The organism is Nocardioides sp. Z13_37 (assembly GCF_058355585.1).
In genome coordinates, this window is sequence record NZ_JBZGDV010000006.1 from 224,715 (window position 1) to 281,873 (window position 57,159).

A 57,159-nucleotide genomic window follows, 5' to 3' on the forward strand; every position below is an offset into this window, starting at 1 on the left:
CGCGAGGTCGACGCCGCGGAACCGCTCGCACCCCGTCGAGTCGGAGGTCGCGTCCGGCCCGGACAGCGCCAGCCAGGTGGCGCCGGCACCGACGACGAGTCCGGTCACCAGCACCACGACCGCCAGCACGGCGGTCGATCGCGACGTGGCGCGGACCCCACCGCGCTCATGGCTCGTCTGCATCGGGGCCCCCAAGATCCCTAGGTGAGGGAAACGTAGGCGGGGGTCCCCGGCAGCCGTTGGGCTACTGGTCGGTCATCGTCAGTTGTGGGGACCGATCAGCCGATCCGCTCCAGCACGATCTCCCGGGTCGCCGACCCGGCGTCGTCGCCGATGTCGAAGCCGCCCTCGAGCGAGGCGAGCGCGCGCTCGAAGCGCTGCGGCTCGTCGGTGAGCAGCGTCAGCAGCGGCTCGCCCTGGGTGACCCGGTCGCCCGGTCGCGCGTGCCACACCACGCCGGCGCCGGCCTGCACCGGGTCCTCCTTGCGGGCACGGCCCGCGCCGAGGCGCCAGGCGGCCATGCCGACCGCCATCGCGTCGAGGCGGGTGAGGGTGCCGCTCGCCGGAGCGGTCACCACGTGCGACTCCTTCGCCTGCGGCAGGTCGGCGTCCGGGTCGCCGCCCTGCGCGCGGATCATCGCCTTCCACACGTCCATGGCCGAGCCGTCGGCCAGCTTGTCGGCCGGGTCGACGTCGTCGCGACCGGCGCCGGCGAGCATCTCGCGGGCCAGGGCGACGGTGAGCTCCACCACGTCGGCGGGACCGCCGCCGGCCAGCACGTCGACCGACTCCTGCACCTCGATCGCGTTGCCGGCGGTGAGGCCGAGCGGGGTCGCCATGTCGGTCAGCAGGGCGACCGTGTGCACGCCCGCGTCGGTGCCGAGCGCGACCATCGTCTCGGCGAGCTCCCGGGCGGTGTCGAGGTCCTTCATGAACGCGCCGCTGCCGACCTTGACGTCGAGCACCAGGGCGCCGGTGCCCTCGGCGATCTTCTTGCTCATGATCGAGCTGGCGATCAGCGGGATCGCCTCCACGGTGCCGGTCACGTCACGCAGGGCGTAGAGCTTCTTGTCCGCCGGGGCGAGGCCGTCGCCGGCCGCGCAGATCACGGCACCGACGTCCTCGAGGATGGCGAACATCTCCTCGTTGCTCAGCGCCGCGCGCCATCCCGGGATCGACTCGAGCTTGTCGAGGGTGCCGCCGGTGTGGCCCAGCCCGCGGCCCGAGAGCTGCGGGACGGCGACGCCGCAGGCGGCGACCAGGGGCGCGAGCGGGAGGGTGATCTTGTCGCCCACGCCACCCGTGGAGTGCTTGTCGGCGGTCGGGCGCGACAGCGTGGAGAAGTCCATCCGCTCCCCCGACGCGATCATCGCGCCGGTCCAGCGCGAGATCTCCCGGCGGTTCATCCCGTTGAGCAGGATCGCCATGGCGAGCGCCGACATCTGCTCGTCGGCGACGTCGCCGCGGGTGTAGGCGTCGATCACCCAGTCGATCTGGCTGTCGGAGAGCTCGTGCTTGTCGCGCTTGGCGAGGATCACCTCGACGGCGTCATGGGCGGTCATGGGGTTCCTTCCGGGACGGCGCCGGCCGCCAGGTCGTCGGGTCCGAAGGCGTCGGGGAGCACCTCCGACATGGGCTTGATGCCCGAGATGGTCCAGACCAGCAGGCCGCGGCCGCCGTGCTCGAACAGCAGCTGGCGGCACCGACCGCACGGCATGATGACCTCGCCGGCGCCGTTGACGCACACGAAGTGCGTCAGCCGTCCGCCGCCGGTGGCGTGCAGGTGCGAGACCAGACCGCACTCGGCGCACAGCCCCACGCCGTACGAGGCGTTCTCCACGTTGCAGCCGACGACGACGCGGCCGTCGTCGACCAGCGCGGCAGCCCCCACCGAGTAGTGGGAGTAGGGGGCGTAGGCCCGCTCCACCACGTCGAGGGCGGCCGCCTTGAGCTCGTCCCAGTCGACCTGCCCGGGTGCGCCGCGGGTGCCGTCGCTCGTCACGTCGCCTGCCTCGTCGTCCACATCGTCATGCAATCTGTCCTCCACCTGTCCTGCACGTCGCCACTATGGCGCATAGGACGAAGCGAGGGTCTTTGGCAGGTTCCGCCGAAAGACTTGTCGTGAGTTCTATGTCTCAAACGGGTCTCGAAGGCTCCGAACCGCGTGATTTGTCGCCGGGCGGGAGGCATCATGCTCCCCGAAAGCGACCCCGCCTCGGGGTCACGAACTTGGAGGCATCTGTGAACAAGTCGAGGAAGGTCGTCTCGAGCGGCCTCGTGGCCCTGCTGGCGGCCGCGACCCTGGCGGCGTGCGGCGACGCGCCCGAGGAGGAGACCAACGGTAGTGGAAGCGGCAGCGAGGCCGCTGCCAGCGACTTCACGCCGTGCATCGTCTCCGACGCGGGCGGATTCGACGACAAGTCGTTCAACCAGCTCGGCTACGAGGGCGCCAAGCAGGCCGCCGACGAGCTCGGTGTCGAGCTCATCGACGTCGAGTCCAACAGCGAGAACGACTACGGCCCCAACCTGGAGAGCCTGGTCGGCGAGGGCTGCGACGCCATCGTGACCGTCGGCTTCGCCCTGGCCGCCGCGACCAAGGAGTCGGCCAAGGCCAACCCCGACGTCGAGTACGTCCTGATCGACGACTCCGCCGACGGCGGCGACGACGGTGCCACCTTCGACGGCAAGGCCGACCAGCCCAACATCAAGCCGCTGCTCTACAACACCGCCGAGGCCGCCTTCCTGGCCGGCTACGCGGCTGCCGACTACACCAAGACCGGCAAGGTCGGCACCTTCGGCGGCATGCCCTTCCCGACCGTCACCATCTTCATGGACGGCTTCAAGCAGGGCGCCGAGTACTACGCCAAGGAGAAGGGCAAGGACGTCGAGGTCGTCGGCTGGGACGGCAAGAACGGCTCCTTCACCGGTGGCTTCGAGGCCAACGAGGCCGCGACCAGCACGGCCAAGCAGATCCTCGACCAGGACGTCGACGTGATCCTCCCCGTCGGTGGCCCGATCTACCAGGGCGCGATCACCGCGATCGAGGACTCCGGCAAGGACGTCGCCATGGTGGGCGTCGACGCCGACCTGTTCGAGACCGACCCCAACACCCAGGACTACGTCATGACGTCGATCCTGAAGGACATGAAGGTCTCGACCTACGAGGCGATCATGGCCGCGGGCAACGACGAGTTCGACTTCGAGCCCTACGTCGGCACCCTCGAGAACGGCGGCATCGGCATCGCGCCGTTCCACAACTTCGAGGACAAGGTCAGCGGCGAGCTCGCCGCTGAGCTCGACGAGGTGAAGGCCGGCATCATCGACGGCTCCATCAAGGTCGAGTCCTACCTGGGCTGATCCACCAGCACGCTCCACCACGGGGGAGGCCGACGGGTTCGTCGGCCTCCCTCGTGCCGTGTCGGCCACCTGCCAGACCGCGGCCATGACCTTTGGCACATCTCGTGGCAGTGCCGCGTGCGCGCCGGCGGATACCCTTCCCGCGCGCTCCCCCGCCTGCCGTACGCGACCGCCTTCCCGGGCCTGCTTCACGGGCCCTCCGCTACCAGACCCTGGTCCAGACCCTGGACCTCTGCGACCCTAGGATGCGATCCATGAGACTCGTCCTGCGAGGCATCACCAAACGCTTCGGCAGCGTGGTGGCCAACGACTCGATCTCCCTCACGGTGGAGCCGGGAGAGATCCACTGCCTCCTCGGCGAGAACGGCGCCGGCAAGTCCACGCTGATGAACGTGCTCTACGGCCTCTACAAGGCCGACGAGGGCGAGATCGAGCTCGACGGCGTGGTCCAGCACTTCACGGGTCCCGGCGACGCCATGGCGGCCGGGATCGGCATGGTCCACCAGCACTTCATGCTCATCCCGGTCTTCACCGTGGCCGAGAACGTCATGCTCGGCAACGAGTCCACCGGCTTCGCCGGCACCCTCGACCTCGCCGCGGCCAGCGCGCGGGTCACCGAGATCTCCGAGCGCTTCGGGTTCCACGTCGACCCCGACGCCCTCGTCGAGGAGCTCCCGGTCGGCGTCCAGCAGCGCGTCGAGATCATCAAGGCCCTCTCCCGCGACGCCGAGCTGCTCGTCTTCGACGAGCCGACCGCGGTGCTCACCCCGCAGGAGACCGACGAGCTGATGGAGATCATGCGCCAGCTCAAGGACGCCGGGAAGGCCATCGTCTTCATCACCCACAAGCTCCGCGAGGTCCGTGCGGTCGCCGACCGGATCACCGTGATCCGCCACGGCAAGGTCGTCGGCGAGGCCGAGCCGACCGCCAGCAACACCGAGCTCGCCTCGATGATGGTCGGGCGTCCGGTCGAGCTCGTCGTGCACAAGGACGCGCCCCAGCTCGGTGACGCGGCGCTGGTGGTCAAGGACCTCCGGGTGGTCGACGCCGTCGGCCACGCCCAGGTCGACGGCCTGAGCTTCACGATCCGCGCCGGCGAGATCCTCGCCGTCGCCGGCGTGCAGGGCAACGGCCAGACCGAGCTCACCGAGGCGCTCCTCGGCCTGCAGGAAGACGTCAGCGGGTCCATCACCCTCGACGGCGTCGAGCTCGTCGGCAGGTCGACGCGCAAGATCCTCGACGCGGGCGTCGGGTTCATCCCCGAGGACCGCCAGGTCGACGGCCTCGTGCCCGGCTTCACGATCGCCGAGAACCTCATGCTCGACCGCAGCTTCACGTCCCCGTTCGTCAAGAACGGCTCGCTCCGCCTCGGCGCGCTGCGCGCCTTCGCGCAGGAGAAGCTCACCCAGTACGACGTCCGCGCCCGCGACATCGACTCGTTGGCCTCCAACCTCTCCGGCGGCAACCAGCAGAAGGTCGTCGTGGCCCGCGAGCTCTCCCGCGACCTGCGGCTGCTCGTCGCGGCCCAGCCCACCCGCGGCGTCGACGTCGGCTCGATCGAGTTCATCCACAAGCAGATCGTCGCGACCCGCGACCGGGGCATCCCGGTCCTGGTGGTCTCCACCGAGCTCGACGAGGTGGTCGCGCTCGCGGACCGCATCATGGTGCTCTACCGCGGGCGGATCGTCGGCGTCGTGCCGGCCGACACGCCCCGCGAGACCCTCGGACTGATGATGACCGGCGAACGCCCCCAGGACCTGAAGGACGTGGTGGCGTGAGCGACTCCCGCACCCCCCAGCCCGAGAAGCCCGACGCACCCGAGACGGGCGCCGGCACGGACAGCAGCACGGACACCGACACGATGACCGCCACTCCTGGGACCGACCCGCACGACGCGCGCGGCCAGCGGTCCCGCTCGATGCTGCGCGAGATCGCCTCCGGCGACCCGCTCGCCGGCGTGCTCGCCGTGCTCCTCGCGGTCTTCGTCGGGTCGGTGATGATCGCGGCGACCGACGAGTCGGTCCGCGAGGCCGCCAGCTATGTCACGGCGCGGCCCTCCGACTTCTTCACCGCCGTGTGGGAGGCCATCACCGGTGCCTACTCCGCGATGTTCCGCGGCGCGATCTTCAACTACAACGTCGACGAGCCCGCCCTGCAGTGGCGCCCGCTCACCGAGACGCTGAAGTTCGCCGGCCCGCTGATCCTCGGCGGCCTCGGCGTCGGTCTCGCGTTCCGCGCGGCCATGTTCAACATCGGTGGCCGCGGCCAGATGCTGATCGCCGGCGGCGCCGCGGGCTGGGTCGGCTTCCAGCTCGACCTGCCGATGGTCGTGCACCTGCCGCTCGCGATCCTGGTCGGCATGGCGTTCGGAGCCCTGTGGGGCGGCATCGCCGGCCTGCTCAAGGCCCGCACCGGCGCCCACGAGGTGATCGTCACGATCATGCTCAACTACGTCGGCTACTACCTGCTCTTCTACGCCCTCACCAAGGACTGGCTGCTCAAGACGACCGGCTCGGTCAACCCGAAGTCGCCGCCGATGAAGGACTCCGCAACCCTTCCCAAGGTGCTGGGCGACGAGTTCAACCTGCACTTCGGCTTCGTGCTCGCCCTCGTCGCGGTCGGCGTGACCTGGTGGCTGCTCAACCGCTCCACCCTCGGCTACCGCATCCGCGCCGTCGGAGAGAACCCGCACGCCGCCCGCGCGGCCGGCATCAACGTCGGCAGGACCTACACGGTCGTGATGATGATCGCCGGCTCGCTGCTCGGCCTCGCCGGCGTCAACCAGGTGCTCGGCACCGTGTCCAGCGGCGTCTCGCTCGACCTCGACGCCTCCATCGGCTTCGACGCCATCACCGTGGCCCTGCTCGGCCGCTCGCGCCCGCTGGGGATCCTGGCGGCCGGGTTGCTGTTCGGTGCCTTCAAGGCCGGCGGCTTCACCATGCAGACCTCCGAGAACATCTCGGTCGACCTCGTGCTGGTGGTGCAGTCCCTCATCGTCCTGTTCCTCGCCGCGCCTCCCCTGGTGCGCGCGATCTTCCGGCTCCCCGCCCAGGAGGCCAAGTGAGCACCGCGACCCCCGAGATCCCCGAAATCGGCGGTCTCGCCCCTGACCCGGCGGTGGTGCACGTGCCCAGCCGCGGCCCGCGGAAGCTGCCGGTCGTGCTCGGTGTGCTGACGGTGCTGCTCGCCGGCATCCTGCTCCGCTCGGGCCACTCCGGCGACACCACGTTCCAGCTGGCCGCCGAGAGCGACTTCGTCACCCTCCCCGACATCGTGGTGCCGTCCGGCCCCACCGCGTGGGTGATGGTGGTGATCTGCCTGGCGCTCACCGCGGAGGCAGTGCGCCGCATGATGGTGCCGCTGCGGCAGCCCGCGTGGATCCCGATCGGCTTCGCCGTCGCGTGGATGGTCGGCTTCCTCAGCTGGGCCGCGGCCGACGGCCGCATCCGGATGGTCAGCCTGCTCGGCGGTGCCGTCGCGCTCGCGATCCCGCTGGTCTTCGGCGCGCTCGGCGGCGTGCTGGGCGAGCGTGCCGGCGTGGTCAACATCGCCATCGAGGGCCAGCTGCTGCTCGGTGCGTTCGCCGCGGCGATCACCGCCTCGACCACCGGCTCGCCCTGGGCCGGCCTCGTGGCGGCGGCGGTCGCCGGCGCCCTCGTCGCGCTGATCCTCGGGCTGTTCGCGATCACCTACTTCGTCGACCAGGTGATCGTCGGCGTCGTGCTCAACGTGCTCGTGGTGGGCCTGACCAACTTCCTGTTCCGCCAGGTGCTCACGCCCAACGCCGAGTCCCTCAACTCCCCCGACCGGCTGCGCGCGCTGCCGATCCCGATCCTCGGCGACATCCCGCTGATCGGCCCGATCCTGTTCCGCCAGACCCCGCTCGTCTACGTGCTGTACGCCGTGGTGGCGATCGTGGCCTTCGCGCTCTACCGCACCCGCTGGGGCCTCCGGGTCCGCGCCGTCGGCGAGCACCCCAAGGCGGCCGACACCGTGGGGATCAAGGTCAACCGCACCCGCTACCGCACGATCCTGCTCGCAGGCGCGATCGCCGGCCTCGGCGGTGCCTACTTCAGCCTCGTCTCGGTCGCCGGGTTCAACCGCGAGATGACCGGCGGTGCCGGCTACATCGCGCTGGCAGCGGTGATCTTCGGCAAGTGGGACCCGATCCGGGCCACGCTCGCCGCGCTGCTCTTCGGCTTCGCGACCAACCTCCAGGGCGTGCTCTCGGCCATCGGCTCCCCCGTGCCGAGCCAGTTCATGCTGATGCTGCCCTACGTCGTCACCATCTTCGCGGTGGCCGGCCTGGTCGGCCGCTCGCGCGCGCCGGCGGCCGACGGCGAGGCGTACCGACAGCAGTAGGCGGTCCGGCTCAGGAGGCCAGGGCCGTGACCGCGGTCTCGGCGAGCACCCGGGCCGCGATCGTGGTGGCCCGCTCGTCGATGCGCAGGTTGCCCTGGTGCAGGTCGTAGGTCGGCCCGCCGGGCGTGCGGGTGCCGAGCCGCGCCATCGCCCCGGGGACGGAGTCGAGGTACCAGCCGAAGTCCTCGCCGCCGAGGCTCTGGGCGGTCGAGACGCGACCCTGCGGGCCCAGCACGCTCTCCACGCCGGCGCCGAGGAGCCGGGTCGACACCTCGTGGTTGACCACCGGCGGGACCCCCCGCTGGTAGGTCACCTCGGCGGTGACGCTGTAGGGGGCCACGATCGCGGCGATGAGCTGGCGGATCAGGTGCTCGGCGTCGGCCCAGGCGACCGCGTCGAGCATCCGCACGGTGCCGGCCACGACACCGCCGTGCGGGATCACGTTGTGGGCCGAGCCCGCGCGCACCATGCCCCAGACCACGCTGACGCCGGCGCGGGGGTCGAGGCGGCGGCTCAGGATCGCCGGCAGCTCGGTGATGACCTTGCCGAGCGCGAAGGTGAGGTCCTCGGTGAGGTGGGGCCGCGAGGTGTGGCCGCCCTTGCCGATCAACCGCACGGTGAGCGCGTCGGCGGCACCGGTGAGCGGGCCCTCGCGCAGGCCGACCTGGCCCACGTCGAGGCTCGGGTCGCAGTGCAGGCCGAAGACGTGGGACACGCCCTCGAGCGCCCCGGTGGAGATGAGGTGCAGCGCACCGCCGGGCATGACCTCCTCGGCGGGCTGGAACAGCAGCCGCACACGCCCCTGCAGCAGGCCCCGGGCCGCGACCTCGGCCAGCGCGAGGCCGGCGCCGACGAGGCCGGCGGTGTGGACGTCGTGCCCGCAGGCGTGGGCGACCCCCGGGTTGGTGCTCTTCCAGGGGTCCGAGATGAGGTCGTCGACCGGCAGCGCGTCGAGGTCGGCGCGCAGCGCGACGAGCCTGCCGCCGTGGCCGATCTCGGCGAGCACGCCGCCTCCCTCTGGCCTCGTGACCGTCCAGCCCGCACCCTCGAGGGCGGTGACGACCGCCTCGGAGGTGCGCTCCTCCACCCAGCTCAGCTCGGGGTGGGCGTGGAGGTCTCGACGGAGGGCGACGAGGTCGTCGGCGTACTTGTCGACGATCTCGGCGATGACGGGGGTGGCAGCGAGTAGGGGTGGCATGACCGGCCCAGTCTAGGTGGCGTCGCCGTCGTAGGCCGCGATGATCCGGTCGGCGGCGAGGGGGGCGGGCAGCTCACCCGACATCACGGCACGTCGTACGTCGTCGCGCACGGCGGCGACCCCCGGCGAGGACCGCAGCCGGTGGTCGAGCTCGTCGCGCACCAGCGCCCAGGTGAACTCGAGCTGCTGGCCGGCGCGCTTGTGGGCCAGGCCGTCGGCGCCGAGGTGCTCGCGGTGGGCGCCGACGCGCTGCCAGACGTCGTCGACGCCCGCCCCGGTGAGCGCCGAGCAGGTGACGACGGGGGGCGCCCACTCGGCGTGCCCGCGCACCAGGCGCAGCGCGCCGGCGAGCTCGCGCGCCGCGACCCGCGAGTCGGCCTCGTGCTCACCGTCGGCCTTGTTGACCGCGACGACGTCGGCGATCTCGAGGATGCCCTTCTTGATGCCCTGCAGCTGGTCACCGGTGCGCGCCAGGGTCAGGAAGAGGAACGTGTCGACCATCCCGGCCACCGTCACCTCCGACTGCCCCACGCCGACGGTCTCGACCAGCACGACGTCGTACGCCGCCGCCTCGAGCACGAGCATCGCCTGCGTGGTGGCGCGCGCGACCCCGCCCAGCGTGCCGGCGGACGGCGAGGGACGGATGAACGCCATGGGGTCCACCGCCAGCGCCGACATCCGCGTCTTGTCGCCGAGCACCGACCCGCCCGTGCGCACCGACGACGGGTCGACGGCGAGCACCCCGACGCGGTGCCCGGCCGCGGTCAGCCGGGTGCCCAGCGCCTCGATGAACGTGGACTTGCCGACCCCCGGGACGCCCGAGATGCCCACCCGCGTCGCCGTCGGCCGGTCGGTCGCGGCGAGCGCGGTCAGCAGCTCCCGTGCCGCGGCCCGGTGGTCGACCCGCGACGACTCCACCAGCGTGATCGCGCGGGCGACGGCGGCCCTCCGGCCGGCCCGCACGTCCTCGACGAGGGCGTCGACGTCGATCGGGCGGGGCATCAGCCGGCGTGCTGTTCCCGCAGGCGCGCGATCAGGTCGAGGGCCGACTCCGCGATCACGGTGCCCGGCAGGAAGACCGCCGCGGCGCCCATCTCCCGCAGCGTCGCCACGTCGTCGGGCGGGATGACGCCGCCGATGACGATCATGATGTCGGGGCGGCCCTGGTCGGCCAGCGCCTGCTTCAGCGCGGGCAGCAGCGTGAGGTGGCCGGCAGCCAGCGACGAGACCCCGACGATGTGCACGTCGGCGTCCACGGCCTGCTGGGCGACCTCCTCGGGAGTCGAGAACAGCGGCCCCACGTCGACGTCGAAGCCGAGGTCGGCGAAGGCGGTGACCACGACCTTCTGGCCGCGGTCGTGGCCGTCCTGGCCCATCTTGGCGACCAGGATGCGGGGCCGGCGGCCCTCCTCGGCCTCGAACTCCTCGGTCGCCTGCAGGACCGCGGCCACGGCCGAGCCCTCGGCGGCGCCTGCCTCGTCGCGGTACACGCCGCTGATCGTACGGATCACCGCCTGGTGGCGGCCGTAGACCTTCTCCAGCGCGTCGGAGATCTCCCCGACCGTCGCCTTGGCGCGAGCCGCGTCGACGGCCAGCGCGAGCAGGTTGCCCTCGAGCGAGCCGCCACCCACCGGCCCGCGCTCGGCGCTGTTGGTCAGCGCCTCCAGCGCCCGGCGCACGGCGTCGTCGTCGCGCTCGGCACGCAGCCGCTCGAGCTTGGCGACCTGCTGGCGGTAGACGTCGTCGTTGTCCACCCGCAGCACGTCGAGCTTGTCCTCGGCGGCGAGGCGGTAGGTGTTGACGCCGATGACCTTCTGCGCGCCCGAGTCGATGCGCGCCTGGGTGCGCGCGGCCGCCTCCTCGATGCGCATCTTGGGGATCCCCTGCTCGATCGCGGCCGCCATCCCACCGGCGCGCTCGGCCTCCTGGATGTGGGCCCAGGCGCGCTCGGCGAGGTCGTGGGTGAGCTTCTCGACGTAGTAGGAGCCGGCCCACGGGTCGATGAGCTGGGTGGTGCCGCTCTCCTGCTGCAGCAGCAGCTGGGTGTTGCGGGCGATGCGCGCCGAGAAGTCGGTCGGCAGCGCGATCGCCTCGTCGAGGGCGTTGGTGTGCAGCGACTGGGTGTGGCCCTGCGTCGCGGCCATCGCCTCGATGCAGGTGCGCCCGACGTTGTTGAACACGTCCTGGGCGGTGAGCGACCAGCCCGAGGTCTGGCTGTGGGTGCGCAGCGAGCGCGACTTGGGGTTCTGCGGGTCGAAGTCGTCGACCAGCCGCGCCCACAGCGCCCGGGCCGCGCGCAGCTTGGCGACCTCCATGAAGAAGTTCATCCCGATCGCCCAGAAGAACGACAGCCGCGGCGCGAACTGGTCGATCGTCATGCCCGTGCCGAGACCGGCGCGGATGTACTCCACGCCGTCGGCGAGCGTGTACGCCAGCTCCAGGTCGGCGGTCGCCCCGGCCTCCTGGATGTGGTAGCCGGAGATGGAGATCGAGTTGAAGCGCGGCATCCGCTGCGAGGTGAAGGCGAAGATGTCGCTGATGATCCGCATGCTCGGCGACGGCGGGTAGATGTAGGTGTTGCGGACCATGAACTCCTTGAGGATGTCGTTCTGGATGGTCCCCGCCAGCTGCTCCGGCCGCACCCCCTGCTCCTCGGCGGCGGCGATGTAGAGCGCGAGCACGGGCAGCACGGCGCCGTTCATCGTCATCGACACCGACATCTCGTCGAGGGGGATGCCGTCGAACAGGGTGCGGGTGTCGTAGATCGAGTCGATCGCCACGCCCGCCATGCCGACGTCGCCGCGCACCCGCGGGTGGTCGGAGTCGTAGCCGCGGTGGGTGGCGAGGTCGAAGGCGACGCTCAGGCCCTTCTGCCCGGCCGCGAGGTTGCGGCGGTAGAAGGCGTTGGACTCCTCGGCCGTGCTGAAGCCGGCGTACTGCCGGATCGTCCACGGCTGGGTCGTGTACATCGTCGGGTAGGGCCCGCGCAGGAACGGCGCCAGGCCCGGCCAGGTGTCGAGGCCGTCGAGGCCCTCGAGGTGCTCGGGGCCGTAGACGGGGAGGATCTCGATGCCCTCCGGGCTCGCCCACGGCTCGCCACCGGCAGGCTGCCCGGTCGAGGCGGCACCCGCCAGCGACACGTCGGCGAAGTTCTTCGGAATGCTCATCGGGCGAGCTCCTCTCGGATGCGGGTCAGGAAGCCGAGGGCATCGACCCCCATGGCGCACGAGTCGTCGACGTCGGTCACGGTGCGCTCCCCCGGCTTGCCGGCGAGCACGACGTACGACGCCCCTGCCGCCCGCAGCGCGGCCACGAGGTCGGCGCCCCACTCGGCGTAGGCCGCGTCGGTGCCGGCGAGGCAGACGACGGGCTGGCCGGAGTAGGCCGCCAGGACCGCGTCGACCCCGTCGGTGGGGCCGGCCGCCTCGACGGCGACACCGCCGGCCGCGAGGAGGTTGGTGGCGAAGGTCGCCCGGGCGGTGTGGGCGGAGACGGGGCCCATCGTGGCGAGGAACACCGAGCCGGTGGCGGGCGCCGACCGCATGTCCTCGTAGGCCCAGCCGTAGTGGCGGACGTGGCGCTGCGGGAGGTGCTCGCGCTCGGGCAGCACCTCGTCGAGGTGGGGGAACTCCGAGACGCCGGTCAGGGGGCGCGACCGGTCGGCGACCTGGGCGTCACGCTCCTCGCGCACGGTCCGCACCCGATCCCTGACGCCGGTGCGGGCCTCGTCGGCGAGCGCGCCGCCGGCCGCCTCGATGCGGCCGAGCTCGGCCCACCCGGCGGCGGCGAGGTCGTCGGTCAGCCTCTCCACGGCGTAGGAGCCGCCGGCCGGGTCGGTGACCGCGGCGACGTGGGACTCCTCGATCAGGAGCGAGGAGGTGTTGCGGGCGATGCGGCGACCGAACGCGTCGGGCGCGCCGAGCGGCTCGTCGAACGGCACGACGGTGAGGGCGTCGGCGCCGCCGACGCCCGCCGCGAAGGCCGCGACGGTGCCACGCAGCATGTTGACCCACGGGTCACGCCTGCTGGTCATGGGACGGCTGGTGATCGCGTGCAGCGCCATCTCGCCCGGGCCGCCGGCTCCGGAGGCCTCGAGCACCCGGGCCCACAGGCGCCGTGCGGCGCGCATCTTGGCGATCGTGGCGAACTGCTCGTCGGTGGCGGCCAGCCGGAACTCCACGAGCCGGGCCGCGTGGTCGACCGAGAAGCCCTCGTCGGCGAGCAGGCGCAGGTAGGAGACGCCGGTCGCGATCGCCCAGCCGAGCTCCTGCGCGTCGCTGGCGCCCTCGTCGTGCAGCGCCGTGCCGTCGACGACGAGCGCACGGACGCCGAGCTGGATGGCCCGGCGCGCCAGCGGGGCGAACAGGTCCCGGGCCTCGACGCGGTCGTCGCGGACGCGGTGGTGGAGCATCTCGAGGGTCTGCAGGTCGAAGGAGAGGTTGGTGGCCGGGTGCAGCGCGCCCTCCACCCCCTCGAGGAAGTCGGCGAAGGCCTCGACCTGCTCGGTCGTCGGGCGGTCGAGCACGACCGGCGCCAGGTCGAGCAGCACGCCCTCCAGCACGGTGGCCCAGTCGTGGTCGCGCTCGGTGTCGAGGTGCAGCAGCAGCGACGTGCCGCCGTTCTCGAGGTCCTGCAGCACCGCCTCGTTGGCGGCCTTGTCGTCGACCACCTCCACCTGCGTACGCACGTCCCAGGCACCGACGCGGGTCGGGCGGCCCGAGGTCGTGAGGGCGTCGAGGTCGGCCGGCTGCCCGATCGGCGGGACCGCGATGCCGTCGAGCGTGGTGCGGGTCAGGGCCGCCCAGACGTCGGAGTCGGGTGCGTCCTCGCCGAGCCTGCGGGCCTTGCGCAGGACCGCGGCGCTCGCCGCCTCCCATGCCGCGGCGTCGTAGCGGTCGTCGTCGCCCACCAGCCGGAGCGAGCCCGCTGCGGGCTGCAGCTCCTCGGGCTCGTCGAGTCCACCTGGGAGATTACCGGGAAGGTCGGTCATGCTGCGCAGGATAGGCCCGGCCCGTGGCGAGGGTCACGGCCGTGGACTATGGGAAAGGTCACCGTCGCCGTCCACGATCCGGGCTCACCTCAGACCTCCGTGCGGCCCTCGTCGTCCTTCGGGCGGAGGCCGATCTTGTTGCCGAGCCACACGAGCGGGTCGTACGTGCGGTCCACGACCCGCTCCTTCATCGGGATGATGCCGTTGTCGGTGATCTTGATCCCCTCGGGGCACACCTCGGTGCAGCACCTGGTGATGTTGCACATCCCGAGGCCGGCCGCGTCCTGCGCCAGCCTGCGGCGGTCGTGGGTGTCGAGGGGGTGCATGTCGAGCTCGGCGTAGCGGATGAGGAACCGGGGGCCGGCGAAGTGCTGCTTGTTGTCCTCGTGGTCGCGGACCACGTGGCACACGTCCTGGCACAGGTAGCACTCGATGCACTTGCGGAACTCCTGGCTGCGCTCCACGTCGACCTGCATCATCCGCCGCCGGCCGTGGGCGTCGCGCGGCCCGAGGTCGGCGTAGGGCAGCTCCTTGGCCTTCTGGTAGTTGAACGACACGTCGGTGACCAGGTCGCGGATCACCGGGAAGGTGCGCATCGGCGTCACGGTGATGGTCTCGGCCGGGTCGAAGTCGGAGAGCCGGGTCATGCACATCAGCCGCGGCCGGCCGTTGATCTCGGCGCTGCACGAGCCGCACTTGCCGGCCTTGCAGTTCCAGCGGATCGCCAGGTCGCCCGTCTGCGTCGCCTGCAGGCGGTGCAGCGCGTCGAGCACCACCTCGCCCTCGGAGACCTCGACGGTGTAGTCGGTGAGGTCGCCGCCGCCGGCGTCGCCCCGCCACACGCGCATCTTCAGGTCGTAGGCCATGGCCGTCCTCACTTGTCCTGGAAGAGCTGCTCGAGGTCGTCGGGCATCACCGGCAGCGGCTTCTCCGCGATGTCGACGCCCGACCCGGTCGCGTCGAGGGTGAGCACCAGGTTCTTCGCGCCCCACTCGGGGTCGGGTCCCGGGAAGTCGTCGCGGGTGTGCCCGCCCCGCGACTCCTGGCGCGCCAGCGCCGCCTTGGCGATGCACTCGCTGACGAGCAGCATGTTGCGCAGGTCGAGCGCGAGGTGCCAGCCCGGGTTGTACTGGCGGTGGCCCTCGACGACCATCGCCGCCGCCCGCTCCTTGAGGCGCTCGAGCCCGCTCAGCGACTCCTCGAGCTCCGAGGCGGTGCGGATGATGCCGACCAGCTCGTTCATCGTGTCCTGCAGGTCGTGCTGGATCGTGTAGGGGTTCTCCCCACCTCCCCCCGGACCGGCAGAGACCTCGAACGGCGCCAGCGCGTCGGCCTGGGCAGCCGTGACGTCCGCCTCGTCGACCGCCGGCCGCGGGCCCGAGACGGCGTACGCCGCCGCCGCCTCGCCCGCGCGCTTGCCGAACACGAGCAGGTCGGACAGCGAGTTGCCGCCCAGGCGGTTGGAGCCGTGCATGCCGCCGCTGACCTCGCCCGCGGCGTAGAGACCCTCGACGCCCGCCTGCTGCGTGTCGGGGTCGACCTCGACGCCGCCCATCACGTAGTGGCACGTGGGCCCGATCTCCATGGGCTCGGCGGTGATGTCGACGTCGGCGAGCTCCTTGAACTGGTGGTACATCGACGGCAGGCGCTTGCGGATGTAGTCGGCGTCGCGGCGGCTCGCGATGTCGAGGAAGATCCCGCCGTGCGGTGACCCGCGTCCGGCCTTGATCTCGGAGTTGATGGCGCGGGCGACCTCGTCGCGCGGCAGCAGCTCCGGTGGGCGGCGGTTGTTCGCCTTGTCCTCGTACCACCGGTCCGCCTCCTCCTCCGTGTCCGCCGTCTCGGACCGGAAGAAGTCGGGGATGTAGTCGAACATGAAGCGCTTGCCCTCGGAGTTGCGCAGGATGCCCCCGTCGCCGCGCACCGACTCGGTGACCAGCAGTCCCTTCACCGACGGCGGCCACACCATGCCCGTGGGGTGGAACTGCACGAACTCCATGTTGATCAGGCTGGCTCCCGCGCGCAGCGCCAGCGCGTGCCCGTCGCCGGTGTACTCCCAGGAGTTGGAGGTGACCTTGTAGGACTTGCCGATGCCGCCGGTCGCGAGCACCACGCTCGGCGCCTCGAACGTGATGAAGCGCCCGGTCTCGCGCCAGTAGCCGAACGCCCCGGCCACCCGCCCGTCGTCCTTGAGCACCTCGGTGACCGTGCACTCCATGTGGACGTCGATGCCGAGCTGCACCGTGCGCTGCTGCAGCGTGCGGATCAGCTCGAGCCCGGTGCGGTCGCCGACGTGGGCGAGCCGGGCGTAGCGGTGGCCGCCGAAGTCGCGCTGGGAGATCAGCCCGTCCTCGGTGCGGTCGAACAACGCACCCCAGTCCTCGAGCTCGAGCACCCGCTCGGGCGCCTCCTGCGCGTGCAGCTGCGCCATGCGCCAGTTGTTGAGCATCTTGCCGCCGCGCATCGTGTCGCGGAAGTGGACCTTCCAGTTGTCCTCCGGCCACCGGTTGCCCAGCGCGGCCGCGGCCCCGCCCTCGGCCATCACGGTGTGCGCCTTGCCGAGCAGCGACTTGCACACCACGGCCGTGCGGGCGCCCGCCTCCTGGGCGGCGATGGCGGCCCGCAGGCCGGCCCCGCCGGCGCCGATCACCACGACGTCGTAGGTGTGGCGCTCCATTCCCGCCCGCGCCTCGGGCGACATCTCGTTGCCCGTCATCGGATGGCGGTCAGTCATCAGAAGAACCTCACATCCTGGATGGTGCCGGTGGCGAGGAGGAAGACGTAGAGGTCGACGATCGCGACGGAGAAGAGCGAGTACCAGGCCCACCTGCCGTGGCTCTCGTTGAGCCGCGACACCCAGGTCCAGAGCCGGTAGCGCACCGGGTGCCTGGAGAAGTGCCGCAGCCGGCCGCCGACGATGTGGCGGCACGAGTGGCACGAGAGCGTGTAGAGCCAGATGAAGACGACGTTGACGATCATCAGCAGGGTGCCCAGGCCCATGTGGACGCCGCTGGTCTCACCGTCCCCGAGGGCGTACTCCGCCGGCATCGGCCGGAAGGCAAGGACCGTGTCGAAGGTGAGCACCAGGCCCACCAGCACCGCGGCGTACCAGAACCAGCGGTGCACGTTCTGCAGGATCAGCGGGAACCGGGTCTCGCCCGAGTAGGAGCCGTGCGGCTCGGCGACGCCGCACGCCGGCGGGCTCAGCCAGAACGCCCGGTAGTAGGCCTTGCGGTAGTAGTAGCAGGTCATCCGGAAGCCGAGCGGGAACACCAGGATGATCAGCGCCGCCGACAGCGGCCACGCCGCGAAGGGCTGGCCGAAGTCGGAGGCGCCCTCGACGCAGTCGCCCAGGCACGGGGAGTAGAACGGCGAGAGGTAGGGCGAGGCGTAGTAGTCGCGACCCATGAAGGCGCGCACGGTCGCGTAGACGACGAAGGCGGAGAAGACCACGAACGTCGTCAGCGGCGAGAGCCACCACCGGTCCCGGCGCAGCGTGCCGGCCTCGATCCGCGCCCTGGTCGGGCCGTGCACACCTGTGCTCATCGCATCCCCGTCGCGTCGTGGTTGGGCCAGAGTCTGCACACAACGGGCGGCGATGTGAAGTGGGCCACACCGGCCGCCCTCGACGGGGACGGGTCAGGACGCCCGGACCGGCGGGACGGCGGCGACCAGCGCAGCCGCGTCGGCGGCCGGCAGCGCGGCGCGCACGCCCCACTCGAACAGCGCCAGCGCGAACGCGGTGACCACCACGATGTCGACCCCGTTGGGCAGCACGTCCCGGCCGCCGCCGAACCTGCCGAGGAAGGTCAGCAGCAGCACCCCGCCGTAGTAGGGCCCGAGCCACACCAGCGAGCCCAGCGCGAGCGATTCCCGCAGCCGGGGGTCGCGCAGGATGCGCCACGCCAGCACCACGACGCCGACGGCGATCGGGATGGTCAGCTTGACCATCGTCTCCCAGCCGGTCCAGTAGATGATCAGGGTGATCACGACGAAGGCGACCCGCGCCATCACCGACACCGCGTGGAGGCGGAACGGACGCACGCGGTCGGGCACCTGGTGCCGCAGCGCCATCACGGTCACCGGGCCCAGGCACATCGAGAGCACGATCGCTCCCGAGTTGAACGAGAGCAGCTCCGACCACCCGTCGCGGAAGGCGACCAGCAGGACCAGCCCGACCACCAGGTTCAGCACCATCGCCCGCATCGGGACGCCGTGGCGGCTGAAGGCCGACAGCGCGCGCGGGAAGAGCCCGTTCTGCGCGACGGCCACGGTGAGGCGACCGGTGGACGCGGTCGAGACCAGGCCCGCGCCGAAGGGGCCGAGCACGGCGTCGGCCACGACCAGCTTGGCCAGCGCCGCCATGCCCAGGCCGGACAGCAGCGCCGCGAGCGGCCCGTTGGCCCCGCCCTTGTCGAGGCCGGCCCAGCCGCTGTCGAGGTCGGCGGGGTCGACCGCGCCGACGAACCCGAGCTGAAGGAGGGTGAACAGCACGGTGCACACGAGGATGCCGCCGACCAGCGCGACGGGGATGGTCACCTGTGGTCGCCGCGCCTCACCGGCGAGGTCCAGTGCATGCCGGAACCCGAGGAACGCGAAGACGACACCGCCCGTGGTGATGGCGCTCTGCACCCCGGTCATCCCCTCGGGGGCGAACCCCGTCTCGCGGATCGGGGCGGTGGAGAAGCGGGTGAGCAGGGCGACGGCGATCGCCACCGGGATGACGAGCTTGATCCAGGTCAGCGCACTGTTGATCCGGGCGAAGAGCGCCACCCCGAACGCGTTGAGCCCGGTGAAGGCGGCCAGCACGACCGTTGCCGCCGCGATCCCCGGCAGGCTCAGCGCACTCTCCCCGTCGGACGCGGCTCCCGCGACGAACAGCCAGTCGAAGGCCGGCTCGTTGCTGGCGTACTCGAGCATCGCCTGGGTCTCGATCGGCGCGGCCGTCACGTAGCCGACCCAGGCCACCCAGCCGATCGCGATGCCGACCCCCTTCCCGTGGCTGTAGGTGGGCAGCAGGCCGAGGCCGCCGACGACCGGCAGCATCGCGGAGATCTCGGCATAGACCAGCGCGACGGTGACGAGCATCAACCCCGCGATCGGCCACGCGATGATCGCGGCGGGCCCGGCCTGCTGTGCCGCGAACAGGGGGGCGAACAGCACCCCGGAGCCGACCACGCCGCCGACGGCGACGAAGGTCAGCCCGATCGTGCCGATCGACCGATCGGGAGCGTGCGGCTCATCCATCGTCGCCACCCGTACGTCTCGGCGGGCTCAGTCGCCGTGCGACGACGTGCCGCTCTCCAGGATGGAGACGATGGAGTAGAGCGTGAAGCAGATCGCTCCGAGCCCCACGAGCACGTGGGCGGCGATGAAGACGTTGGTGTCGGTGAACGCGGCCTGGAAGACGAACGCCGCCAGGAACAGGCAGCCGAGCGCGGTCACGACCGGGATCAGGGGCACCCGGTTGGCCAGGCTGAACGTGCGCCGCCACACCAGGGCCAGCAGCCCGACCTTGCTCAGGATGCTGAAGCAGACCAGGCCCAGGCCGATCATCACGAACCCGGGTGTGCGGTAGTACGGCTCGGTGTCGAGGACCAGCAGCACGATCCCCCACAGCATCGCGGCGCTGCCCATCGCGATCACCAGCCAGGGCCACGCCACGCGGTCGCGCGGCCCGTAGGTGTCCTGGACCTGGCGCAGGATGCTCCACACCAGCCCGATGAGGCTCGTGCAGATCATCGCCAGACCGCTGACGACGTGGCCCACCGTGAAGCGGCTCGGTGAGGTGGTCATCAGCAGGTTCGCGATGCCGAAGCCCCACGCGAGCGCGGCGAGCCCGACCGGGATCGCCCCCAGCACGGCGACGACGGGCCCGGAGAACGCCGCCGGCGGGGGCGTCCGGTCGCCGGCCGGCCTGGCGGAGTTGGCGGGGATGAGCGTGAACTTGGTCGACGCCAGGGCGACCGTGGACACGCAGCCGCAGATCAACCCGAGACCGAGGACGACGTGCCCGGCGATGTACTCGGGGCTCTGGCCGCTGCCCGAGACCCCGGCGAACAGGGAGACGCCGTAGACCGAGGTGCCGATGGCGGACGCGTAGCCGAGAGCGGGGTAGCCCACCTTGTCGACGGCGTTGAAGCGTCCGATGAGCTGCCGGATGATCGTCGCCGCCGTGCAGAACAGGCACAGGCAGATCGCGCCGAGGAAGGTGACCACCCGGCCTGCCACGTAGTTTCCCGGCGCGTCCGCGGCGTTCCACACGTAGAGGCCGAAGCCGATGCAGACCGCCATCATCGCCAGCGGGATGGCACGGAAGACGACGCTGATCCAGTAGTTCATGACATCTCCGCTCCTCGTGCGACGACGCTCACGTCGGGACGATGCGGGACGCCGCAGCCCCGGGACCCACTCAGTAGAGCACCGATCCCGGGCGGGGTCAGCAGCCGACGAGGAAGGCGGATCGGGACGCCACAGACGTCACTCATTGTGAGTGATGCCGCCGCGTCGGCACGCAACTAGCGTCGTTGGCCGGAGCAATCGGCGAAAGGCGCGGAGATGGCTACTCGGGACGACAGTCAGGCGACTGCACCGCAGGGACGGGCCCAGGCACGCACCTCGTTCATCAGTTGGACATCGATGGCGATCCTCATCGCCACAGCGGTCGCGAGCGTTCGCGGACTGCCGGCCATGGCGGCCTACGACTGGGCGTCGATATTCCTCTACGTCCTGCCCGCGATCTTGTTCATGGTGCCGGTGGCGCTCGTGGCCGCCGAGCTGGCGAGCGGATGGAAGGGCGGGATCTTCGTCTGGGTCAAGGAGGCCTATGGCGACCGCCTCGGCTTCTTCGCGATCTGGCAGCAGTGGATGCAGAACGTCGCCTGGTACCCGGCCCAGCTCGCCTTCTTCGCCTCGGCCCTCGCGTACGTGTGGGATCCGGCCCTGGCCAACTCGGGCATCTTCACCGGCCTGATCATCCTGGTCGTGTACTGGATCTCGACGTTCATCGCCACCCTCGGTGTCGACGCGTTCGCCAAGGTCGGGACCTGGGGCTTCCTGGCCGGCACCCTCGTGCCGGCGGCGGCCCTGATCGTCTTCGCGGCGATCTTCTGGGCCGGCGGCGGCACCTCGCACCTCCCGCCGATCGGTGATGCGGAGTGGTTCCCGAAGTTCACCGGGCTGGCCAGCATCGTGCTGATCGTCAGCAACTTCCTCTCCTACGCCGGCATGGAGATGAACGCCGTCCACGTCAACGAGATGCGGCGGCCCAGCACCGAGTTCCCGAAGGCGATCGTCCTGTCGGTGATCCTCATCCTGTTCGTCTTCATCCTGCCCACCCTGGCCATCTCGGTCGCGGTCCCCGGCTCGAGCGTCAACCTGACCCAGGGCGTGCTCCAGGCCTTCGACGTCTTCTTCAACCACCTCGGGATGTCGTGGGGCACCACCGTGATGGCACTGCTGATCGTCATCGGCATCCTCGCCTCGGTGGTCACCTGGATCCCGGGACCGAGCAAGGGATTGCTGCTGGTCGGCAAGGAGGGCTACCTGCCTCCGCGCCTGCAGGGCACCAACAGCCACGGGATGCAGGTCCCGATCATGATGGTGCAGGGCATCATCGTGACGGCGATGGCCGTCCTCTTCGCCATCCTGCCGTCGGTGCAGTCGGTCTTCTGGATCCTCACCGCCATGGCCGTGCAGCTCTACCTGCTGATGTACATGGTCATGTTCCTCGCCGGCATGCGCCTGCGCCGCACCCACCCCGACGTCAAGCGTGGCTTCCGCACGCCTGCCATGACCCTGGTCGGGTCGGTCGGCTTCGTGGCGAGCGTCGCCGCCTTCCTCCTCGGCTTCGTCGAGCCGTCGGGCAACGCGGACTCGACGCCGCAGGGCGTGTACATCCTGATCCTCGTGGCCGGCATCGTCCTCCTCGGCGTGTGGCCGTTCGTCCTCTACAAGCTGCGCAAGCCGGAGTGGAAGATCGAGACCTCCCCGGACAACACCCATTCCGACACGACGGCCCAGGAGGCGTGAGTCCGATGATCACGAAGCGTCCACGAACAGTCCGCTCCGCAGTGCTCCGGACAGCCGGCCTGGCCGTGGCGGCGGGCCTGGGGCTCTCCGCCTGCTCCGCAGCCGGCAGCGCCTCCGACCCGGACAGCGACCAGGCACGCCAGCTCGCCGAGCAGCTCAACGTGAGGTTGTCCGAAGCCGGGTTCCCCAAGGTCGACGCCTCGACGGCGACCGCCCTCTACGGCACGGACGGGGGCGTCAGCTGCGAGAACGTCGGCGAGCTGCAGCAGGAGCTGGCCCTGTCCCAGTTCGGCAACAACGCCCTGCACCTCCGGCGCGTGGTCATCGACCCCCGGATCATCGAGTACGACTTCGCGGTGGTCGAGACCTACTGCCCCGACAAGGCGGGCGAGCTGCTCGACGAGGTGGAGGACCTGGAGACCGAGAGGACCATCCCGGACCGGTAGGCGACGCACCACCCGACCCAGCCCGACCAGAGCAGAGTGTCTCGATGGCGCAGTCACGAGGAGCAGATGCCAGATGGTGCACGGCAGGAACTCCGTAGGCGGCGCCCTCGGGGACGCCGTCTTCGCCTCGACCGACCTGACGGTCGCGGTGCCGCTCCCCAGCCTCGGCCACTGACCACGGATGAGACGCCCGGACTCCACCGACGACCTCGATGATCCCTACGCCGAGACCCGGTGGCCGATGGCGGTGGCGGTTGCCGTCGCCATGGGTCTCACCGTGCTGCTGCCCGACAGCCTGCGCATGGCCCAGCCCTGGGTGCTGCCCACGATCTCCGGAGTGCTCCTGGTGGCGCTGCTCGCCGGCGACCCCGGCCAGATCTCGAGGCGTACGACGTCCCTGCGGGTGGCGTCGATCGCGCTGATCACGGTCCTGTCCCTGGGGACCGTCTGGTCGACCGTCCGGCTCGTCGCCGACATCATCGACGGCGGGTCGGCGACCGACTCGGCGCCCGAGCTGCTCCAGGCGAGCGGCTGCGTGTGGGTGGGCTCGATCATCGCCTACGCGCTCCTCTACTTCGAGCTCGACTGCGGCGGGGCCGCCGCCCGTGCCGAGTGGATGCCGCGCACGCCCGACCTCGCCTTCCCCCAGCAGCTCACCTCCGAGCTGGGACTGGAGAGCTGGCGCCCGCGCTTCGGCGACTACCTCTATCTCGGCCTGACCAACGCCACAGCGTTCAGTCCCACCGACGTGATGCCGCTCGCTCCCTGGGCCAAGCTCGTCATGTCGGTCCAGGCGCTGACGTCACTGGCCATCGTGGGCCTGGTCGTCGCCCGGGCGGTGAACGTGCTGGGCTGACGAATGGGCAGGTGGTGAGGGCGACTGGTCGCAGATGACACGAAACAGGTGGTGCGCAGACGGCCTGCACGGGCGCTAATGGGAAGACGTCTCCGGAGGGAGTCAGGGATGGACAACGGCGAACAGCTGCGTCGTCTGGCGTTCGGCCAGACGGCGGACGACCGCGCACAGGACGTCCCCGACACCTGGCCGGCGACGGCTCTCGACGCGAGGATCCTGGCCCTGGTCCGGCTCGGCGCCCTCGCCGCGACGGGCGACGGCACCGTGCGCTCCTACGGATCGCTCGCGGACAGCGCTCTGAGCGCCGGGGCGAGCGTCGAGGAGATCGTCGACGTCCTCGTGGGAGTGCTGCCGATCACCGGACCGGTGCGCGTGGCGACGGCCGCGCCCAAGCTGGCCCTCGTCCTGGGCTACGACGTCGACGAGGACCGCGACGACGACGCCGGGCCGTGAGCGACACGCTCCTCCCTCATCCCCCGAGCAGCCCGAGGAGGGTCGCCCGGTCGACCGCCTCACCGCGTGAGGTGGCGCCGAGCTTGCGGTAGATGGCGGACACCTCGGAGGCGACGGTGTTGCGCGAGATCTGCAGCCGCTGGGCGATGTCGACGATCCTGAGGTGGGTGGGGAGGTAGTGCAGCACGCGGAGCTCCGCCGGGGTGAGCGGTGCCTCGGGGGCGCCGGCATCGGTCCTCGTCGCCGTCGTGACCGCGCGGAGCTCGCCGACCTGCTGGACCAGGGTCCCCAGCTCGGGCCGGAGCCGGAGGATGTCGTCGATCTCGGCCAGCAGGAGCCGGGCGTCGGCGTGGTCGCCTCGCGTCCAGCACACCTTCGCAAGCTGGAGCCGGCCCCTCGTCGCGAGGCACGGGAGGGCGTACGTCGACGCGGCACGCGCCTCCATGGCGCGAGCGACCTGGCGGTCCGCCTCGAGGAGGTTGCCTCCGTGGACGGCCAGTCGGGCCGCGGCCGCGAAGGGGAGCAGGCTGGTCGCGTAGTCCTCCAGGTGGTGCTGGTCGACGATGCCGAGCGCGAGCCCGACGTGCTCCGCGGCCTCGTCCCAACGCCCGCGGTCCATGTCGATGAGGGCCAGTCCCGACTCGCTGAGCACCACCGCACCCGTGTCGCCCACGGCGAGGCCGACCTCCGTGGCGTCCCGGAGCACGGCCCCGGCGCGCCCGGGTGAGCCCGCGAGCAGGTGCGCCTCAGCGAGGACGCAGAGCGCCGTCGCCCGCCACGGGCTCCGCAGCGGCTCCTGTGCCGCGGTGAGCTCGGCGTCGGCCAGCATCGCCTCGGGGCCCGACGCACACGTCATGGCGCGGAGCATCGACCGCGAGGACGCGAACGACGCGCCGCCGTGGGTCGGGGTCGGGTCGAACGACGCCTCCTCCACGAAGGCGGCCCACCGTTGGGCGACCACCGCCTGCCCCGCCGACGCCGCGACCCACCCCGCCAGCACGGCGAGGGGCGGATAGGCCTCGATGGTGCGCTCGCCGAGCACGCCCAGCCACCGCTGGAGGGTCGAGATCTGCCCCGCGCTGACGGTGGTGAGTGCCAGCTCGGCCACGAGCTGGGCGCACCGCTCGCGCTCCTGGGTGATGAGGAGGTACTCCACGGCCGTCGCCGGTGCGCCGTTCGCCTGGAACCAGTCGGCCGCGCGCACCTGCAGCTTCTCCACCGCCTCCGGGTCGTCGCGGAGCAGCTCGGCCAGCAGGAACTCGCGGAACAGGGGGTGGTAGCGGTACCACTCGCGTCGCCGGTCCAGCGCGACGATGAACGCGTTCGACGCCTCGAGGGTGCGCAACCGGTCCTGGGAGCTCCGCTCCCCCAGCACCGCGTCGCAGAGCGGGCCGTGGAGCCGGTCGAGGACGGCCGTGCGCCGCAGGAAGTCCCGGATCCCGGGGTCGAACCTCCGGAAGACCTCGCGCTGGAGGTAGTCGGCGATGTAGCGGTCGTCCCCGGTGGCCCGCCCGGGCTGGTCCTCCCCCTCCCGCGCGATGAGGGCGGCGAGCTGGATCCCGGCCGGCCAGCCCTCGGTCCGCGCCGCGACGTCGGCCGCCTGCGCCGGGGTGACGTCGACGCGCGCGGTCGCGAAGACCTGCGCCGCGGCGGGCGCGTCGAGGGCGAGGTCGCGAGTGGTGAGCTCGACCGCCTCCCCGGCCGCCCGGAGAGAGGGGAGGTGGGGCTGCTCGTGGCGGCTGGCCGTCACGACCTGCGACCCGGGGGGGACGGCCGACGACAGCACGACACCCAGCAGGTGGTGGCACTCGGGCGACCGGAGCTCGTGCAGGTCGTCGAGCAGGAGGATGAAGGGCACCGGCGAGCGCCTGAACGCCGACGCGATCCGGGCAGCGCCCCGGCCGCGTGCGGCGGCGTCCGGGCCGGTCACCACGGCGGCCAGGCCCGCGTGCTCCGGTACGGCTCGCTCGTAGGCCGAGGCCAGCAGGAAGAGCAGGGCACTCGGGTCGTCGTCGGACCGGTCCAGCGAGAGCCACCCGACCCTCCGGCGGTCCCGGTGGGCCCACTCGACCAGCAGCGTCGACTTCCCGTAGCCGGCGGGCGCGGTGACGCCGACCACGGCGGTGGCCGCGTCACGGACGGAGTCGAGGAGCGCCACCCTGCTGACCATGCCGCTCCGGCGCCTCGGGGGCGACAGCTTGACCGTCACCAGGGTGTCGTCCAGCCCGATCGTCGGCCCTCCTGGCCCGCAGGGCCCTCTCCCCCGACGGGCCCGAGGAGAGGGCTGGCGGAGCGGCGCGACCACTAGTTCTGGGCCAGGATGCTCTGGCCGGTGAGGAGCGGGTAGCTGGAGAGCGTGTCGCCGTCCAGGTCGACCTTGTGCATGTCGACCGCCGTCACCTGGCTGTTCTCGTAGGTCGTGTAGTAGTAGACGCCCGTGTCGGTGTTGCAGCACGAGGAGTAGATCGTGATCTCGTACCTGTCCCCGACCTCGACGCATCCCCGCTGCTGGGCGACGGAGCCGAGGATGTGGAGGAACTGGCTGATGGCCTCGGACTCCGACTCGCCGGAGACCGAGTTCACGGCGGTGAACGCCGCCTTGACGAACCGCGACATCGAGGAGAGGTCACCGGGCAGTCCGATGCCGCCCAGCCCCCGGCTGTAGGCGTCGAAGTGCAGCTTCTTGGAGAAGTGGGTCTCGGGCTGGCTCGGCGACAGGCTCGCGTAGTTGTTGAGGTTGAACATCTGGATGTCGAAGGTCGGGTTGTTGGTGAGCACGCCCAGCGGGTTGTCGTAGACCCGCAACCCGTCCGCGACCGACTCGACCGTGAGCGACTCCTCGCGGTCGGAGACGATCCAGTGCAGCGGTGACAGCGGGAACTGGGGGCTGAACGGGATGTCGACCAGCACCAGCCTGTCCAGCGCCTCCCGGACCTGGGCGACCGTCTCGAACTGCCCCAGGATCCACGGGATGAACTCGAAGGGCGTGATGTTGTCCTTGCCCTGGGTCTCGGGCTTGTAGTCGGCGTTGTCGGGGAAGTTGAGCCCCGCCATGCTCAGCCCCTTCTCGTTGGTGGCGTCGTAGTAGAGCGGGTAGCCGTCGGCCACCGTCGTCATCCCGACGATCGCGTGGTGGGTGCGCAGGTCGTCCACCTTGCGGAACGGCAGCACGAAGTTGCGCGGCGTGATGGTCACCGACTCGTTGTAGGAGAACTCCAGGTCCAGGTTGCGACCGAAGTAGTGGTCCTTGGCGGTGTAGTTGGTCGCAGTGCACACGGTGCTGCCTCCACGTCGTTGTCCGTCTGGGCCGACTGCGAGCGAGGGCGCCCGAATGCGCTCCTCGTGCAGACGTCTCCTTGAAGTTACGAGCCCCGCCCGGGTCCCCGGCAGAGCACTTCGACCCGGGCGGCGGCCGTCGTCCCCTGCCGGTCGACCCGGGTCGCGACCGCCCGCGGGTCGCTCCATGCGCGCGGGCAAAGGGGCGTACGTCACACTCCCCGGGGCGTCGGGCGCACGTCGACAGGCGGTAGCGTGGAGACGTGTCTACCCCCACCCTCGTCAAGGGCGCACGGGCCTCGCGCTCGACGATCGCTCTCAAGCTGTTGATGGCCGGCAGCGGCTTCCTCTTCCTCGGCTTCGTGCTGGCGCACATGTACGGCAACCTCAAGGCGTTCGCCGGACATGAGGCGTTCAACGAGTACGCCCACCACCTCCGCGTGCTCGGTGAGCCGATGCTGCCGCACGAGGGCGCGCTCTGGATCCTGCGCGTGGGCCTCATCGTGGCGCTCGTCGTGCACGTCTACTGCGCCGTCGTCCTGTGGCGTCGCGCCGCGCGTGCCCGCACCACCAAGTACGTCATGAAGAAGGACACCGGCGCCACGCGCGCCAGCCTGATGATGCGCTGGGGCGGGCTCGCGATCCTCGTCTTCCTGGTCTGGCACCTGCTCAACTTCACCATCGGGAAGGTCAACCCGCAGGGCGGGGCCACCAACGACCCCTACCTCCTGATGGTCGACACCTTCGACCTGTGGTGGATGACGCTGATCTACATCGCCGCGATGCTCGCGCTCGGTGCCCACCTGCACCACGGCATCTGGAGCGCCGCGCAGACCCTGGGCTGGACCGGCACCGCGGTCAAGCGCAAGCGCGCCAAGGCCTTCGGCTTCGTGACCGCGCTCGTCATCTCCATCGGCTTCTCACTCGTCCCGCTCGCCGTCCTGGCCGGCATCATCACCAAGTAAAGAGGGGTCACCTCACGTGAGCCACGACAGCCACGACATGGACATGCCCGACACCGTCACCTCGACGGAGGCCTCGGCCAGCGGGTCCTTGGACGGCGACTACGACGACGCCGCCGGCTACTACACCCCCGGTGAGCCGCTCGCCGACACCAAGGCGCCCGACGCCCCGCTCGCCGAGCGCTGGGCGACGCGGAAGTTCGACGCTCGCCTGGTCAACCCGGCCAACCGGCGCAAGCTCTCCATCATCATCGTCGGCACCGGCCTGGCGGGTGCCTCGGCGGCCGCCACGCTCGGCGAGGCCGGCTACAACGTCAAGACGTTCTGCTACCAGGACTCGCCCCGGCGCGCCCACTCCATCGCCGCGCAGGGCGGCATCAACGCGGCGAAGAACTACAAGGAGGACGGCGACTCGGTCCACCGTCTCTTCTACGACACGGTCAAGGGCGGCGACTACCGCTCGCGCGAGTCCAACGTCTACCGCCTGGCCGAGGTGAGCACCAACATCATCGACCAGTGCGTCGCCCAGGGCGTTCCGTTCGCCCGCGAGTACGGCGGCCTGCTCGACAACCGCTCCTTCGGTGGCGTGCAGGTCTCGCGCACCTTCTACGCCCGCGGGCAGACCGGCCAGCAGCTGCTGATCGGCGCCTACCAGGCGCTCGAGCGCCAGATCTCCGCCGGCACCGTCTCGATGTTCACTCGCCACGAGATGCTCGAGCTGATCGTCGTCGACGGCAAGGCCCGCGGCATCATCGCCCGCGACATGGTCACCGGCGAGGTGCAGACCCACCTCGCCGACGTCGTCGTCCTCGCCTCGGGCGGCTACGGCAACGTGTTCTACCTGTCGACCAACGCGATGGGCTCCAACGTCACCGCCGCCTGGCGTGCGCACCGCAAGGGCGCCTACATGGCCAACCCCTGCTACACGCAGATCCACCCGACGTGCATCCCGGTCTCCGGCTCGCACCAGTCCAAGCTGACGCTGATGTCGGAGTCGCTGCGCAACGACGGCCGCATCTGGGTGCCCAAGAACCAGGCCGACTGCGACAAGGACCCGCGTGACATCCCCGAGGAGGACCGCGACTACTACCTGGAGCGGATCTACCCCGCCTTCGGCAACCTGGTCCCCCGCGACATCGCCTCGCGCGCGGCGAAGAACGTCTGCGACGAGGGTCGCGGCGTCGGTCCCGAGGTGGAGGGCGTGCGCCGGGGTGTCTACCTCGACTTCGCCGACGCCATCGACCGCCTCGGCCGCGACGCCGTGGAGTCCAAGTACGGCAACCTGTTCGACATGTACGCCCGGATCACCGGCGAGGACCCGTACTCGACGCCGATGCGGATCTACCCGGCCGTGCACTACGTCATGGGCGGGCTGTGGGTCGACTACGACCTGCAGTCGACGATCCCGGGCCTGTTCGTCACCGGCGAGGCCAACTTCTCCGACCACGGCGCCAACCGCCTCGGCGCCTCGGCGCTGATGCAGGGCCTGGCCGACGGCTACTTCGTCCTGCCGCACACGATCCGCGACTACCTCGCCGACGGCCCGTTCGAGCCCGTCGCCGAGGACCACCCGGCGGTCCTGGAGGCGCGCGAGTCGGTCGAGCAGCGCATCCAGCACTTCCTGTCGGTCAACGGCACCCGCAGCGTCGACTCCTACCACCGCGAGCTCGGCAACATCATGTGGGAGTACTGCGGCATGGAGCGCAACGAGACCGGTCTCAAGAAGGCGATCGACCTCATCCGCGGCCTGCGCGACGACTTCTACCGCAACGTCAAGGTGCTCGGCACCAGCGAGTCGCTCAACCAGTCGCTGGAGAAGGCAGGCCGTGTGGCCGACTTCTTCGAGCTCGGCGAGCTGATGTGCATCGACGCGCTCAACCGGCGCGAGTCGTGCGGCGGCCACTTCCGGGCCGAGTCGCAGACCGAGGACGGCGAGGCCCTGCGCCACGACGACGAGTTCGCCTACGTCGCCGCGTGGGAGTGGGCCGGCCTCGACGAGCGGCCCGTGCTGCACAAGGAGGACCTGGTCTACTCGGCCATCGAGATGAAGCAGCGGAGCTACAAGTGACGCCTGCCTCCGGCACCCGCCCCCTCCCCCGCTTCGCACCCCCGGCCGACGACGCCGCGGGGACCCCGACACCCACGAGGACCCACCGATGAACGTGACGTTGAAGATCTGGCGTCAGCCCGACTCCACCAGCGCCGGCGCGATGCACACCTACGAGCTGTCCGACGTCTCCCCCGACATGTCGTTCCTCGAGATGCTCGACGTGCTCAACGAGCAGCTCAACGACCAGGGCGAGGACCCCATCGCCTTCGACTCCGACTGCCGCGAGGGCATCTGCGGCATGTGCGGGCTGATGATCAACGGCGAGGCGCACGGCCCCGAGGTCACCACGACCTGCCAGCTGCACATGCGCTCGTTCAAGGACGGCGAGACCATCACGATCGAGCCGTGGCGCTCCGACGCCTTCCCGGTGGTGAAGGACCTCGTCGTCGACCGCGGCGCTCTCGACCGGATGATCCAGGCCGGCGGCTACATCTCGGTCAACACCGGCTCGGCCCCCGAAGCCCACTCGGTGCCGGTGCCCAAGGACGACGCCGACCGCGCCTTCAACGTCGCGACGTGCATCGGCTGCGGCGCCTGCGTCGCGGCGTGCCCCAACGGCTCGGCCTCGCTCTTCATGGGCGCCAAGGTGACCCACCTCGGCCTGCTGCCCCAGGGCCAGCCCGAGCGCGACGAGCGCGTGGTCAACATGGTCGCCCAGCACGACCACGAGGGCTTCGGCGGCTGCACCAACATCGGCGAGTGCACCGCGGCGTGCCCCAAGGAGATCCCGCTCGACGTGATCTCCCAGCTCAACAAGGACCTGCGGATGGCGATCAAGCACGGCCACTGACACTCACCGCCGTGCCGAGTCGGCGATCAGTGGCGGCGGCGGACGAGCGCGACCAGCCCGAGCATGGCGCCCGCCCCAGCGGCGAAGGCGGCCTTCGGGGAGGGCGACGGCGCCGCCGAGGGGTACGCCGGGGCGCCGGACCCCGCACCCGCGAGGTCGATCCGCGGCCCCTCGGGCAGCAGCTCGGCCACCTCCTCGGCCTCGCGGCGAGCGCGGGCCTCGCGCGAGGTGTGCGCCCACGAGGCGGCCAGCATGACGACGCGGGAGAAGTAGTTGATCCAGATCAGCAGCACGAGCGCGATGCCGAACACGGCGAACGCCGGCTGGTTCTGCGTGGAGCTGATCAGGAAGGTCGCGGCCTGCTTGAGCACCTCGAAGCCGATCGCGCCCAGGAGCGCGCCGCTCCACATGGAGCGGTCCGGGGTGTCGTGGTCGGCGAGGATCTTGAAGATCGCGAAGAACAGCAGCGTGTTGGCGCCGAGGCCGACCGCGATGGCGAGGACGGTCAGCACCGGGCGCAGGGCGAGGTCGAGGCCGAGCCGGTCGAGGATGTGGCTGGACAGGGCGGTGACGACGCCGGAGACGGCCACGCTGAGCAGCAGCACGACGCCGATGAGCACGAGCGAGACCAGGTCCTTGAGCTTGCCGACCAGGAAGCTGGGCTGTGCGCGCCGCGGCGTCTCGAAGACGATCTGCAGCGCGTCGCGCAGGCCGGAGACCCAGCCCAGCCCTGAGTAGAGGACACCGATCAGGCCGATGCCGGCAGCGGCGCCCGCGCCGTCCTGGAAGGCGTCGATGGAGATCTCGCCCGGTCCCGCCTTGCCCTCGACCACCATCGGCAGCACCGACCGGATCGCCTTGACCATCTGCTCGGTGGCGTCGGAGTAGATGCCGGCGACCCAGCCGACCACGGCGAACGCGAGCGCCAGGATGGGGAAGAACGACAGGAAGCCGAAGAAGGTGACCGCGCCGGCGAGCGCGTTGCCCTTGACCGCGCCGTAGTGCTGGATCATCCGGAAGAGGTGGTCGATGAACGGGCGGCGCTTGCGCACGGCGGCGACGCGCTGCTTGACCGTGTCGACGACGCTCATCGCTCCCCGAGCCGGTAGTGGTGGGTCGGTCGCCAGCCGGCCTGCTCGTCGTGGACGTAGAGGCTGAACTCCTCGACGGCGAACCGGCACTCGAAGCCGGCCAGCTCCTTGTAGGCGATGTCGAGCGTCTCGTCGTCGAGGTGGTGCGCGACGGTGACGTGCGGGTGGTAGGGGAAGTGCAGGTCGACCGCGAGCGGCCCCTGCCGTACGGCGCCCGCGAGCACCTCGCAGCCCGAGATCCCCTCGGCGAGGGTGACGAAGACGACCGGCGAGACCGGGCGGAACGTCCCGGTGCCGCGCAGGTGGATGGTGAACGGGGAGACGGCGGCCGCGACGGCTTCGAGGTGGGCGGTGACGGCGTCGAGGTCGTCGGGGCCCACCTCGGTCGGCGGGACCAGCGTGATGTGCGTGGGGATCTGCGTGGCCGTGGTGTCGCCGACGCTGGTGCGGTAGTCCTGGAGCTCGCTCGCCCAGGGCTCGGGGATCGCGATCGCTACTCCGATGGTGGGCACCCCTGAAACCCTACAGAACCCGATCGCGGCGTCGATCGGCCCCGTGAAAGGATCGGCCGCGTGAGTGAGACCTTCCGCGCCGCCCAGGCACGCAGCGACGCCATCGAGGAGCAGATGGCGAAGGACCCGGCATCGCTGCGCATGCTCACCGGGGACCGTCCGACCGGAGCGCTGCACATCGGTCACTACTTCGGCTCGATCCGCAACCGCCTGCGCCTGCAGGACAGTGGCGCGGAGATCTGGCAGCTCATCGCGGACTACCAGGTGATCACCGACCGCGAGGTGCTCGGCGACATCTCGAGCAACGTGCGCAACCTGCTGGTCGACAACATCGCCGCCGGCCTCGACCCGGAGAAGGCGACGATCTTCACGCACTCCTCGGTGCCGGCCCTCAACCAGCTGATGCTGCCGTTCCTGAGCCTGGTCAGCGTCGCCGAGCTGCAGCGCAACCCCACGGTCAAGGACGAGGCCAAGACGGCCGGCATCACCTCGATCGGCGGCCTCCTGCTCACCTACCCGGTGCACCAGGCCGCGGACATCTTGTTCTGCAAGGCCAACGTCGTGCCCGTCGGCCGCGACCAGCTGCCCCACCTCGAGCAGACCCGCGTCGTCGCGCGCCGCTTCAACGACCGCTACGCCCCGGTGTTCCCCGAGCCCGGCGCGCTGCTCTCCGAGGCACCCCTGATCCTCGGCACCGACGGCACCAAGATGAGCAAGTCCAAGGGCAACGTCGTCGAGCTGCGGATGAGCGCCGACGAGACCGCGAAGAAGCTCAAGGGCGCCAAGACCGACAGCGACCGGGTCATCACCTACGACCCGGAGGCGCGGCCCGAGGTGGCCAACCTGCTCACCCTCATCGGCCTCTGCGAGAACGTCGACCCGGCCGTCGTGGCCGAGGAGATCGGCGACGGGGGCGGCGGTGCCCTCAAGCGTCGCCTGACCGACGCGATCAACACCGAGCTGGCCCCGCTCCGCGCCCGCCGCGCCGAGCTCGAGGCCGACCCGGCCTACCTCGACGAGATCCTGCGTCGCGGCAACGCCCGGGCCAACGAGGTCGCCGACGCGACGCTGGCCGAGGTCAGCGAGGCGATGGGCATGGTCTACGGCTGGGCCTGATGGAGTCCGCTACAGCCCGGGCTGACGTGCGCGTCAGCGCAGGCTGGAGCGGTTCGTGCGTCGACGTGCCGGCGCTGACCCCTCGGGGGCCGGGCTGGGCCGCTCCCCTCAGACCGCCCAGCCGACGTTCTCGGCGAACAGGTCGGCCGCGGGGTAGATCCCTTTCAGCTCCTGGCGTCGCTGCAGCAGGTCGACCACTGCGCTGACGTTGCGGTCGGCCAGCTCACGGCGGCGCTCCACCTCGCGCACGATCTTGTCGTCGTCCATCACGTCCTCCTCGGGAAGATCTCGGGCGGCCTGCCCGCCCTCCATGGATTGGATCGTTCCAAGTGTGCGCTACACAAGAGTTCCGCCCGTGTTAACTCCGTGCAACATCACCGGAAAATGCGTGCATCGCGCTGCGTGCAAGGCGGCGCCGACCACCCCCGGAGGTCGGCGGGATCCCAGGCGGATCTCAGGCGCGTACGGCGTCGCGCTGGCGCACGTGGAGCCGCGCGGAGAGCAGCAGGATCGCCACCCCGGCGATCGACAGCGCCAGGCCGACCAGGGCGGGGGCGCGCAGGCCCCAGCCGCCGGCGATGACGAGACCGCCGAGCCAGGCGCCGAGGGCGTTGGCGATGTTGAGCGAGGCGTGGTTCATCGCGGCGCCCAGGGTCTGCGCGTCGCCGGCCACGTCCATCAGCCGCAGCTGCAGGTTGACCACCAGCACCGAGCCGAGGGTGGTGATGAGGAAGACCACCGGCAGGGCCGCCCAGCCGTGGGGCGCCGCGAGCCAGAAGGCCAGCATGGTCACGGCCATGCCGACGCCGCCGATGATGAGCGAGCGGAAGATCGACCAGTCGGCCATGACCCCGGCGAGAGAGGTGCCCGCGACCATGCCCAGGCCGAAGAACAGCAGGAAGACCGCCACCGACCGCTCCCCCAGGCCGCCGACGTCGGTGACGACCGGGGCGATGTAGGAGTAGACCGCGAACATGCCGCCGAAGCCGACGGCGCCCGCCAGCAGCGTCAGCCACACCTGCGGCACCTTGAACGCGGCGAGCTCGCGCAGCCCGCTGGCCCCGGCGTCGCCGGGGACGGACGGCACGAACCACGCGACGAGGGCGAGGGTGACCACGGCCAGGCCGCCGGCGGCCCAGAAGGCCGCGCGCCAGCCCAGCTCCTGGCCGAGCACCGTCGCCGCGGGCACGCCGATCACGTTGGCGACCGACAGGCCGAGCATCACCAACGAGACCGCTCGGCCCTTGCGCGACGGGCGGGCCATGCTCGCGGCCACCAGCGAGGCGACACCGAAGTAGGCGCCGTGGGGCAGCCCGGCGGCGAAGCGGGCGACCATCAGCTGCTCGTAGGACGTCGCGAGCGCGCTCAGCCCGTTGCCGGCGGCGAAGGCGACCATCAGGGCCACGAGGAGGGCGCGGCGCGGGAGCCGCGCGCCGAGGAAGGCGAGCACCGGCGCCCCGACGACGACCCCGACGGCGTACGCCGAGATGACGTGGCCGCCGGTGGGGATGGAGACGTCGACGCCGCGGGCGATCTGCGGCAGCAGGCCCATCGTCACGAACTCGGTGGTGCCGATGGCGAAGCCGCCCATCGCCAGGGCGAGCACCGCGAGGCCGAAGTGGCGCGCGGTCACCGAGGGGACGTCGGGGTCGCCCGACGACGGATGGTCGGGCAGCTGTGTCGTGTCGGCGGTCGTCGTCATCACCTGGCGCAAGAGCAGGACCCCCGGGGTTTGTTCCCCGGGGGCCCTGCCTGTGACGCGGGTCGCGGTCAGCCCAGCGAGGCGATCGCGTCGTTGAAGGTCGCGGACGGACGCATGACCGCGGCGGCCTTCTCCGGGTCGGGGCGGAAGTAGCCGCCGATGTCGGCGGGCTTGCCCTGGACCGCGAGCAGCTCGTCGACGATCGTCTGCTCGGCCTCGCGCAGGGTGCTGGCGAGCGAGGCGAACGCCGCTGCGAGCTCGGCGTCCTCGGTCTGCTTCGCGAGCTCCTCGGCCCAGTACAGGGCGAGGTAGAAGTGCGAGCCCCGGTTGTCGATCGTGCCGAGCCTGCGCCCGGGCGAGCGGTCCTCGTTGAGGAAGGTCTCGGTGGCCTTGTCGAGGGTGTCGCCGAGGATGCGCGCCCGCGCGTTGTCGTCGTAGCCGGCGAGGTGCTCGAGCGAGGCGGCCAGGGCGAAGAACTCGCCGAGGCTGTCCCAGCGGAGGTAGTCCTCCTTGACCAGCTGCTGCACGTGCTTGGGCGCCGACCCGCCGGCACCGGTCTCGAAGAGGCCGCCGCCGTTCATCAGCGGCACGATCGAGAGCATCTTGGCGCTGGTGCCGAGCTCGAGGATCGGGAACAGGTCGGTGTTGTAGTCGCGCAGCACGTTGCCGGTCACCGAGATGGTGTCCTCGCCGCGGCGGATCCGCTCCAGGGAGTACGTCGTCGCCTCGGCCGGCGCCATGATCTCCAGCGACAGGCCCTCGGTGTCGTGGTCCTTCAGGTACTTCTTCACCAGCGCGATGAGGTTGGCGTCGTGGGCGCGGGTCTCGTCGAGCCAGAACACCGCCGGGGTGTCGCTGGCGCGGGCGCGGGTGACGGCGAGCTTGACCCAGTCGCGGATCGGGGCGTCCTTGGTCTGGCAGGCGCGCCAGATGTCGCCGGCCTCGACGTCGTGCGACATCAGCACCTCGCCGGCGCGATTGCGCACCTCGACCCGGCCGGCGGCCGGGATCTCGAAGGTCTTGTCGTGCGAGCCGTACTCCTCGGCCGCCTTGGCCATCAGCCCGACGTTGGGCACCGAGCCCATGGTCGAGGGGTCGAGGGCGCCGTGGGTGCGGCAGTCGTCGATCGCGGCCTGGTACACGCCGGCGTAGGACGAGTCGGGGATCACCGCGAGGGTGTCCTGCTGCTCGCCGTCGGCGTTCCACATCTGGCCGGAGGTGCGGATCATCGCCGGCATCGAGGCGTCGATGATGACGTCGGAGGGCACGTGCAGGTTGGTGATGCCGCGGTCGGAGTCGACCATCGCGAGCGCCGGGCCCTCGGCCAGGCCCTTCTCGAAGGCCGCCTTGATCTCGGCGCCGTTGTCGAGGGAGTCCAGGCCGGCCAGGATCGCGCCCAGGCCGTCGTTGGCCGACAGCCCGGCGGCGGCCAGCTCCTCGCCGTACTGGGCGAAGACGTCGGCGAAGTAGGCGCGGACCACGTGGCCGAAGATGATCGGGTCGGAGACCTTCATCATCGTGGCCTTGAGGTGGGCGGAGAAGAGCACGCCGTCGGCCTTGGCCCGCGCGACCTGCTCCTCGAGGAACTCGTCGAGGCGGGCGGCGCTCAGGAAGGTCGCGTCGACGACCTCGCCCTCGAGGACCTTCAGGTCGTCCTTGAGCACCGTCTCCTGGCCGTCGGTGCCGACGTGGACGATCGACAGCGTGTCATCGGCCGGCATCACCACGGACTTCTCGTTGGTGCGGAAGTCGTCGTGGCCCATGGTCGCGACCGAGGTCTTGGAGTCGCTGCTCCATGCGCCCATCGAGTGGGGGTGCGTGCGGGCGTAGTTCTTCACCGACGCCGGCGCCCGGCGGTCGGAGTTGCCCTCGCGGAGCACCGGGTTGACCGCGGAGCCCTTGACCTTGTCGTAGCGCGCGCGTACCTCGCGCTCCTCGTCGGTCTGCGGGTTCTCGGGGTAGTCGGGCAGGTCGTAGCCCTGCGACTGCAGCTCGGCGATGGTCGCCTTGAGCTGCGGGAGGGACGCCGAGATGTTGGGCAGCTTGATGATGTTGGCCTCGGGCCGGGTGGCCAGCTCGCCGAGCTCGGCGAGGTCGTCGGCGAGGCGCTGCTCGTCCGTGAGCCGGTCGGGGAACTGGGCGATCACGCGACCCGCCAGCGAGATGTCACGGGTCTCGACGTCCACACCGGCGGTCTTCGCGTAGGCGGCGATGATCGGGAGGAACGAGTACGTCGCCAGCAGGGGCGCCTCGTCGGTATGGGTGTAGATGATCTTGGCCATGGGTACGACAGCTCCTGTAGATCGCGATCTGATCCGGGCATAACTCTTGACGTCAAGATACCTGACGTCGCACACGCCTGGCGACTCGCCTACCCTCGCACCCCCGTCCCGACGCCGCTAGGCTCGACGTGGCCTACGAGGGGTACGGCCACCCTGACTTGGAGGACGAGCTGATGAGCGACACCGTCGAAGCCACACCGACCACCGGACAGAAGTTCACCGCGGAGGTGATGGGCACGTTCGTGCTCGTCTTCTTCGGCTGCGGTGCTGCCGTCTACACCGGCGGCGACATCGTCGCCACCGGCCTGACGTTCGGTCTCACCGTCGTGGTCATGTCCTACGCCGTCGGGCGCGTCTCCGGCGGTCACTTCAACCCGGCCGTGACGCTCGGCGCGGTCCTCGGCGGTCGCCTGCCGTGGAACCAGGTCGGCCTCTACATGGCCGCCCAGCTCCTCGGCGGCCTCCTGGCCGGCGCGGTGCTCTTCGCGCTGGGCCACGGCTTCGACGGCTTCGTCGCCGAGGGCAACATGGGCCAGAACTTCTTCGGCGACCAGGGATCCGGCTTCGCCTGGTGGGCCGCCCTGCTGCTCGAGGTGCTGCTGACCGCGGTCTTCCTGTGGGTCATCCTGGGCGTCACCGACGAGCGCAACGAGGTCAACGTCGCGCTCGGCCCGCTCGCGATCGGCCTCACGCTGTCGATGATCCACTTCGTCGCGATCCCCCTGACCGGCACCTCGGTCAACCCGGCCCGCTCCATCGGCGTCGGCGTCTTCGCCGGCATGGACGCGGTCGCCCAGCTCTGGCTGTTCGTCCTCGCCCCGCTGCTCGGTGCGGCGATCGCCGGCCTGACCTACCCCCTGCTCTTCGGCCAGGGCGCCGCCCCGGTCGCGGGCTCCGGCCTCAACTTCAGCGGCGGCCGCAAGGACCAGAACGTCCCGGGCAACTACGAGGCGCAGTGGAACCAGGGCCAGCAGGGTGGCTGGGGCCAGCCCGGTGCCGCCTGGGGCGCTCCCCCGCAGCAGCAGTGGGGCCAGCCCGACCCCTACCAGCAGCCGCAGCAGCAGCAGCCCGACCCGGCCTACGGCGCTCCGCAGGCCGCTCCGCAGCAGCCCGGCCAGTGGGGCCAGCCCGCGCCGCAGCAGCAGCCCGGCCAGCCGTCCCAGCCGGGCCAGTGGGGCACCCCGGCCCCCCAGCAGCAGCCGGGCCAGGGCACCCCGGGCGCTCCGGGCGCTCCGGGCGCTCCGGGTCAGGGCGCTCCGGGTCACTGGGGCAACCCCGACGGCGACGACGACGGCCGCACCCAGGTCCGCCGCCCAGACTGACGGCCCCGAACAGGTCCGAGTCAGTCGGCCGGCTCGGCGCTCCAGCCGTCGTCGAGGTCCACCAGCCCCACGAGGCCGGCACCCTTCTCGTACACCGTGCGGGTCGTGGTGCCGGCCTCGTCGCGCAGCTGCACGAGGGTGGCCGACTGGTCCTCGATGGTCCTGCTCGCGCGCGGCAGCCCGGGCACGTCGTAGCTGAGCCACCCGTCGCCGAGCCGCGGGTCGGCCGGCATCGCGAGCCCGGCCTCCGCGCCGTCCTCGCCGGCGCGCCAGTCCCCGGTGTCGCCGTCGGCGCCGACGAGCCAGACGTTGCCCGCCGCGTCCTGCGCGTAGAGGCGGGTCTCCACGCTCGTCGTGCGACCGGAGCCGTCGGCGAGGTCGGTCGTGGCCCGCACGGCCGTGGCGTCGAGCCCGGCGACCGGGACGGTGGGCTCGAGCACCTCGACCTCGATCGTGCCGAGGTCACGGGCGCCGTCGCTCACGTCGTAGGTCCGTCGCGAGCCCGGCTCGAGGGCGAGCCACGGGTTGTCCACGGTGTCGACGAAGTCGGCGGGCTCGGGGCTCGGCGTCGGGACGACGAGGCCGTTGATGCCCGGGGAGTCGTAGGGCGCGGGCTGGCCCACGCCGCCGCAGCCGGCGAGCGCGAGCGCCAGGCCGGCCGTCAGCGCCGCCGTCGCCCGCGCGCGCCGCACGGCTCGTGGCCCCCTCGTCATGGGCGCCAGCATGCCAGCCTCCGACCAGCGGACAGCGCGCGGCCGGGGCGCTGCTAGCGTCAGCGGGACAGACCTCACCGACCTCATCTCGCGAGGAGAAGACCACCGTGACCTCCGCTGAACCTCTCAAGGTCGCCGTCACCGGCGCCGCCGGCCAGATCGGCTACAGCCTGCTGTTCCGCCTCGCCAGCGGCGCGCTGGCCGCGGACCGCCCGATCGAGCTGCGACTGCTCGAGATCGAGCCCGCCCTCAAGGCGCTCGAGGGCGTCGTCATGGAGCTGGACGACTGCGCCTTCCCGCTGCTCTCCGGCGTCGAGATCGGCGCGGACGCCGAGAAGATCTTCGACGGCGTCAACCTCGCGCTGCTCGTCGGCGCGCGTCCCCGCGGCCCGGGCATGGAGCGCGGCGACCTGCTCTCCGCCAACGGCGCGATCTTCACCGCGCAGGGCAAGGCCCTCAACGCCGTGGCCGCCGACGACGTCCGCATCGGCGTGACCGGCAACCCGGCCAACACCAACGCGCTGATCGCGATGACCAACGCCCCCGACATCCCGCGCGAGCGGTTCTCGGCGCTGACCCGCCTCGACCACAACCGGGCGATCAGCCAGCTCGCGGCCAAGACCGGCGCCAAGGTCACCGACATCACGAAGATGACGATCTGGGGCAACCACTCCGCGACCCAGTACCCCGACCTCTTCCACGCCGAGGTCAAGGGCCAGAGCGCCGCCGAGCTCGTCGGCGACCAGGCCTGGCTGGAGAACGACTTCATCCCGACCGTCGCCAAGCGCGGTGCGGCGATCATCGACGCCCGCGGCTCGTCCTCGGCCGCCTCGGCCGCCTCGGCGACCATCGACGCGGCGCGCGACTGGCTGTTCGGCTCCGCGGCCGACGACTGGGTGTCGATGGCGGTCGTCTCGAGCGGCGAGTACGGCGTCCCCGAGGGCCTCATCTCGTCCTTCCCGGTCACCACCTCCGGTGGCGACTGGTCGATCGTCGAGGGCCTCGAGATCGACGACTTCTCCCGCGCGCGCATCGACGCCTCGACCGCCGAGCTCGACGACGAGCGCAAGGCCGTCACGGAGCTGGGCCTGATCTGAGGAGTGGGCGCGTCCTGACCGCAGATCCACGTCGAGTCGGCGCATCCTGACCGCAACGACGCCGAGCCGGCGCCCGTGTTCCCGATCGAGGGGCACGAGCGCCGGCTCGCGGCGTCTCAGAAGCCGGGCTGGTCCGGGATGGAGCCGGCGAGGAAGATCAACGACCCGCCGAGGACGACGAGGACGACCGCGTCCAGCACCTTGTGCCGCACGGCCAGCATCCCGGCGTCGCGCCGGCGCAGCACGAGGCGTACGACGGCCGCGGCGATCAGCGCGCCGCCCATCAGCCGGATGCCGGTGCGCCACTCGTCGAGCACGACGACGACCATCGCCACCGTCACGACGGCCAGGACGAGCAGGTAGAACGCTCCCCCGATCGTCGAGGGGTAGCGGCGCGGCTCGTCGGGGTCCTGCGGGGACGGCTCCGCGGAGACCGGTGGCACCGACTCGGGCGGATCGACGGACGGCTCAGGAGTGTCGGGGTCGGGCATGTCAGGACCGGACGGACTTCTCGGCGATCTCGACGATGTTGGTGAGCAGCATCGCGCGCGTCATCGGCCCGACGCCCTTGGGGTTGGGCGAGACCCAGCCGGCGACGTCCCACACGTCGGGGGCCACGTCGCCGGTGACCTTGCCGTCGACCCGCGAGACGCCGACGTCGAGGACCGCCGCCCCCGGCCGCACCATGTCGGCGGTGATGATGCCCGGCACGCCCGCGGCGGCGACGACGATGTCGGCCCGCCGCACGTGGGAGGCGAGGTCGCGGGTGCCGGTGTGGCACAGGGTGACCGTGGCGTTCTCGGAACGACGGGTCAGCAGCAGGCCGAGGGGCCGGCCCACGGTGATGCCGCGGCCGACGACGACGACCGCGGCGCCCGCGATCTCGACGCCGTGGCGGCGCAGCAGCTCGATGGCGCCGACCGGGGTGCACGGCAGCGGACCCGCCTCGCCGAGCACGAGCTTGCCGAGGTTGACCGGGTGCAGCCCGTCGACGTCCTTGGCGGGGTCGACGCGCGACAGCAGGGCGAACTCGTCGAGCCCGGTGGGCTGCTGGACGATGAAGCCGGTGCAGGCCTCGTCGGCGTTGAGGTCGTCGATGACGGCCTCCACCTCGGCCTGGGTGGCGCCGGCGGGGAGGTCGCGCCGGATCGAGGTGATGCCGATCTCCGCGCAGTCCTTGTGCTTGGCGCCGACGTACCAGTGCGAGCCGGGGTCGTCGCCGACCAGCACGGTGCCGAGCCCGGGGACCACCCCCTGCTCGCGGAGTGCGGCGACTCGCTGCGCGAGCTCGGCCTTGATGGTCCGCAGCGTGGCTGCGCCGTCCAGGGTCTGTGCCGTCACGCGGGTCAGTCTAGGGATCGGCTCGCTCACACCCCGACCGGCGCCCCGATCCGGACCAGGTGCCGCTCCGCGGCCCGGGCCGCCGGGTGCGCGACAGCGGCTGCGGTGATGCCGATGACGGCGATGACCGCCCAGCCCGCCGTGCCGACCGTGAGGGCGAGCCAGGTGTAGAGGGCCGGGAAGACGATCGGCTCGACCTGGTAGCCCAGGCCCCAGATGCCCTGGTAGTCGCCGAGCCGGCGGTGGTCGGAGAGCTCGCTGGTGAAGCACCAGTCGGCCGCGGACTGCCAGAGCTCGGCGCCGGTGATGGTGACGTGGCCGATCCAGATCAGCACGATCGAGACCCAGCCGACCGTCTCGTGGGTCCAGGCGAGGAGCCCGCACGAGACGAGGAAGGCATAGCCCGACCACCGCGCCGCCCGCAGCGATCCGTCGACGGAGTCGGCCACCCGGCTCGCCCGCACCTGCAGGGCGACCGCGAGGACGGTGTTGGTGCCGAACAGCCAGGCCAGGAGCGTCGGCGGCGCGTCGGTGCGCTCGACCAGCCACAGCGGCACGACGACGTTGAGCAGCACCTGGTTGGAGGAGAGCACCCCGTTGCACACGCTGAGCACGACGAACCCGGTGTTGCGCCAGGCCGGCGGCGCCGTGACCGGCGTGCCGTCGTCCTGCACGACCGGGGCGGGGAGCGTGACCACCGGGAGCACGGACAGGATGAGCACTGCATTGAGGACCAGCAGCCCGCCGGTGACGAGGGGGATGAGGCGTACGGCGTCGAGGCCGACACCGAGCGCCACGCCGCTCGCGCCGGCGCCCAGGGTGTAGCCGACGTTGCGCGCGGCGCGCATGTAGGCCAGCGCCCGCACGCGCACCGCGCGCGGGAAGACGGCGATCCGATAGACGTTGCGCGCGTTGCGGCCCGCGGTCTCGACGACGGCGAGCACCGTCAGCATCGCCACGAAGGTCGCCATGCCGCCGATCAGCGGCCACGCGAAGTAGAGCGCGGCCTCCACGGCGCTCGCCAGCGCCCACAGCGGCTTGGCGCCGACGCGGTCCGCGAGCCGGCCCATCGGGAGCTGCAGGACGAGGGTCACGCCCGCGGCGATCGACATCCCGAGCCCGACCTGCGCTCCGCTCAGGCCGACGATCTGGGTGAAGTAGACGGCGGTGCCGGTGAGGAACGTGCCGGTGGCGAACGCGGAGAGCACGCACTGCCAGACCAGGTCCCGCTCGAGCTTCGTCGGCGGGAGGACCCGCTGCCACCACCGCACGTCGTCACCCCCGCCGCCCATTGTCTTGACGCCAAGATAACGTCGTCGAGCGGTGCGCGCGCGGCATTTTCCGTGCCGCGGCACCCCCTCCGCGCACCGCCCAGGGGCGGTCAGTGGAAGAAGTGCCGAGCCCCGGTGAGGTACATCGTCACGCCCGCCGCCTCGCACGCCGCGACCACCTCGGCGTCGCGCACCGAGCCGCCGGGCTGGACGATCGCCCGCACCCCGGCGTCGATGAGGATCTGCGGGCCGTCGGCGAACGGGAAGAACGCGTCGGAGGCCGCGACGGCCGACGCGGCCCGCTCCCCCGCCCGCTCGACCGCGAGCCGGCAGGAGTCGACGCGGTTGACCTGGCCCATCCCGACGCCGACCGAGGCGCCGCCGGAGGCGAGCAGGATCGCGTTGGACTTCACCGCCCGGCAGGCGCGCCAGGCGAAGGCCAGGTCGGCGAGCACCTCGTCGGAGGCGGCCTCGCCGGTCGCCAGGGTCCAGGTCGAGGGGTCGTCGCCCTCGGCGGAGAGCACGTCGCGCTCCTGCACCAGCAGCCCGCCGGAGATCGAGCGCAGGTCGGTGCCGCCGCGCGTGAGCGGCGGGCACTCCAGGATCCGGATGTTCTTCTTGGCCTGCAGCGCCTCGATGGCGCCGTCCTCGTAGCCGGGCGCCACGACGACCTCGGTGAAGATCTCGGCCACCTGCTGCGCCATCGCGACGGAGACCGGCACGTTGGTGGCGATCACGCCGCCGAAGGCGCTGACCGGGTCGCACTCGTGCGCCTTGCGGTGGGCGGTGGCGACGTCGTCGGCGACCGCGATGCCGCAGGGGTTGGCGTGCTTGATGATCGCCACGGCCGGCTCATCGAAGTCGTAGGCCGCCCGGCGGGCCGCGTCGGCGTCGACGTAGTTGTTGTAGGACATCTCCTTGCCGTGGTGCTGCGTGGCCTGGGCGAGGCCGGGGCCGTCGGGCAGGAAGCCGTTGCCGTAGAGCGCGGCGGACTGGTGCGGGTTCTCGCCGTAGCGGAGCACCGCCTCCTTGGTCCACGTCGCGCCCATCCACGCCGGGAAGCCGGTGCCGTCGCTGGTGTCGGTGAGCACGTTGCCCATCCACGACGCCACGTGGACGTCGTAGGTGGCGGTGTGGACGAACGCCTCCGCGGCGAGGCCGCGGCGCTCGGCCAGCGTGAAGCCGCCGGCCGCGACGGCGGCGAGCACGGCGTCGTACGCCGCGGGCGAGGTGACGATGGCGACGCTGGGGTGGTTCTTGGCGGCGGCGCGCACCATCGAGGGCCCGCCGATGTCGATCTGCTCGACGCACTCCTCCATGCCCGCACCCGAGGCGACAGTCTCGGTGAAGGGGTAGAGGTTGCTCACGACGAGGTCGAACGGCTCGACGCCGAGCTCCTCGAGCTGCGCGACGTGGGAGTCGAGGCGGCGGTCGGCCAGGATGCCGGCGTGCACGCGCGGGTGCAGGGTCTTGACGCGACCGTCGAGGCACTCGGGGAAGCCGGTGAGGTCCTCCACGCGGGTGACCGGCAGGCCCAGGGAGTCGATGAGCGCGGCCGAGCCGCCGGTGGAGACGAGCTCGACGCCGGCGTCGTGCAGCCCACGCACCAGCTCGTCGAGGCCGGTCTTGTCGTAGACGGACACGAGGGCGCGGCGGATCGGGACGCGGTGCTCGGCGGTGGGGGACACGGGACTCCTCGGGTGGGCAACGAGTCGGGGGCACCCAGGCGTTCGATGCTCCCCAGCGTCACTCCCTGGTGGTGACCCACCTGCGCCAGTCGTGTGGCTGCAGACTACCGAGCCGGCGCGCCGATGCGAACCCGGCGGCCCTCGACGGTCATCCCGTCGCGGGCGATGCGGCCCACGGCGTCGACGAGCATGGCGCGCTCGGCGGTCTTGATCCGCTCGTGCAGCGACTCGACGTCGTCGTCGTCGGCCACCTCGACGGGCACCTGCGCGACGATCGGGCCGGTGTCGATGCCGCCGTCGACCACGAACAGGGTCGCCCCGGTCACCTTGACGCCGTGCTCGAGCGCGTCGCGCGGGCCGTGCATCCCCGGGAACGCCGGGCACAGCGCCGGGTGGGTGTTGACGGTGACGAACCGGTCGAGGAACTCGGTGGACAGCAGCTTCATGAACCCCGCGGAGACCACCAGGTCGGGCTCGAAGCGCTCCACCACCGTCGCCAGCGACGCGTCCCAGCCCTCGCGGGTCTCGAAGTCCGACACCTTGCGCACGAAGGTGGGGATGCCGGCGCGATCGGCGCGGGCCAGACCCTCGATGTCGTCGCGGTCGGCGCCGACGGCGACCACCCGGGCGCCGTACGCCGGATCGGCGCAGGCGTCGATCAGGGCCTGCAGGTTGGTGCCGGACCCCGAGACGAGGACGACGAGGCGGGCGGGCTGCTGCACGCGGGCGAGTCTAGGCGCGGTGGGAGGGGCCGGCGCCCTCGCCCGCCCTCCGGTCGCGCACCAGGCGCCCGGCGACGAGCGCGGCGATCGCCGTGGTCACCGGCACCGCGGCGATGATGCCGAGCCCGCCGACCAGGCCGCGCACCACCTCCTGGGCGACGACCTCCTGGCTGACCGCGACGCCGAAGGGCATCGACAGCGCCGAGAACACCAGCATCAGCGGGAGCGTGGCGCCGACGTAGGCCAGCACCAGCGTGTTGACGGTGGAGGCGACGTGCGAGCGCCCGATGCGCATCGCCCGGGTGAAGAGCGAGCGGGTGGTGGCGTCGGGGTCGACGTCGGCGAGCTCCCAGACGGCCCAGGTCTGGGTGACGGTGACGTCGTCGAGCACGCCGAGGGCGCCGATCACCAGCCCGGCCAGCAGCAGGCCGCGCAGGTCGACCTGTGCGGCGATGCCGGAGATGTACTGGCTGCCCTCGTCGACCAGGCCGGTGAAGTGGCCGAGCCGGGTGAAGACCCAGCCGATGCCGCCGATCACCACCAGCGACACCAGGGTGCCGAGCATCGCGACGGTCGAGCGCACGTCGAAGCCGTGGGAGAGGTAGAGCGTGACCAGCATGATCGCGGCGGCGGACGTCACGGCGACGAGCAGCGGCGAGGCGCCCTCCATGATCGCGGGCAGGGTGAACACGGCGATGAGGACGAGGGAGTACGCCAGGCTGGCGAGCGCACCGATCCCGCGCCAGCGCGACAGCGCCAGGACGCCGACGGCGAAGAGGATCGTCAGCACCAGCAGCGGCGGGCCGCGGTCGAAGTCCTGGAAGGCGTACTGCTCGCCGTCGGGCGCCTGCTCGGTGAACGAGACGATGATCCGGTCGCCCGCGACCACGTCGGGGGCCTGCGGGCCGTAGGGCAGCAGCGCCTCCGCGGTGCCGGGCGCACCGGGCCCGCTGAGCAGCTCGACCTCGGCGAGGCGGCAGCCCTCCACCTCCGTGCCGCCGTCGCGCGGCGGGCAGGGGCCGACCTCGCTCACCTTGGCGGTGCCGCGCTCGACGTCGACGCCCGGCTGGTCGATCTGCAGGTCGCCATCGGGCCACAGCACGACCAGCCCGACCAGCGTCGCCAGCACGAGCGGCCCCACGACCAGGCCGATCAGCATCGCCAGCCGGCGCGGCAGCGGGCCCAGGGCCGGGCGCGTGCCGTGGCTGTGTCCAGCCCCCACGCTCAGTCCTCGCCGGCGGGTGCGGGCACCTGCGGCACGGCGCGGGCGGCGCGCCAGGCCAGCCACGACAGCACGGACGCACCGGCCAACGCGCCGATCCCGCACGCGGTGACTGAGTGCACCAGGACGTCACGGGTGAACGGGCCGACGAACCGCATGCGGCCCGGCCCGGCTGCCCCGCCGGACAGCGAGGCGAGCAGGGCGAAGCCGATCCCGGCCGCCAGCCCGCCTCCGCAGGCGGCGAGCGCGATCCGGTCCCACGTCAGCACGCGCCCGCGCAAGGTGCGGTGGGCCGACCAGGCCGCGACCAGCGCCGGCAGCGCCATGAGCGCGCCGACCCAGCCGGCGGGCGTGCCGACGGCAGGCAGCGCGGCGAGCAGCGGCACGACGGGGAGCGGGCCGAGGACCACTGCGCCGGGCGAGACCACGGTGGCGCCGCCCACCGCGAAGCCGGGGCCGAGCAGCCAGGACCCGGTGAAGAGGGCGGCGTTGGGCGCGAACGCGGCGTTGACGAGCCCGTAGAGCCCGGCCTCGGCGGGGCTCTGGTGCAGCCGCGAGGTCATCGTGGCGGCGTCGTCGAAGGAGAGGGCCAGCGCGACGAGGAAGACGAGCGCGGAGAGGGCGAGCAGGCGGGCCAGCACGGCGCCGGCCACGGCGGCGCCGGCCCGGACCGAGACCGGCAGGAACGCCGCCCAGATCGCCGCCCGGCCCGAGCCGATCGCGATGGCGGGCGCCGCGACGAACGCCGTCAGGAGCAGGCTCCAGCCGAGCACCCGCGGCAGGGACGGGTCGGCGGTGGTGCCGGCGGCGAGGGTCGCGACCACGACGGCCACGACCGCGTAGGCCGAGAAGAACAGGGCGATCGCGGTGGGCACGGTGACGTCGCGCTCGCCGTCGGAGATGCGGTCGGCGTCGGGACCGTGGCCGGAGACCGCGTCGCCGACGCGGTGGCCGAGGCGCCACATCGACCAGGCGGCGATCGCCGTGACGCCGAGCGGGACGATCGTGATGCGCGCGCCCATGACCGTGACGCCGGAGCCGTGCCCGGCCAGCCAGGCGAGGGCCCCCACCCGCATGCCGTCGCGCGGGGCTCCGTGGATGCCGGCGTCGCTGGCGAACCAGCCGATGATGCCGATCGCGAGCAGCACCACGAGCGGTCCGAGGGCGGCGAGGGCACCGCCGAACGTGGCGATGAGCACGAGCGGACGCGGCCGCGGAGCCTCGGTCCGGGAGCGCTCGGGGCGGGTCAGGAGCGACGTCATGGCCGCCCCATCATCACCCGCCCCCCGCGGCAGATCGCGCTCCCACGCCGCCCTCCGCCGGGACCGGCGGGACGGATGTGCGCCGTGTGCACGCCTCCCGTACCGTGGAGCGGTCATGAGGAGCCCCGAGACCTTCGACGCCTACTACGTCGAGACGCGCACCCGCCTCCTGCACGAGGCGTACGCACTGACCGGCGACGCGCCGGCCGCGCGTGCCGCGGTCCGCGACGCCTTCGTCGTGACGTGGCACCACTGGCGCAAGGTCGAGCAGCTCGACGACCGCGACGGCTACGTCCGCGCGCTCGCCCTCGGTCGCGCCCGCCGCCGGCACACCGCCCGCCTCTGGCACCGCGACAAGTCGCTCGACCCCGAGGTGCGCAGCACCCTCGACGCGTTGAGCAAGCTCAGCACGCGCCAGCGCGAGCTGCTCGTGCTCAACGTGCTCTCCGCCCTCTCCCTGAGCGAGCTCGCCCGCACCGTGGGCCTGCCCCGGGCCGACGCCGAGCGCGAGCTCCAGACCGCGACCGCGCAGTTCGCGCTGCACCGCGACGTGCCCAGCACCGAGATCCCCCGCCTGCTCCACGCCCTGTCGGGCCCGCTCGAGGACATCCGCTGGCCGCGGGCGACCGTGATCCGCCGCTCCGGCGCGGCGCGCCGCCGCACCCACACGGTCATCGGCGCCGCCGTCGCCACGGCCGCGCTGGTCGCCTCGGGCTCCCTCGTCGCCGCCGGGTCGAGCGCCGAGCCCACCAGCCTCGGCGAGGACAAGGCGTCGCCCGGGGTCACCGTGCACCCGCCGGCGTCCGACGCCGACGGCGGGGAGACGGTCGCCGACGACGCCCTGCTCTCCCCCGCCCAGCTGTCGCGGTTCGGCTCCGGGCTGGAGTGGACCGAGACCTCCACCACCACCGACGACTCCGACGGCGACGGCCTCGTCGCTCCCTGCCAGCGTGAGCGGTTCGCCGACCCCGAGGGGGTGGGCGCACTGGCGCGCACCTGGGAGGGGACCGAGACCCGCGTGGTGAGGAAGAAGGTCGGCAAGGGCAAGCGCGCACGCACCCGCAAGCGCGAGGTCACCTCCGTCCGGTCCACGGCCGTCGAGGTGGTCGAGACGTCGCACGACGACGCAGACGCCGAGCAGGCCTTCGAGACCGCCTCCCTGTGGTTCGCCGGCTGCATCGACCCCCGCACCCAGCTCGTCAGCACCCGCACCGTCAAGCGCGTCGGCGACCAGGCGCGCGCCTTCCGGCTGCGGTCGTGGGGCAAGAAGCCGGCCGGCATCACCGTCGGTGTCGCGCGCACCGGCCGGATGGTGGTCGCCCTGGTCGTGCGCAGCCAGGGCAAGGCGGTCGGCGACAAGGCCCTGCTCACCGGGCTGTCCGCGGCCGTCAACGGCGTCTGCGGCACCGAGGGCGCCGGCACCTGCGCCGGCCGGGCCAAGGCACGCACGAGCGCGCCGCTCCCCGTCGGTACGCCGCCCGGGCTGCTGTCGGTGGTCGACCTGCCGCCGGTGGCCGCGGTCCGCGGTCCCTGGGTCGGCACCGACGCCGAGAAGGCCCGCACCAACTACGCCGCCACCCGCTGCGACCGCACCACCTTCACCGGCAAGGGCATCAGCAAGGCGCTGACCCGCACCTTCCTGTTCCCCGAGACGCCCAACGCCAGCCAGCTCGGTCTCACCCAGACCGTCGGGGCGATGAAGCCGGCCCGCGCACGCGCGTTCGTCGCGACCGTCCGCGACCGGATCCGCCAGTGCGGTCGAGCCAACCTCGGCACGAGCGTGACCCAGCTGGCGTCGAGCTCGTCGAAGTCCTCCGACCTGAGCGTGTGGGCGCTGACCTTCGAGATCAACGACCGCCAGTCGTTCCCGTTCCTGATGGCCATCGTGCGCGACGGTGGCGCGGTCTCCCAGCTCGGCTTCGCCCCCGACCGCAACATGACGATGTCGCGGGCCGACTTCGTCACCCTCGCCCGTCGGGTGATGCAGCGCCTCGGCCCGCTCGACGCCGCACGCTGACGCAACCTTTCCGCGCGCCGCGGTGTCTCACCGGGTATGAGGCACCGCGCACGGCTGGGCACTGTCGCGCTCGCGTGCGCCCTCGCACTGTCGGCGTGCCAGGGCCAGACGCCCCGCGACCCCTCGCCCGCGGCCGCCTCCGCGGCGAGCGGACCGGGGGCCGCGATCCCCGACGACTTCCCGCTCTCGGCGGGCATGGGAGGGCCTCGCGACACCGTGCCCACCTCCCGCACGGGCACCGGCCTGCGTGACCTCGAGCTGTGCGGCACTTCCCCGCTGCGCGGACTGGTCACCCGCGACCGGATGGTCGCCGACAACAGCGGCGGCGAGTCGGCCGACACCCGCGACCTGGTCGTCCTCCCGGCGCCCGGCGACGCGAGCCGGCTGGCCGAGGAGATCGCCGACCTGGCCACGGGGTGCGCGCGCCGGGACGGGTCGGGCGACATGCAGACCCGCACCGAGGTCCTCGCCTCGCCCTTCGGACCCCGCCCGGCCACGACGCTGCTGCAGACCTACAGCGTGGACGGCCGGGCCGGCGACGGCGCGACCGTCGTGCACGTCGTACCGGCCGGGGCGGCGCTGCTCGTCACCTCGACGTACGGGCAGTGGACCGGGGATGACGCCGATCGTGCCGTCGCCCGGACGGTCGGGCCGCTGCGCGAGACGGTCGCGGCGCTGACGAGCTTCGGCGAGCGAGCGGCGGGGCGCGGCTGATGCGCCAGGCAATACGGTGTCCCACGAGAACGGGGAGAACGATGTCCATTCCTTCGATGCTGGCCAGCTCGGCCTGCCCGACCCTGCCGTCGCCGCGACGGCTCAGCGCCGTCGCACCGGTGCGCCTGCTGGGCGCGCACGTCGTGTGGCGGCTGCTGTGGCAGGCGCACCCGCCCGCTCGCCACGTGAGGACCACGACGGCCCCGCAGGTGGACCTGCGAGGCCGTCTGGAGTGAGCCCTGGGGCTCCGATGGATCAGAGTCCCTGGAGGATCTCCCGCATCAGCGCGGCGGTCTCGGACGGCGTCTTGCCGACCTTGACCCCGGCGGCCTCGAGGGCCTCCTTCTTCGCCTGCGCGGTGCCCGAGGAGCCGGAGACGATGGCGCCGGCGTGGCCCATGGTCTTGCCCTCGGGGGCGGTGAAGCCGGCGACGTAGCCGACGACCGGCTTGGTCACGTGCTCCTTGATGTAGGCCGCGGCCCGCTCCTCGGCGTCGCCGCCGATCTCGCCGATCATCACGATCGCCTTGGTCTCCGGGTCGTTCTCGAAGGCCTCGAGCGCGTCGATGTGGGTGGTGCCGACGATCGGGTCGCCGCCGATGCCGATGGCGGTCGTGAAGCCGAAGTCCTTCAGCTCGTACATCATCTGGTAGGTCAGGGTGCCCGACTTCGAGACCAGCCCGATCGGGCCCTTGCCCGCGATGGTGTGCGGCGTGATGCCGGCCAGCGACTCCTCCGGCGTGATGATGCCGGGGCAGTTGGGGCCGATCATCCGGGTCTTCTTGCCCTCGAGGTAGGCCACGACCTCGGCCGTGTCGAGGACCGGCACGCCCTCGGTGATCACCACGAGGAGCGGGATCTCGGCGTCGATGGCCTCGATGCAGGCGTCCTTGGTGAACGCCGGCGGGACGAACGCGACCGACACGTTGGCGCCGGTCTCCTTCATCGCCTCCTCGACGGAGCCGAAGACGGGGAGCTCCTTGCCGCCGAGCTCGACGGTCGTGCCGGCCTTGCGGGCGTTGACGCCGCCGACGATGTCGGCGCCCGACTCGACCATGAGGGTGGTGTGCTTGGCACCCATGCCGCCCGTCATGCCCTGGACGATGATGCGGGAGTCCTTGGTGAGGTAGATGCTCATCTGTTCAGTTCTCTCTCTCAGGCCTGGTGGGCGAGCTCGGCGGCCTTGTCGGCCGCGCCGTCCATCGTGTCGACCTGGGTGACCAGCGGGTGGTTGAGCTCGTCGAGGATCGCGCGACCCTTCTCGACGTTGTTGCCGTCGAGGCGCACGACGAGCGGCTTGGTGGCGCTGTCGCCGAGGATCTCCAGCGCGCCCTTGATGCCGCTGGCCACCTCGTCGCAGGAGGTGATGCCGCCGAAGACGTTGACGAAGACGCTCTTGACCTGCTCGTCGCCGAGGATCACGTCGAGGCCGTCGGCCATCACCTGGGCGTTGGCGCCGCCGCCGATGTCGAGGAAGTTGGCGGGCTTCACGCCGCCGTGCGCCTCACCGGCGTAGGCGACGACGTCGAGGGTGCTCATCACGAGGCCCGCGCCGTTGCCGATGATGCCGACCTGGCCGTCGAGCTTGACGTAGTTGAGGCCCTTGTCCTTGGCCTTCGACTCGAGCGCGTCGGCCTCCTCGCGGATCTCGAACTGCGCGTGCTCGGGGTGGCGGACCTCGGAGGCGTTGTCGTCGAGCGACACCTTGCCATCGAGGGCCTCGAGCTTGTCGCCCTCGAGGCGGGCGAGGGGGTTGACCTCGACGAGGGTGGCGTCCTCCTCGACGTAGACCTTCCACAGGTTCTGGACCATCTCGATGGCCTGGTCGCGCAGCTCGGCGGGGAACTTGGCCTCGTCGACGATCGCGGCGGCCTTCTCGGGGGTGACCCCCTCGAGGGCGTCGATGCGGATCTGCTTCACCGCGTCGGGGTTGGTCTTGGCGACCTCCTCGATCTCCACGCCGCCCTCGACCGAGGCGATGCACAGGTGCGAGCGGTTGGAGCGGTCGAGCAGGAACGAGAAGTAGTACTCCTCCACGGGCGGGGTCGCCGGGGTCACCAGGACCCGGTTGACCCGCAGGCCCTTGATCTCCATGCCGAGGATGTCGCGGGCGTAGGACTCGGCCTCGTCGGCGGTCTTGGCGATCTTCACGCCGCCGGCCTTGCCGCGGCCGCCGGCCTTGACCTGGGCCTTGACGACGGTCACGCCGCCCATCTCCTCGGCGGCGGCGCGAGCGGCCTCCGGGGTCTCGGCGACGACACCCAGGGTGGTCGCTACTCCATGCTTGGCGAAGAGCTCTTTCGCCTGAAACTCCATCAGGTCCACGAGGTGACCAGTCCTTTTCGTCTGCGAGCAGTGGCGGGGCAATTCCCTCTCGGCACCCTAGACCCGTCCGGCGGGCTCGCACGAGGTCGGGTCGGAGTGGCGGTGGTCACGCCCGGGCTACGTTGAGGACCATGCCCATCTCGGACCGGGACACGCCCTCGACCCTCATGTGGTTCCGCCGCGACCTGCGCCTACGCGACAACCCGGCGCTCCTGGCGGCCCTGGCGGAGGGGACCACGACGGCGCTCTTCGTCGTCGACCCGGCCATCTGGAAGGGGGCCGGGCCGGCCCGGCGCGCCTGGCTCGCCGCCAACGTGCTGGCCCTCGCCGAGCGCATCCCGCTGACGATCCGCCACGGCGACCCGCGCGAGGTCGTGCCGCGGGTGGCCGACGGCCGCCGGGTGCACGTCGCCGCCGAGACAACCCCCTACGGCCGCCGCCGCGACGAGGCCGTGGGCCGCGAGGTCGAGCTGGTCGCCACCGGGTCGCCGTACGCCGTGGGTCCCGGCCGGGTGCGCAACGGCGGCGGCGGGCCCTACCAGGTCTTCGGCGCCTTCGCCCGCGGCTGGCGCGAGCACGGCTGGCCCGAGCCGGCGCCCACCCCCCGCTCCCCCGTCATCGAGCCGGGCGACTCCGACCCGCGCGCGATCGCCCTGCTCGAGGACGCCGTGGCGCACGCGCCGTTCGACCTCCCCGCCGCCGGCGAGGACGCCGCCTGGCGGCGCTGGCGGGCGTTCCGCGATGCCGGCCTGCACGACTACGACGTGGAGCGCGACCGTCCCGACCACGACGGCACCTCGCGGCTCTCGCCCTACCTCCACCTCGGGGTGCTGCACCCGCGCTCCCTCCTGGCCGAGGTCCCGCACACCTCGACGTACGCCACCGAGCTGGCGTGGCGGGAGTTCTACGCCGACGTGCTCTGGCACGCCCCGGGCTCGGCGTGGGCCGACCTGCGGCCCGCGCTGGAGGGCATGCGCTACGACGACCCCGAGGACGCCGTCGAGGCGTGGCGCACCGGCACCACGGGCTACCCGATCGTCGACGCCGGGATGCGCCAGCTGCTCCACTCCGGATGGATGCACAACCGCGTGCGGATGATCACCGCCTCGTTCCTCACCAAGGACCTGCACGTGTGGTGGCCGGTCGGCGCGCGCCACTTCCTCGACCTGCTGATCGACGGCGACGTGGCGTCGAACAACCACGGCTGGCAGTGGGTGGCCGGCACCGGCACCGACGCCTCGCCCTACTTCCGCGTCTTCAACCCGGTCACCCAGGGCCTGAGGTTCGACCCGCACGGCGACTACGTACGGCGCTGGGTCCCCGAGCTGGCCCACCTGCCGGGGCGGGCCGCGCACGAGCCGTGGAGGTCCGACGTGGGCTACGAGCACGGATATCCGCTGCCGATCGTCGACCACGCCGACGAGCGGCGCGAGGCCCTCGACCGCTACCAGTCCGCCCGCCCCTGACGGGGGTCGTCCGTTTATCGGCCGTCCGAGCGGGGTACATCTCCAGATTTCGTCAAGGGTTGCACTTTCCCGTGATGTTTCCGTTACAGTCGGGCGCGGTCTCGCCGACCCGAACCCCCCTGACGATCCGGCAGATTGGTAATTCCTTCATGGGCAACCACCGAGCGGAGCGCGCTCCCAAGCGCCGCACCTCGGCAACGGCTGCGCCCGTGAGCGGCAAGCGGCGCGCCACCCCGGCGCCGCGCCGCTCCCTCGTGCGGCTGCCGTCCGTCCCGCTCGTGGCCGGAGTCGCCGTCCTCGCGGTCTCCGCCACCGCCGCCGTCACCGGCGCCGGAGCGGGAGTCACGACCCTGGCCTCGACGGGCTCCACGGTCGGCTCGACGCAGTCCATCGGCGCGGCCGCCGGCCAGGCGCTCTCGCGCCGCGGCCCCCTCGTCAGCCGCGCGGACACCCGCGACTCCGGCAGCGAGGAGACCGACCCCGAGCTGATCGCCCTGGCCGAGAAGCAGGTGGCCGAGTACGCCGCCAAGCTGAAGGAGATGCGCCAGGCGGCGGAGAAGCAGGCGGCGAAGATCAAGGAGAACAAGTGGGTTCTCCCCCTCGCCAGCTACGGCATCACCGCCACCTTCGGCCAGTACGGCCTCTGGGCCAGCTATCACACCGGCCTCGACTTCAACGCCAACAGCGGCGACCGGATCATGTCGGTCGCCAACGGCACCGTCACCTCGACCGGCTACGACGGCGCCTACGGCAACAAGACCGTCGTCACCCTCGATGACGGCACCGAGATCTGGTACTGCCACCAGACCTCGATCTACGTCTCGGTCGGCGACCGCGTCAACGGCGGCGAGGTCATCGGCACCGTCGGTACGACGGGCCACGTGACCGGCTCCCACCTCCACCTCGAGGTGCGTCCCGGCGGCGGCGGCCCCGTCGACCCGTTCCAGGCCTTCGTCGAGCACGGCATCGTCCCCTGACCGACCCTCTCCTCCGCGTCGTCCTGAGCGGTGGCTGAGGGGTGTTCTCGTCCCGGCGTCCGCCGATGGGCGGTGGCTGAGCAACCTCTTCTCTCGCGCAGAAGGTTGCTGGCTCACCGCCCGAACGCCCGCGCCCCGGGCAGCGGCTGAGGGGCGTTCGGCCGGCGCAGAATCCCCCTCACGCACCGCTCGGCCGGCGGCGAAGGCCGGCGGCGAAGGCGGGGAGGGAGCCGAGCTAGAGCTTCTCGACCGGGGCGTAGCGCAGCAGCAGGCGCTTGACGCCCTCGGAGCCGAAGTCGATGGACGCCACGGACTTCTCCGCGGCCCCCTCCACGGCCACGACCGTGCCCATGCCGAAGGAGTCGTGCACGACCCGGTCGCCCGGGTCGAGGCTGGGGATCTCGCGAGCCGGCTTGGCCTTGGAGGCCGCGTCGGCGCGCAGCGCCGCGGAGCTGAAGTTGCGGCGGCCGGCGTCGGTCGGGGTGCCCAGGCGCGTGGATCCGCCACTCAGGTCGGTGCGGCCCCAGCGGGTCTGCTCCGCCGCCGTGCGCCGCCAGTCGACGAGGTCGACCGGCAGCTCGTCGAGGAAGCGGCTGGCCGGGTTGTGGCTCGGCGCCCCCCAGGCGGAGCGGACGAGGGCGCGCGAGACGTAGAGCCGCTGCTGTGCGCGGGTGAGGCCGACGTAGGCCAGGCGGCGCTCCTCCTCGAGCTCGGGCTGGTCGCCGAGCGAGCGCTGGTGCGGGAACACGCCGTCCTCGAGGCCGGTGACGAACACCACCGGGAACTCGAGGCCCTTGGCGGTGTGGAGCGTCATCAGCGTCACCACGCCCGTGTCGTCGCCACCCGACTCCGAATCGGGCGCGTCGGGGATCTGGTCGGCGTCGGCGACCAGCGCCACCCGCTCGAGGAAGTCGCCGAGGCCCACCGCGACCGTGCCGGCCTCGACCTCCGCCGGGTCGGCGCTGGGACCGGGCTGGGGGTCCTCGGCGAACTCGCGGGCGACGGCGACGAGCTCGGCGAGGTTCTCCACGCGGGTGCCGTCCTGCGGGTCGTCGCTGGCCTCGAGCTCGGTGAGGTAGCCCGAGCGCTCGAGCACCGACTCGAGGATGACGTCGGGGCGCTCGTCGGCCTCGACCATCGACTGCAGCTCCTGCACCATCGCGACGAACGCCTCGATGTTGCGCAGGCTGCGCGTGGCCAGGCCGGGCGCATCGGCGGCGCGGGTCAGTGCCTCCCAGAAGGTGATCCGGTCGCGGTCGGCCAGGGCCGCGATGCAGGCCTCGGCCCGGTCGCCGATGCCACGCTTGGGGGTGTTGAGCACCCGGCGCAGCGAGATCTCGTCCGCGGTGTTGACCAGCATCCGGAGGTAGGCCAGCGCGTCGCGGACCTCCTTGCGCTCGTAGAAGCGCACCCCGCCCACGACCTTGTAGGGCTGGCCGGTGCGGATGAACACCTCCTCGAAGACGCGCGACTGGGCGTTGGTGCGGTA

49 protein-coding genes and 1 riboswitch (2 of these 50 running past the window's edge) are annotated in these 57,159 nt (G+C 71.8%); of the genes, 19 read left to right on the forward strand and 30 right to left on the reverse strand.

Features of this window, described 5'->3' with window-relative positions:
* From AC4H2S_RS15510 to AC4H2S_RS15520, 3 genes are all read right to left on the reverse strand, one after another.
* Positions 1–183, reverse strand: partial view of a VWA domain-containing protein gene (locus AC4H2S_RS15510; RefSeq protein ID WP_491497872.1) — the start only. Its footprint begins 1,407 nt before the window's first position; only the first 183 of its 1,590 coding nucleotides appear in the window; it begins with the start codon at positions 181–183; its stop codon lies beyond the left edge, outside the window.
* A 95-nt stretch (positions 184–278) separates the two neighbouring features.
* Complete coding sequence (locus AC4H2S_RS15515) at positions 279–1,562, reverse strand: thymidine phosphorylase (protein WP_491497873.1); 1,284 nt, start codon at positions 1,560–1,562, stop codon at positions 279–281.
* On the reverse strand, positions 1,559–2,023 hold the full coding sequence (locus AC4H2S_RS15520) for a cytidine deaminase (RefSeq protein ID WP_491497874.1): 465 nt from the start codon (positions 2,021–2,023) through the stop codon (positions 1,559–1,561). Before AC4H2S_RS15520 ends, AC4H2S_RS15515 begins: the two co-directional genes overlap by 4 nt.
* Positions 2,024–2,241: 218 nt before the next feature.
* On the opposite strand from AC4H2S_RS15520, the gene AC4H2S_RS15525 reads away from it, so the two are divergent.
* The 4 genes from AC4H2S_RS15525 (at position 2,242) to AC4H2S_RS15540 (ending at position 7,719) form a co-directional block, all read left to right on the forward strand.
* A complete protein-coding gene (locus AC4H2S_RS15525) occupies positions 2,242–3,357 on the forward strand; it encodes a BMP family lipoprotein (RefSeq protein ID WP_491497875.1) in 1,116 nt (371 codons plus the stop codon).
* Between the two features lie 254 nt (positions 3,358–3,611).
* On the forward strand, positions 3,612–5,135 hold the full coding sequence (locus AC4H2S_RS15530) for an ABC transporter ATP-binding protein (RefSeq protein WP_491497876.1): 1,524 nt from the start codon (positions 3,612–3,614) through the stop codon (positions 5,133–5,135).
* Positions 5,132–6,421 carry an ABC transporter permease gene (locus AC4H2S_RS15535; RefSeq protein WP_491497877.1) on the forward strand — a complete coding sequence of 430 codons (1,290 nt, stop codon included), beginning with the start codon at positions 5,132–5,134 and terminating at the stop codon, positions 6,419–6,421. The genes AC4H2S_RS15530 and AC4H2S_RS15535 overlap by 4 nt, the downstream gene beginning before the upstream one ends.
* Complete coding sequence (locus tag AC4H2S_RS15540; protein ID WP_491497878.1) at positions 6,418–7,719, forward strand: ABC transporter permease; 1,302 nt, start codon at positions 6,418–6,420, stop codon at positions 7,717–7,719. Before AC4H2S_RS15535 ends, AC4H2S_RS15540 begins: the two co-directional genes overlap by 4 nt.
* Positions 7,720–7,729: 10 nt before the next feature.
* Here the strand turns inward: AC4H2S_RS15540 and AC4H2S_RS15545 are convergent, their stop codons facing one another.
* From AC4H2S_RS15545 to AC4H2S_RS15585, 9 genes are all read right to left on the reverse strand, one after another.
* The gene (locus AC4H2S_RS15545) at positions 7,730–8,917 is read right to left on the reverse strand and encodes an amidohydrolase (protein ID WP_491497879.1); all 1,188 of its coding nucleotides are present in this window, start codon (positions 8,915–8,917) and stop codon (positions 7,730–7,732) included.
* 12 nt (positions 8,918–8,929) lie between these two features.
* Positions 8,930–9,919 carry a methylmalonyl Co-A mutase-associated GTPase MeaB gene (meaB, locus tag AC4H2S_RS15550; RefSeq protein ID WP_491497880.1) on the reverse strand — a complete coding sequence of 330 codons (990 nt, stop codon included), beginning with the start codon at positions 9,917–9,919 and terminating at the stop codon, positions 8,930–8,932.
* Complete coding sequence (scpA, locus tag AC4H2S_RS15555) at positions 9,919–12,084, reverse strand: methylmalonyl-CoA mutase (RefSeq protein ID WP_491497881.1); 2,166 nt, start codon at positions 12,082–12,084, stop codon at positions 9,919–9,921. Before scpA ends, meaB begins: the two co-directional genes overlap by 1 nt.
* The gene (locus tag AC4H2S_RS15560) at positions 12,081–13,907 is read right to left on the reverse strand and encodes a methylmalonyl-CoA mutase family protein (RefSeq protein WP_491497882.1); all 1,827 of its coding nucleotides are present in this window, start codon (positions 13,905–13,907) and stop codon (positions 12,081–12,083) included. Before AC4H2S_RS15560 ends, scpA begins: the two co-directional genes overlap by 4 nt.
* An 89-nt stretch (positions 13,908–13,996) precedes the next feature.
* Positions 13,997–14,773: a succinate dehydrogenase/fumarate reductase iron-sulfur subunit gene (locus tag AC4H2S_RS15565; protein WP_491497883.1), complete on the reverse strand. Its 777-nt coding sequence runs from the start codon at positions 14,771–14,773 to the stop codon at positions 13,997–13,999.
* Positions 14,774–14,781: 8 nt separating this feature from the next.
* Positions 14,782–16,641, reverse strand: coding sequence for a fumarate reductase/succinate dehydrogenase flavoprotein subunit (locus AC4H2S_RS15570; RefSeq protein ID WP_491497884.1), 1,860 nt, complete (start codon positions 16,639–16,641; stop codon positions 14,782–14,784).
* Positions 16,641–17,453, reverse strand: coding sequence for a succinate dehydrogenase subunit SdhC (gene sdhC, locus AC4H2S_RS15575; RefSeq protein ID WP_491497885.1), 813 nt, complete (start codon positions 17,451–17,453; stop codon positions 16,641–16,643). Before sdhC ends, AC4H2S_RS15570 begins: the two co-directional genes overlap by 1 nt.
* A 93-nt stretch (positions 17,454–17,546) precedes the next feature.
* Positions 17,547–19,154: an APC family permease gene (locus tag AC4H2S_RS15580; protein ID WP_491497886.1), complete on the reverse strand. Its 1,608-nt coding sequence runs from the start codon at positions 19,152–19,154 to the stop codon at positions 17,547–17,549.
* Positions 19,155–19,181: 27 nt separating this feature from the next.
* A complete protein-coding gene (locus tag AC4H2S_RS15585; protein ID WP_491497887.1) occupies positions 19,182–20,249 on the reverse strand; it encodes a DUF2776 family protein in 1,068 nt (355 codons plus the stop codon).
* Between the two features lie 216 nt (positions 20,250–20,465).
* Between AC4H2S_RS15585 and gadC the strand changes: the two genes are divergently transcribed.
* The 4 genes from gadC (at position 20,466) to AC4H2S_RS15605 (ending at position 23,693) form a co-directional block, all read left to right on the forward strand.
* Positions 20,466–21,938: a glutamate/gamma-aminobutyrate antiporter GadC gene (gene gadC, locus AC4H2S_RS15590; RefSeq protein WP_491497888.1), complete on the forward strand. Its 1,473-nt coding sequence runs from the start codon at positions 20,466–20,468 to the stop codon at positions 21,936–21,938.
* A gap of 41 nt (positions 21,939–21,979) precedes the next feature.
* Positions 21,980–22,384, forward strand: a complete 405-nt coding sequence (locus tag AC4H2S_RS15595; RefSeq protein ID WP_491497889.1) for a hypothetical protein — start codon at positions 21,980–21,982, stop codon at positions 22,382–22,384.
* Between the two features lie 181 nt (positions 22,385–22,565).
* Positions 22,566–23,240, forward strand: coding sequence for a hypothetical protein (locus tag AC4H2S_RS15600; RefSeq protein WP_491497890.1), 675 nt, complete (start codon positions 22,566–22,568; stop codon positions 23,238–23,240).
* Between the two features lie 108 nt (positions 23,241–23,348).
* On the forward strand, positions 23,349–23,693 hold the full coding sequence (locus AC4H2S_RS15605; RefSeq protein ID WP_491497891.1) for a carboxymuconolactone decarboxylase family protein: 345 nt from the start codon (positions 23,349–23,351) through the stop codon (positions 23,691–23,693).
* Between the two features lie 16 nt (positions 23,694–23,709).
* Here AC4H2S_RS15605 and AC4H2S_RS15610 read toward each other — a convergent pair whose 3' ends face one another.
* Together AC4H2S_RS15610 and bsh are read right to left on the reverse strand one after the other, a co-directional pair.
* On the reverse strand, positions 23,710–25,902 hold the full coding sequence (locus AC4H2S_RS15610) for a helix-turn-helix transcriptional regulator (protein WP_491497892.1): 2,193 nt from the start codon (positions 25,900–25,902) through the stop codon (positions 23,710–23,712).
* A 95-nt stretch (positions 25,903–25,997) separates the two neighbouring features.
* The gene (bsh, locus tag AC4H2S_RS15615; protein ID WP_491497893.1) at positions 25,998–26,969 is read right to left on the reverse strand and encodes a choloylglycine hydrolase; all 972 of its coding nucleotides are present in this window, start codon (positions 26,967–26,969) and stop codon (positions 25,998–26,000) included.
* Between the two features lie 263 nt (positions 26,970–27,232).
* On the opposite strand from bsh, the gene AC4H2S_RS15620 reads away from it, so the two are divergent.
* The 3 genes from AC4H2S_RS15620 to AC4H2S_RS15630 all read left to right on the forward strand — a co-directional run bounded on the left by AC4H2S_RS15620 (position 27,233) and on the right by AC4H2S_RS15630 (position 30,831).
* Positions 27,233–27,934 (forward strand): succinate dehydrogenase cytochrome b subunit, encoded by a 702-nt coding sequence (locus tag AC4H2S_RS15620; RefSeq protein WP_491497894.1) that lies wholly within the window; start codon positions 27,233–27,235, stop codon positions 27,932–27,934.
* 43 nt (positions 27,935–27,977) lie between these two features.
* On the forward strand, positions 27,978–29,999 hold the full coding sequence (locus tag AC4H2S_RS15625) for a fumarate reductase/succinate dehydrogenase flavoprotein subunit (protein WP_491497946.1): 2,022 nt from the start codon (positions 27,978–27,980) through the stop codon (positions 29,997–29,999).
* 88 nt (positions 30,000–30,087) lie between these two features.
* Entirely contained in the window at positions 30,088–30,831 is a 744-nt protein-coding gene (locus AC4H2S_RS15630; protein ID WP_491497895.1) for a succinate dehydrogenase/fumarate reductase iron-sulfur subunit, read from the forward strand.
* 26 nt (positions 30,832–30,857) lie between these two features.
* Here AC4H2S_RS15630 and AC4H2S_RS15635 read toward each other — a convergent pair whose 3' ends face one another.
* Together AC4H2S_RS15635 and AC4H2S_RS15640 are read right to left on the reverse strand one after the other, a co-directional pair.
* Positions 30,858–31,922 carry a YihY/virulence factor BrkB family protein gene (locus AC4H2S_RS15635; protein WP_491497896.1) on the reverse strand — a complete coding sequence of 355 codons (1,065 nt, stop codon included), beginning with the start codon at positions 31,920–31,922 and terminating at the stop codon, positions 30,858–30,860.
* Positions 31,919–32,434 carry a 2'-5' RNA ligase family protein gene (locus tag AC4H2S_RS15640; RefSeq protein ID WP_491497897.1) on the reverse strand — a complete coding sequence of 172 codons (516 nt, stop codon included), beginning with the start codon at positions 32,432–32,434 and terminating at the stop codon, positions 31,919–31,921. Before AC4H2S_RS15640 ends, AC4H2S_RS15635 begins: the two co-directional genes overlap by 4 nt.
* Positions 32,435–32,485: 51 nt before the next feature.
* Here AC4H2S_RS15640 and trpS point away from each other — a divergent pair, with 51 nt between their 5' ends.
* Positions 32,486–33,550 carry a tryptophan--tRNA ligase gene (trpS, locus tag AC4H2S_RS15645; RefSeq protein ID WP_491497947.1) on the forward strand — a complete coding sequence of 355 codons (1,065 nt, stop codon included), beginning with the start codon at positions 32,486–32,488 and terminating at the stop codon, positions 33,548–33,550.
* A gap of 108 nt (positions 33,551–33,658) precedes the next feature.
* Here trpS and AC4H2S_RS15650 read toward each other — a convergent pair whose 3' ends face one another.
* The 3 genes from AC4H2S_RS15650 to AC4H2S_RS15660 all read right to left on the reverse strand — a co-directional run bounded on the left by AC4H2S_RS15650 (position 33,659) and on the right by AC4H2S_RS15660 (position 37,534).
* Positions 33,659–33,862, reverse strand: coding sequence for a hypothetical protein (locus tag AC4H2S_RS15650; RefSeq protein WP_491497898.1), 204 nt, complete (start codon positions 33,860–33,862; stop codon positions 33,659–33,661).
* A 142-nt stretch (positions 33,863–34,004) separates the two neighbouring features.
* Positions 34,005–35,252, reverse strand: a complete 1,248-nt coding sequence (locus AC4H2S_RS15655) for an MFS transporter (protein ID WP_491497899.1) — start codon at positions 35,250–35,252, stop codon at positions 34,005–34,007.
* Between the two features lie 68 nt (positions 35,253–35,320).
* A complete protein-coding gene (locus AC4H2S_RS15660) occupies positions 35,321–37,534 on the reverse strand; it encodes an NADP-dependent isocitrate dehydrogenase (protein ID WP_491497900.1) in 2,214 nt (737 codons plus the stop codon).
* A gap of 173 nt (positions 37,535–37,707) precedes the next feature.
* Between AC4H2S_RS15660 and AC4H2S_RS15665 the strand changes: the two genes are divergently transcribed.
* Positions 37,708–38,856 carry an aquaporin gene (locus tag AC4H2S_RS15665; protein ID WP_491497901.1) on the forward strand — a complete coding sequence of 383 codons (1,149 nt, stop codon included), beginning with the start codon at positions 37,708–37,710 and terminating at the stop codon, positions 38,854–38,856.
* A gap of 20 nt (positions 38,857–38,876) precedes the next feature.
* On the opposite strand, the gene AC4H2S_RS15670 is transcribed toward AC4H2S_RS15665, so the two are convergent.
* Positions 38,877–39,569: a hypothetical protein gene (locus tag AC4H2S_RS15670; protein ID WP_491497902.1), complete on the reverse strand. Its 693-nt coding sequence runs from the start codon at positions 39,567–39,569 to the stop codon at positions 38,877–38,879.
* A gap of 107 nt (positions 39,570–39,676) precedes the next feature.
* Here AC4H2S_RS15670 and AC4H2S_RS15675 point away from each other — a divergent pair, with 107 nt between their 5' ends.
* Positions 39,677–40,666 carry a malate dehydrogenase gene (locus tag AC4H2S_RS15675; RefSeq protein ID WP_491497903.1) on the forward strand — a complete coding sequence of 330 codons (990 nt, stop codon included), beginning with the start codon at positions 39,677–39,679 and terminating at the stop codon, positions 40,664–40,666.
* Positions 40,667–40,782: 116 nt separating this feature from the next.
* On the opposite strand, the gene AC4H2S_RS15680 is transcribed toward AC4H2S_RS15675, so the two are convergent.
* From AC4H2S_RS15680 to AC4H2S_RS15710, 7 genes are all read right to left on the reverse strand, one after another.
* Complete coding sequence (locus AC4H2S_RS15680; RefSeq protein ID WP_491497904.1) at positions 40,783–41,157, reverse strand: DUF3017 domain-containing protein; 375 nt, start codon at positions 41,155–41,157, stop codon at positions 40,783–40,785.
* A gap of 1 nt (position 41,158) precedes the next feature.
* Positions 41,159–42,007: a bifunctional methylenetetrahydrofolate dehydrogenase/methenyltetrahydrofolate cyclohydrolase gene (locus tag AC4H2S_RS15685; RefSeq protein ID WP_491497905.1), complete on the reverse strand. Its 849-nt coding sequence runs from the start codon at positions 42,005–42,007 to the stop codon at positions 41,159–41,161.
* A 26-nt stretch (positions 42,008–42,033) separates the two neighbouring features.
* Positions 42,034–43,299, reverse strand: a complete 1,266-nt coding sequence (locus tag AC4H2S_RS15690) for an MFS transporter (RefSeq protein WP_491497906.1) — start codon at positions 43,297–43,299, stop codon at positions 42,034–42,036.
* 89 nt (positions 43,300–43,388) lie between these two features.
* Positions 43,389–44,966 (reverse strand): bifunctional phosphoribosylaminoimidazolecarboxamide formyltransferase/IMP cyclohydrolase, encoded by a 1,578-nt coding sequence (gene purH, locus AC4H2S_RS15695; RefSeq protein WP_491497907.1) that lies wholly within the window; start codon positions 44,964–44,966, stop codon positions 43,389–43,391.
* Between the two features lie 25 nt (positions 44,967–44,991).
* A riboswitch (ZMP/ZTP riboswitch) is annotated at positions 44,992–45,069 on the reverse strand.
* Position 45,070: 1 nt separating this feature from the next.
* Positions 45,071–45,688 (reverse strand): phosphoribosylglycinamide formyltransferase, encoded by a 618-nt coding sequence (purN, locus tag AC4H2S_RS15700; RefSeq protein ID WP_491497908.1) that lies wholly within the window; start codon positions 45,686–45,688, stop codon positions 45,071–45,073.
* Between the two features lie 10 nt (positions 45,689–45,698).
* Positions 45,699–46,910: a YibE/F family protein gene (locus AC4H2S_RS15705; RefSeq protein WP_491497909.1), complete on the reverse strand. Its 1,212-nt coding sequence runs from the start codon at positions 46,908–46,910 to the stop codon at positions 45,699–45,701.
* A 2-nt stretch (positions 46,911–46,912) separates the two neighbouring features.
* A complete protein-coding gene (locus AC4H2S_RS15710) occupies positions 46,913–48,172 on the reverse strand; it encodes a cell division protein PerM (RefSeq protein ID WP_491497910.1) in 1,260 nt (419 codons plus the stop codon).
* Between the two features lie 115 nt (positions 48,173–48,287).
* On the opposite strand from AC4H2S_RS15710, the gene AC4H2S_RS15715 reads away from it, so the two are divergent.
* From AC4H2S_RS15715 to AC4H2S_RS15725, 3 genes are read left to right on the forward strand one after another with little or no spacing between them, the layout of a single operon-like run.
* Positions 48,288–50,189: a hypothetical protein gene (locus tag AC4H2S_RS15715; RefSeq protein ID WP_491497911.1), complete on the forward strand. Its 1,902-nt coding sequence runs from the start codon at positions 48,288–48,290 to the stop codon at positions 50,187–50,189.
* 36 nt (positions 50,190–50,225) lie between these two features.
* On the forward strand, positions 50,226–50,903 hold the full coding sequence (locus AC4H2S_RS15720) for a hypothetical protein (protein WP_491497912.1): 678 nt from the start codon (positions 50,226–50,228) through the stop codon (positions 50,901–50,903).
* A gap of 41 nt (positions 50,904–50,944) precedes the next feature.
* Positions 50,945–51,139, forward strand: a complete 195-nt coding sequence (locus tag AC4H2S_RS15725) for a hypothetical protein (protein WP_491497913.1) — start codon at positions 50,945–50,947, stop codon at positions 51,137–51,139.
* A 19-nt stretch (positions 51,140–51,158) separates the two neighbouring features.
* On the opposite strand, the gene sucD is transcribed toward AC4H2S_RS15725, so the two are convergent.
* Together sucD and sucC are read right to left on the reverse strand one after the other, a co-directional pair.
* On the reverse strand, positions 51,159–52,040 hold the full coding sequence (sucD, locus tag AC4H2S_RS15730; protein WP_491497914.1) for a succinate--CoA ligase subunit alpha: 882 nt from the start codon (positions 52,038–52,040) through the stop codon (positions 51,159–51,161).
* A 17-nt stretch (positions 52,041–52,057) separates the two neighbouring features.
* A complete protein-coding gene (gene sucC, locus AC4H2S_RS15735) occupies positions 52,058–53,227 on the reverse strand; it encodes an ADP-forming succinate--CoA ligase subunit beta (protein ID WP_491497915.1) in 1,170 nt (389 codons plus the stop codon).
* Between the two features lie 131 nt (positions 53,228–53,358).
* On the opposite strand from sucC, the gene AC4H2S_RS15740 reads away from it, so the two are divergent.
* Complete coding sequence (locus AC4H2S_RS15740) at positions 53,359–54,693, forward strand: cryptochrome/photolyase family protein (RefSeq protein ID WP_491497916.1); 1,335 nt, start codon at positions 53,359–53,361, stop codon at positions 54,691–54,693.
* A gap of 74 nt (positions 54,694–54,767) precedes the next feature.
* Positions 54,768–55,670, forward strand: coding sequence for a M23 family metallopeptidase (locus AC4H2S_RS15745; RefSeq protein WP_491497917.1), 903 nt, complete (start codon positions 54,768–54,770; stop codon positions 55,668–55,670).
* A gap of 235 nt (positions 55,671–55,905) precedes the next feature.
* Here the strand turns inward: AC4H2S_RS15745 and pcrA are convergent, their stop codons facing one another.
* Positions 55,906–57,159 carry the 3' portion of a DNA helicase PcrA gene (pcrA, locus tag AC4H2S_RS15750; RefSeq protein ID WP_491497918.1) on the reverse strand. The gene runs 1,116 nt beyond the window's last position, so 1,254 of the gene's 2,370 nt are visible here — the last part of the coding sequence; the start codon falls outside the window, past its right edge; it ends in the stop codon at positions 55,906–55,908.

Excerpts from the sequence above, each read along its gene's own strand:
- AC4H2S_RS15515 (WP_491497873.1), bottom strand. The coding sequence starts at position 1,562 with ATGACCGCCCATGACGCCGTCGAGGTGATCCTCGCCAAGCGCGACAAG.
- AC4H2S_RS15530 (WP_491497876.1), top strand. The coding sequence starts at position 3,612 with ATGAGACTCGTCCTGCGAGGCATCACCAAACGCTTCGGCAGCGTGGTG.
- AC4H2S_RS15545 (WP_491497879.1), bottom strand. The coding sequence starts at position 8,917 with ATGCCACCCCTACTCGCTGCCACCCCCGTCATCGCCGAGATCGTCGAC.
- meaB (WP_491497880.1), bottom strand. The coding sequence starts at position 9,919 with ATGCCCCGCCCGATCGACGTCGACGCCCTCGTCGAGGACGTGCGGGCC.
- scpA (WP_491497881.1), bottom strand. The coding sequence starts at position 12,084 with ATGAGCATTCCGAAGAACTTCGCCGACGTGTCGCTGGCGGGTGCCGCC.
- AC4H2S_RS15560 (WP_491497882.1), bottom strand. The coding sequence starts at position 13,907 with ATGACCGACCTTCCCGGTAATCTCCCAGGTGGACTCGACGAGCCCGAG.
- AC4H2S_RS15565 (WP_491497883.1), bottom strand. The coding sequence starts at position 14,773 with ATGGCCTACGACCTGAAGATGCGCGTGTGGCGGGGCGACGCCGGCGGC.
- AC4H2S_RS15570 (WP_491497884.1), bottom strand. The coding sequence starts at position 16,641 with ATGACTGACCGCCATCCGATGACGGGCAACGAGATGTCGCCCGAGGCG.
- sdhC (WP_491497885.1), bottom strand. The coding sequence starts at position 17,453 with ATGAGCACAGGTGTGCACGGCCCGACCAGGGCGCGGATCGAGGCCGGC.
- AC4H2S_RS15580 (WP_491497886.1), bottom strand. The coding sequence starts at position 19,154 with ATGGATGAGCCGCACGCTCCCGATCGGTCGATCGGCACGATCGGGCTG.
- AC4H2S_RS15585 (WP_491497887.1), bottom strand. The coding sequence starts at position 20,249 with ATGAACTACTGGATCAGCGTCGTCTTCCGTGCCATCCCGCTGGCGATG.
- gadC (WP_491497888.1), top strand. The coding sequence starts at position 20,466 with ATGGCTACTCGGGACGACAGTCAGGCGACTGCACCGCAGGGACGGGCC.
- AC4H2S_RS15600 (WP_491497890.1), top strand. The coding sequence starts at position 22,566 with ATGAGACGCCCGGACTCCACCGACGACCTCGATGATCCCTACGCCGAG.
- AC4H2S_RS15605 (WP_491497891.1), top strand. The coding sequence starts at position 23,349 with ATGGACAACGGCGAACAGCTGCGTCGTCTGGCGTTCGGCCAGACGGCG.
- AC4H2S_RS15625 (WP_491497946.1), top strand. The coding sequence starts at position 27,978 with ATGCCCGACACCGTCACCTCGACGGAGGCCTCGGCCAGCGGGTCCTTG.
- AC4H2S_RS15630 (WP_491497895.1), top strand. The coding sequence starts at position 30,088 with ATGAACGTGACGTTGAAGATCTGGCGTCAGCCCGACTCCACCAGCGCC.
- AC4H2S_RS15635 (WP_491497896.1), bottom strand. The coding sequence starts at position 31,922 with ATGAGCGTCGTCGACACGGTCAAGCAGCGCGTCGCCGCCGTGCGCAAG.
- AC4H2S_RS15650 (WP_491497898.1), bottom strand. The coding sequence starts at position 33,862 with ATGGAGGGCGGGCAGGCCGCCCGAGATCTTCCCGAGGAGGACGTGATG.
- AC4H2S_RS15655 (WP_491497899.1), bottom strand. The coding sequence starts at position 35,252 with ATGACGACGACCGCCGACACGACACAGCTGCCCGACCATCCGTCGTCG.
- AC4H2S_RS15660 (WP_491497900.1), bottom strand. The coding sequence starts at position 37,534 with ATGGCCAAGATCATCTACACCCATACCGACGAGGCGCCCCTGCTGGCG.
- AC4H2S_RS15665 (WP_491497901.1), top strand. The coding sequence starts at position 37,708 with ATGAGCGACACCGTCGAAGCCACACCGACCACCGGACAGAAGTTCACC.
- AC4H2S_RS15670 (WP_491497902.1), bottom strand. The coding sequence starts at position 39,569 with ATGACGAGGGGGCCACGAGCCGTGCGGCGCGCGCGGGCGACGGCGGCG.
- AC4H2S_RS15680 (WP_491497904.1), bottom strand. The coding sequence starts at position 41,157 with ATGCCCGACCCCGACACTCCTGAGCCGTCCGTCGATCCGCCCGAGTCG.
- AC4H2S_RS15690 (WP_491497906.1), bottom strand. The coding sequence starts at position 43,299 with ATGGGCGGCGGGGGTGACGACGTGCGGTGGTGGCAGCGGGTCCTCCCG.
- AC4H2S_RS15710 (WP_491497910.1), bottom strand. The coding sequence starts at position 48,172 with ATGACGTCGCTCCTGACCCGCCCCGAGCGCTCCCGGACCGAGGCTCCG.
- AC4H2S_RS15715 (WP_491497911.1), top strand. The coding sequence starts at position 48,288 with ATGAGGAGCCCCGAGACCTTCGACGCCTACTACGTCGAGACGCGCACC.
- AC4H2S_RS15720 (WP_491497912.1), top strand. The coding sequence starts at position 50,226 with ATGAGGCACCGCGCACGGCTGGGCACTGTCGCGCTCGCGTGCGCCCTC.
- AC4H2S_RS15725 (WP_491497913.1), top strand. The coding sequence starts at position 50,945 with ATGTCCATTCCTTCGATGCTGGCCAGCTCGGCCTGCCCGACCCTGCCG.
- sucD (WP_491497914.1), bottom strand. The coding sequence starts at position 52,040 with ATGAGCATCTACCTCACCAAGGACTCCCGCATCATCGTCCAGGGCATG.
- AC4H2S_RS15740 (WP_491497916.1), top strand. The coding sequence starts at position 53,359 with ATGCCCATCTCGGACCGGGACACGCCCTCGACCCTCATGTGGTTCCGC.
- AC4H2S_RS15745 (WP_491497917.1), top strand. The coding sequence starts at position 54,768 with ATGTTTCCGTTACAGTCGGGCGCGGTCTCGCCGACCCGAACCCCCCTG.